This is a genomic window from Streptomyces cavernicola, from assembly GCF_029968035.1.
In the GTDB taxonomy this organism is placed as follows: domain Bacteria; phylum Actinomycetota; class Actinomycetes; order Streptomycetales; family Streptomycetaceae; genus Streptomyces; species Streptomyces cavernicola.
Window position 1 is genome coordinate 344849 of sequence record NZ_JASCIQ010000002.1, and the last position, 51433, is coordinate 396281.

The 51433-nt window shown below is 69.9% G+C and carries 45 protein-coding genes and 1 pseudogene (1 of these 46 only partly in view); 19 read left to right on the forward strand and 27 right to left on the reverse strand.

From position 1 onward, the window contains the following. Positions 1-70, reverse strand: partial view of an HAD family hydrolase gene (locus QIS96_RS03365; protein WP_282540794.1) — the 5' end (the start) only. 590 nt of this gene lie to the left of the window's left edge; only the first 70 of its 660 coding nucleotides appear in the window; it begins with the start codon at positions 68-70; its stop codon lies off the left edge, out of view. A gap of 348 nt (positions 71-418) precedes the next feature. On the opposite strand from QIS96_RS03365, the gene QIS96_RS03370 reads away from it, so the two are divergent. Next, complete coding sequence (locus QIS96_RS03370; RefSeq protein ID WP_282540795.1) at positions 419-2122, forward strand: PE-PGRS family protein; 1704 nt, start codon at positions 419-421, stop codon at positions 2120-2122. Here the strand turns inward: QIS96_RS03370 and QIS96_RS03375 are convergent. From QIS96_RS03375 to QIS96_RS03390, 4 genes are all read right to left on the reverse strand, one after another. Further along, the gene (locus QIS96_RS03375) at positions 2052-2894 is read right to left on the reverse strand and encodes a PE-PGRS family protein (protein ID WP_282540796.1); all 843 of its coding nucleotides are present in this window, start codon (positions 2892-2894) and stop codon (positions 2052-2054) included. The two genes, QIS96_RS03370 and QIS96_RS03375, sit on opposite strands and share 71 nt — an antisense overlap. A gap of 593 nt (positions 2895-3487) precedes the next feature. Further along, positions 3488-4519, reverse strand: a complete 1032-nt coding sequence (locus QIS96_RS03380; RefSeq protein WP_282540797.1) for a DUF6907 domain-containing protein — start codon at positions 4517-4519, stop codon at positions 3488-3490. A gap of 347 nt (positions 4520-4866) precedes the next feature. Continuing rightward, complete coding sequence (locus QIS96_RS03385) at positions 4867-5307, reverse strand: hypothetical protein (protein ID WP_282540798.1); 441 nt, start codon at positions 5305-5307, stop codon at positions 4867-4869. 17 nt (positions 5308-5324) lie between these two features. Beyond that, the gene (locus QIS96_RS03390) at positions 5325-5930 is read right to left on the reverse strand and encodes a hypothetical protein (protein WP_282540799.1); all 606 of its coding nucleotides are present in this window, start codon (positions 5928-5930) and stop codon (positions 5325-5327) included. A gap of 431 nt (positions 5931-6361) precedes the next feature. Here QIS96_RS03390 and QIS96_RS03395 point away from each other — a divergent pair, with 431 nt between their 5' ends. Both QIS96_RS03395 and QIS96_RS03400 read left to right on the forward strand, forming a co-directional pair. Then, on the forward strand, positions 6362-7159 hold the full coding sequence (locus tag QIS96_RS03395; protein WP_282540800.1) for a hypothetical protein: 798 nt from the start codon (positions 6362-6364) through the stop codon (positions 7157-7159). A gap of 580 nt (positions 7160-7739) precedes the next feature. Beyond that, entirely contained in the window at positions 7740-9593 is a 1854-nt protein-coding gene (locus tag QIS96_RS03400; RefSeq protein WP_282540801.1) for a hypothetical protein, read from the forward strand. On the opposite strand, the gene recD2 is transcribed toward QIS96_RS03400, so the two are convergent. Continuing rightward, on the reverse strand, positions 9580-11898 hold the full coding sequence (recD2, locus tag QIS96_RS03405) for an SF1B family DNA helicase RecD2 (protein WP_282540802.1): 2319 nt from the start codon (positions 11896-11898) through the stop codon (positions 9580-9582). The two genes, QIS96_RS03400 and recD2, sit on opposite strands and share 14 nt — an antisense overlap. Before the next feature lie 543 nt (positions 11899-12441). On the opposite strand from recD2, the gene QIS96_RS03410 reads away from it, so the two are divergent. The 3 genes and pseudogenes from QIS96_RS03410 to QIS96_RS03420 all read left to right on the forward strand — a co-directional run bounded on the left by QIS96_RS03410 (position 12442) and on the right by QIS96_RS03420 (position 16438). Beyond that, positions 12442-13068 carry a restriction endonuclease gene (locus tag QIS96_RS03410; RefSeq protein WP_282540803.1) on the forward strand — a complete coding sequence of 209 codons (627 nt, stop codon included), beginning with the start codon at positions 12442-12444 and terminating at the stop codon, positions 13066-13068. A gap of 257 nt (positions 13069-13325) precedes the next feature. Further along, entirely contained in the window at positions 13326-16010 is a 2685-nt protein-coding gene (locus QIS96_RS03415; RefSeq protein ID WP_282540804.1) for an AAA family ATPase, read from the forward strand. A 52-nt stretch (positions 16011-16062) separates the two neighbouring features. Next, positions 16063-16438: pseudogene (locus QIS96_RS03420) on the forward strand (6-pyruvoyl trahydropterin synthase family protein). 115 nt (positions 16439-16553) lie between these two features. On the opposite strand, the gene QIS96_RS03425 reads toward QIS96_RS03420, so the two are convergent. The 6 genes from QIS96_RS03425 to QIS96_RS03450 all read right to left on the reverse strand — a co-directional run bounded on the left by QIS96_RS03425 (position 16554) and on the right by QIS96_RS03450 (position 23168). Continuing rightward, on the reverse strand, positions 16554-17102 hold the full coding sequence (locus tag QIS96_RS03425) for a hypothetical protein (protein WP_282540805.1): 549 nt from the start codon (positions 17100-17102) through the stop codon (positions 16554-16556). Positions 17103-17428: 326 nt separating this feature from the next. Continuing rightward, positions 17429-18943 carry a hypothetical protein gene (locus QIS96_RS03430; RefSeq protein ID WP_282540806.1) on the reverse strand — a complete coding sequence of 505 codons (1515 nt, stop codon included), beginning with the start codon at positions 18941-18943 and terminating at the stop codon, positions 17429-17431. Positions 18944-19017: 74 nt separating this feature from the next. Continuing rightward, entirely contained in the window at positions 19018-19971 is a 954-nt protein-coding gene (locus QIS96_RS03435; protein ID WP_282540807.1) for a pirin family protein, read from the reverse strand. Between the two features lie 82 nt (positions 19972-20053). Next, a complete protein-coding gene (locus QIS96_RS03440) occupies positions 20054-20326 on the reverse strand; it encodes a cupin domain-containing protein (RefSeq protein ID WP_408907111.1) in 273 nt (90 codons plus the stop codon). Positions 20327-20460: 134 nt separating this feature from the next. Then, positions 20461-20940: an SseB family protein gene (locus tag QIS96_RS03445; protein ID WP_282540808.1), complete on the reverse strand. Its 480-nt coding sequence runs from the start codon at positions 20938-20940 to the stop codon at positions 20461-20463. A 35-nt stretch (positions 20941-20975) separates the two neighbouring features. After that, positions 20976-23168: an ATP-binding SpoIIE family protein phosphatase gene (locus tag QIS96_RS03450; protein ID WP_282540809.1), complete on the reverse strand. Its 2193-nt coding sequence runs from the start codon at positions 23166-23168 to the stop codon at positions 20976-20978. Between the two features lie 154 nt (positions 23169-23322). On the opposite strand from QIS96_RS03450, the gene aspS reads away from it, so the two are divergent. After that, the gene (gene aspS, locus QIS96_RS03455) at positions 23323-25086 is read left to right on the forward strand and encodes an aspartate--tRNA ligase (protein WP_282540810.1); all 1764 of its coding nucleotides are present in this window, start codon (positions 23323-23325) and stop codon (positions 25084-25086) included. 132 nt (positions 25087-25218) lie between these two features. Here the strand turns inward: aspS and metG are convergent, their stop codons facing one another. Beyond that, positions 25219-26940 (reverse strand): methionine--tRNA ligase, encoded by a 1722-nt coding sequence (gene metG, locus QIS96_RS03460; RefSeq protein ID WP_282540811.1) that lies wholly within the window; start codon positions 26938-26940, stop codon positions 25219-25221. Positions 26941-27102: 162 nt separating this feature from the next. Next, positions 27103-28860 (reverse strand): VWA domain-containing protein, encoded by a 1758-nt coding sequence (locus QIS96_RS03465; protein ID WP_282540812.1) that lies wholly within the window; start codon positions 28858-28860, stop codon positions 27103-27105. A 280-nt stretch (positions 28861-29140) separates the two neighbouring features. Between QIS96_RS03465 and QIS96_RS03470 the strand changes: the two genes are divergently transcribed. Next, complete coding sequence (locus tag QIS96_RS03470) at positions 29141-31213, forward strand: PhoX family protein (protein WP_282540813.1); 2073 nt, start codon at positions 29141-29143, stop codon at positions 31211-31213. 44 nt (positions 31214-31257) lie between these two features. On the opposite strand, the gene QIS96_RS03475 is transcribed toward QIS96_RS03470, so the two are convergent. Together QIS96_RS03475 and QIS96_RS03480 are read right to left on the reverse strand one after the other, a co-directional pair. Next, positions 31258-31557 (reverse strand): hypothetical protein, encoded by a 300-nt coding sequence (locus tag QIS96_RS03475; protein ID WP_282540814.1) that lies wholly within the window; start codon positions 31555-31557, stop codon positions 31258-31260. Positions 31558-31721: 164 nt separating this feature from the next. Then, on the reverse strand, positions 31722-32669 hold the full coding sequence (locus QIS96_RS03480) for a LysR family transcriptional regulator (RefSeq protein ID WP_282540815.1): 948 nt from the start codon (positions 32667-32669) through the stop codon (positions 31722-31724). 185 nt (positions 32670-32854) lie between these two features. Between QIS96_RS03480 and snpA the strand changes: the two genes are divergently transcribed. Then, positions 32855-33511, forward strand: coding sequence for a snapalysin (gene snpA, locus QIS96_RS03485; protein WP_282540816.1), 657 nt, complete (start codon positions 32855-32857; stop codon positions 33509-33511). Between the two features lie 371 nt (positions 33512-33882). Here the strand turns inward: snpA and QIS96_RS03490 are convergent, their stop codons facing one another. The 3 genes from QIS96_RS03490 to QIS96_RS03500 form a co-directional block, all read right to left on the reverse strand. Beyond that, positions 33883-35871 carry an FUSC family protein gene (locus QIS96_RS03490; RefSeq protein WP_282540817.1) on the reverse strand — a complete coding sequence of 663 codons (1989 nt, stop codon included), beginning with the start codon at positions 35869-35871 and terminating at the stop codon, positions 33883-33885. A gap of 82 nt (positions 35872-35953) precedes the next feature. Beyond that, positions 35954-36985 carry an endonuclease/exonuclease/phosphatase family protein gene (locus tag QIS96_RS03495; RefSeq protein WP_408907112.1) on the reverse strand — a complete coding sequence of 344 codons (1032 nt, stop codon included), beginning with the start codon at positions 36983-36985 and terminating at the stop codon, positions 35954-35956. Positions 36986-37067: 82 nt separating this feature from the next. Beyond that, entirely contained in the window at positions 37068-38444 is a 1377-nt protein-coding gene (locus tag QIS96_RS03500; protein WP_282540863.1) for an aminotransferase-like domain-containing protein, read from the reverse strand. Positions 38445-38524: 80 nt separating this feature from the next. Between QIS96_RS03500 and QIS96_RS03505 the strand changes: the two genes are divergently transcribed. Then, positions 38525-39337 (forward strand): alpha/beta fold hydrolase, encoded by an 813-nt coding sequence (locus QIS96_RS03505; protein ID WP_282540818.1) that lies wholly within the window; start codon positions 38525-38527, stop codon positions 39335-39337. Position 39338: 1 nt separating this feature from the next. Here QIS96_RS03505 and QIS96_RS03510 read toward each other — a convergent pair whose 3' ends face one another. From QIS96_RS03510 to QIS96_RS03520, 3 genes are all read right to left on the reverse strand, one after another. Beyond that, on the reverse strand, positions 39339-40259 hold the full coding sequence (locus QIS96_RS03510; RefSeq protein WP_282540819.1) for a hypothetical protein: 921 nt from the start codon (positions 40257-40259) through the stop codon (positions 39339-39341). A 112-nt stretch (positions 40260-40371) separates the two neighbouring features. Continuing rightward, complete coding sequence (locus QIS96_RS03515) at positions 40372-41241, reverse strand: ABC transporter permease (RefSeq protein ID WP_282540820.1); 870 nt, start codon at positions 41239-41241, stop codon at positions 40372-40374. After that, positions 41238-42284, reverse strand: coding sequence for an ATP-binding cassette domain-containing protein (locus tag QIS96_RS03520; RefSeq protein ID WP_282540821.1), 1047 nt, complete (start codon positions 42282-42284; stop codon positions 41238-41240). The genes QIS96_RS03515 and QIS96_RS03520 overlap by 4 nt, the downstream gene beginning before the upstream one ends. Before the next feature lie 213 nt (positions 42285-42497). Here QIS96_RS03520 and QIS96_RS03525 point away from each other — a divergent pair, with 213 nt between their 5' ends. Further along, complete coding sequence (locus QIS96_RS03525) at positions 42498-42992, forward strand: SH3 domain-containing protein (RefSeq protein WP_282540822.1); 495 nt, start codon at positions 42498-42500, stop codon at positions 42990-42992. 91 nt (positions 42993-43083) lie between these two features. Beyond that, positions 43084-43485, forward strand: coding sequence for a hypothetical protein (locus QIS96_RS03530; protein ID WP_282540823.1), 402 nt, complete (start codon positions 43084-43086; stop codon positions 43483-43485). A gap of 64 nt (positions 43486-43549) precedes the next feature. Here QIS96_RS03530 and QIS96_RS03535 read toward each other — a convergent pair whose 3' ends face one another. After that, on the reverse strand, positions 43550-44200 hold the full coding sequence (locus QIS96_RS03535) for a MerR family transcriptional regulator (RefSeq protein WP_282540824.1): 651 nt from the start codon (positions 44198-44200) through the stop codon (positions 43550-43552). A 259-nt stretch (positions 44201-44459) separates the two neighbouring features. Here QIS96_RS03535 and QIS96_RS03540 point away from each other — a divergent pair, with 259 nt between their 5' ends. The 6 genes from QIS96_RS03540 (at position 44460) to QIS96_RS03565 (ending at position 48350) form a co-directional block, all read left to right on the forward strand. Then, positions 44460-45341, forward strand: coding sequence for a hypothetical protein (locus QIS96_RS03540; RefSeq protein WP_282540864.1), 882 nt, complete (start codon positions 44460-44462; stop codon positions 45339-45341). Between the two features lie 51 nt (positions 45342-45392). Further along, a complete protein-coding gene (locus QIS96_RS03545) occupies positions 45393-45848 on the forward strand; it encodes a FluC/FEX family fluoride channel (protein ID WP_282540825.1) in 456 nt (151 codons plus the stop codon). 5 nt (positions 45849-45853) lie between these two features. After that, positions 45854-46198 (forward strand): DUF190 domain-containing protein, encoded by a 345-nt coding sequence (locus QIS96_RS03550; RefSeq protein WP_282540865.1) that lies wholly within the window; start codon positions 45854-45856, stop codon positions 46196-46198. Positions 46199-46205: 7 nt separating this feature from the next. Continuing rightward, entirely contained in the window at positions 46206-46583 is a 378-nt protein-coding gene (locus QIS96_RS03555) for a fluoride efflux transporter FluC (protein ID WP_282540826.1), read from the forward strand. A gap of 99 nt (positions 46584-46682) precedes the next feature. Continuing rightward, positions 46683-47087, forward strand: a complete 405-nt coding sequence (locus QIS96_RS03560) for a hypothetical protein (protein ID WP_282540827.1) — start codon at positions 46683-46685, stop codon at positions 47085-47087. Between the two features lie 48 nt (positions 47088-47135). Beyond that, the gene (locus tag QIS96_RS03565; RefSeq protein WP_282540828.1) at positions 47136-48350 is read left to right on the forward strand and encodes a cation:proton antiporter; all 1215 of its coding nucleotides are present in this window, start codon (positions 47136-47138) and stop codon (positions 48348-48350) included. 92 nt (positions 48351-48442) lie between these two features. Here the strand turns inward: QIS96_RS03565 and QIS96_RS03570 are convergent, their stop codons facing one another. The 4 genes from QIS96_RS03570 to QIS96_RS03585 form a co-directional block, all read right to left on the reverse strand. Then, a complete protein-coding gene (locus tag QIS96_RS03570) occupies positions 48443-48730 on the reverse strand; it encodes a hypothetical protein (RefSeq protein ID WP_282540829.1) in 288 nt (95 codons plus the stop codon). A 34-nt stretch (positions 48731-48764) separates the two neighbouring features. Then, on the reverse strand, positions 48765-49046 hold the full coding sequence (locus tag QIS96_RS03575; protein ID WP_282540830.1) for a twin-arginine translocase TatA/TatE family subunit: 282 nt from the start codon (positions 49044-49046) through the stop codon (positions 48765-48767). Between the two features lie 108 nt (positions 49047-49154). Next, positions 49155-49739 (reverse strand): TerD family protein, encoded by a 585-nt coding sequence (locus QIS96_RS03580; protein ID WP_282540831.1) that lies wholly within the window; start codon positions 49737-49739, stop codon positions 49155-49157. A gap of 122 nt (positions 49740-49861) precedes the next feature. Continuing rightward, positions 49862-50437 carry a TerD family protein gene (locus QIS96_RS03585; RefSeq protein ID WP_282540832.1) on the reverse strand — a complete coding sequence of 192 codons (576 nt, stop codon included), beginning with the start codon at positions 50435-50437 and terminating at the stop codon, positions 49862-49864. 298 nt (positions 50438-50735) lie between these two features. On the opposite strand from QIS96_RS03585, the gene QIS96_RS03590 reads away from it, so the two are divergent. Next, a partial coding sequence (locus tag QIS96_RS03590; protein WP_282540833.1) for an acyltransferase family protein occupies positions 50736-51433 on the forward strand: 698 nt, incomplete at its 3' end.

The window sequence follows — 51433 nt, forward strand, 5'->3', positions numbered from 1 at the left end:
CCCAGGTCCCGTATTCACGGGTCTCGTCCACCAGGCACTCACCGACGTCGAACACCACTGCGCGAATCATGGGCGGAAGCGTAGAACACGGGTCTGAACACGCACATCCGTGCCCTCTCAACGCATGCGCCCGAAGTGCCAGGGTGACTGCGTGACTCTGGTCAACGGTGAGGTTGCGTCCAGGTTTGAGTCGGTGCGCGAGGTGTTCACGACCATCGACCAGCACGCCGGGAGCGGCTTCCCTCGCAGTGAACGTCCATTATGGCGTCGCTCTCGGTGGCCTCGTGTGCCGGAGTCGTACCCGGCCATCACCCCGCGGCTGTGGCTTCCCTATCCGGCTGCAAGCCGGAGCCACCAAAATTCAGGAACATCGCCATTCCGGGTGTAAGTGCTCGACCGGACCGGTACGACGGTTCCCATGTACCGATGGTCGCCGCTCAATGATCGCCAACTGGCCCTGCTCGCCCGCATCGGAGAGGGAACAGACCCCGTCACCTCCGCGAGCCCGGAACTCGCCCTCACCGCCCGCGCCCTCAAGGAGCGGGGCCTCATCACCATGCCCAAGCACAGTGGGAAGTGGCGGGCGGAGATCACCGATGACGGCCGCTTCTACCTGGAACATGGTCACCACCCGGACCGGCCTGAACCGACCGCACGCAAGAAGCGACCGGCAGCCGCTGAGCCGAAGCCGAAGGATGCGGCGCCTCCCCGTCGGCGAGCAGCGCCCCCACCGGAGGAGAAACCGGCCCCAGCGCATCCTGCGAAACCCCGACGTCCGTCGCCGGCGGAGATCGGTGCGGCGTTGATCGCGGAGGTGCAGAAGGCCGATCGGTTTCTTCGGATTCCGGATCCGAGCGCCGATGAGCGGGCTCGTTATCGCCGGGCGTTCGACGCGGCTCGGCAGTGTGCGCCGGAGGGCTTCCACCTGAAGTACAGCGGGAGGGCCAAGGGAGACTTCTTCGTCGGACTGCTCCGGGTGACGGGCGAGGACGATACGGAGTGGAACCGGATCCGCCTGGCGCGCAGCCGAGTGGTCACTGACGTCGAGGACGTGGTCGCGGCGGTCACCGCGGACCACAGCGCCTTCGAGATCTCGGACGAGGTACTTCCACGGGTGCTCTCCCTGCTGCGGCTCCTCGCAGAGCAGGCCCTCGCGCGACACGGCGAGATCGCGGTGTCGAAGAAGCGCAGGCAGGCGAGGCCGCTGCTCACGGTCCACGGCAGGACGTACGAGATCAGCTTCAAGGAGCGGCAGAAGCAGGTCCGGTACGTGCCCAAACAACCGGGCCGGCGGACGTACGACTGGCAGCGGGTCACCCCGGCGCACCGGTACGAGCCGTCCGGCGAACTGGAACTCCACGTGAGCCAAGGATCGACGTACGGCTACGGCTACCGCAGCGTTTGGGAGAAGGAGTGGGCCGATACCGCCAAGAAGCCGCTGGAGGAGCAGATCGGCTCCGTCTTCCGGGCGCTGAAGTCGAACGCGGAGGCAGAGGAGCGGGCTCGGCTTGCGCGGGAGGCGGAGCAGCAGCGGCTGCGTGAGGAGCGAGAGCGGCAGCAGGAGGAACGCCGCCGGAGGGAGGCCGAGGAGCAGGAGGAACGCCTTCGGCAGGAGGAGGAAGAAGCAGAGCGCACACGGCGAGAGTGGGAAGCGGCGGTCAGCGTCGCGACGATCAAGGCGGTGGACGCCACGCGAGTCAACCGGTTCGGCACCGCCCTGGCGCAGTGGCAAACCGCCGGAGAGATGCGGGCCTTCTGCGCCGCGCTCGACGAGGCCGCCTCCGCCTCGGACGACGCCCACGAGGCCGGGCGGCTGCGCGAGTGGTCGCAGTGGGGGAAGGCGGAGGCCGACCGGCTCGACCCGACCGTGGCCGGCAGGAGCCTGACCGCCCACGGCCTCCACGCGGAACCCACGGGAGACGAGCTACGCCCGTTCCTCGACGGCTGGCACCCCCACAGGCCGGAGAAGGCGAAGCCGCCGAAGGAGCAAGAACCCGAGGCGGCAGCCAAACCACCGAAGCCGGAGCCTGAACCGGAACGGTGGCGCAGCTTCACCGACGAACGTCTGGATCAAGGCTGGAGATATGGACGCCCAGGTCGCGCTCAATGGTGGAGGCGATGACGCCGTGCCCCCGGTCTCGCAGGGCCTTCACCGACTTCTCGATGAGCTTGCCGAGCCGGACGACCTCCTCCCGCAGGGCGAACAGCTCGTCGTAGCGCTCGGTCTTGTCCTGGCCGCACCACTCCCTGACGGTCCGCAGGACGGCCGCTTCCGCGTCCAGCTTGCGGTCGTCACGGCGGCTGTAGGAGTACCAGCCGGACTCGGTGCGCTCTTGATCGATGGCCTGCTGCCTGCGGTCCACCTCCGGAAGGATGCCGTCGGCGAGATGGTCGGCCACGTGGCGCGCGATGCGCTCAGTGACCGGCCACCCGGCCAGGCAGAGGCCGGCACGGTTCTCGTGGACCATCGGATCACCGCGCAGATCCGCGGGATCCATCCCGACCAGCCGGGCCCCCGCGTCGAGGTTGTTCAGCTCAAGGATCCCGGCGTCCGCGGCCCCTCGACGCAGTCGCAGCTTGCTCTTCGGGCGGACGAAGCCGAGGATCATCCGCGCAGCCTCAAAGTCTGCGCTCCCCCGTACCTCTCGCGACACCTCTGCCAGCGTTAGCTCACTCGCATCGTCCGCCCGAAACGCCTCGACGTCTTCCCAACGTGCCACGAGAGAGGCCGGGTTGACCCACTCCTGGAGCCCGGCGTCATCACCATCGAGGAACCGCACGTGGAGCGAGTCAGTTCTTCCTCGCCCACCTACCCGTACGATCTCGACCCGGCGGATTGGACTGCCCAACTCTTTCGGCCGCGCTCGGTAGGCCCAGTGCTCACCCGTCTCCATGTACCTATTGAGCCAGTTCTGTTGAGCCCGGCACTCCACAAACGTCAGAACTGGCCGATGATCCACTGAGTTCTGATGGCCACCTGTCAGGGGGCTCTCAGACGCCCGATCGAAGGCTACTCACAGCGGCAACTGTTCTGCCCTAGGTCGATCGCCCTGTTCCCCTTAACAGTCAGGTGTGAGCATCCGCTGCAATGTCGCCTAGCCTGAGAAAGAGGTGGATGTTGGTTCACTAAGCCGACGAGCTTACGACCTCGCCCACGTTCTACTCGAACCGAGGTTCATGAATGACGCAGAGTTCGGACGAGCGAGTCGGTCGCTTCCGCCTACGCCGCAACATCGAACCCTCCAAGGCCATCCTGAGCAGGCACATGAGGCTTCGATGAAGCGTTCGTGGCCACTCCAGGGCATGCCGCGCCCCTTTGCCGACCAGCAGAGAGTCTGATCAGCCCCCGCTGTCAGAGGGACGAATGAGGATGCCCAGCAGAACGCGATGGCCCTGATCGCGTTCCTGGGCCCAGGCCGGGGAAGCAGTTCCCAGCCTGGGTCCAAGCGCTGTCCAGCAGGAGGCAGAGTGCCTAACCTGTCTGGCGTCAGGCAGCAGGGCGAATCACGGATTCCGGTCGGACACAGGGAACTTCGCCGGCCTGTCGGACCTGCTCACCTTTCAGGTCGGTCACCTCCGGTTGCCGCTCATGGATATCTGCGAGCAGGTAGGACACGAGATCCTCCAGGCGCGGCCGGTTCATGCCCTCGGGCACGGTCACCCAGACAGGACCGCCCTGCCGGGTGTCACCGACGGCGTGGCCGCGGAACCCCTTCTCGTCACGCTCGTGCTCAATGAGCCGCACGCCGCAGTAGCCCGTCAGCTCCTCCAGAGACGCCACGTGCCCAGGCTGGACGTACTCACGGCCTTGCGCGAGGAACTCGCTGAGAACGGACCGGAGTTCCTCAGCCTCCGGGAAGGTGAGCGAGACGCACCGGAACCGTTCCAGAGTGGGGCCGCCCACGGTGAGGTCGATCTGCGGAAGCGACGCGTGTGCCATGTGGGCGAGGCCGAGTTCGAGGTGCTCGGGCTCCAGAACGCCTTTCGTGCGCGTGACGGGCTGCAGGTCCAGACGCATGACGTGCGTATCGGCCGCATGGAAGTGTTCGGAGATCAACGCCGTCGGGGTGTGCTCCTCCCACTCCCTGTACTCGCACCAGGGCGGGCACGGTGTGACAAGTTCGATCGGGTGGTTCGGCTCCGGGTAGTGGTCGATTGCCTCCGCGGCGCCGCCGACGATGACGTTGTCGTATCGGTGGCGCAGGCCGCGCAGGCGGAGCGCGAAGTCCTCAAGGTCCTCGATGAGAGCGCCCAAGGCGGATCGGTCGAGTTCGGCCGTGCCGTCGGTGGCTGCCAGCCACAGGCGGGGCTGCTCTCCACGGGCCCGCTCGTCGTGGCCGAGGCTCACCTGCACGGAAAGGAGAGGCACTTCGACCTGCGGATTCATCCCCTTCGGCGCCGGCAGCTTCACCGGCGCGCTGATGTGGCTTCCGGTCGACTCTGCGTGCGGCTCGCTCGCGCACCAGGTCGGGCAATCGTGGTCGGCGGGCTGGAGGACGAGAACGGGGGCGTTGGACATGATGTCTCCTCGCGTGAACGGGTTCGTCTTGTCCAGCAGTCTTCGCCCATACAGGATCCTGCACGCCTAGACTCCGATTCCGGGTATATGGCCCATCGACCGTTGCCAAACTGGAGTCAGGCGGGACCTGCTCCGGCGACAAGACTCTGAGGATGCACCCCAGTTCACACGCCACCGGCCCGGACGGGGTCAACGGCAAAGGGCCCGATCCTGGGAGAGATCGGGCCCTGGGGCAGGCGCCGGTGATCTTCATAGGCAGGCACTCGCGCGCCTCTACCGCAGCCACAGGGTCTCCGGATGACCGCCGGGCCGCATCGCACGGGCCGTTCAGCGAGCCTGCCCGGACACTAGGCGGGCTTCGGGCTCGGTGTGGGTACCACCGCGTCGTCGAGGGTCACTGCGGGAACTTGGGCGTTAGGCCCGGGGTTCGGTTTGATGGAGTCGACCATCGGGCTGATCGCGTCGTACATGCGCTTGGACTCCTGAGCGTGTACGCCCTCCCGCCAAGAGGGTCCATAGCCGTCCATCTCCAACTCCTTGAGGTAGGAGACGAGTTCCGAGCCAGTCAGTTGGAAGGTGTACACCTTGCCCTTGTGACGGACCACCGTGACTTCGGTGAGGTCGTCGTACGGCTTTGTAGCTTCCCAGATGTCCTTGGTGCAGGTGATCTGGAACCGGGTGACGCCTGCCGCCTTCAGGAGTCGCTTTTCATGTCCAGGCGGTGTCTTCCCGCTTCCGCACCCGCTCACGAGTACGGCTCCGGCTGCCGTGGCCAGCAACGCAGCCACGACTTGGCTGCTGCGTTTCATGCGGCGTCGGCCAGCTCGGCCCGGACACGGTAGGCAGCGACGGCGGCGGCGAGCGTCTCCGCCGTGTACCCGTTGCGGTACGGCTGTCCCGGTCCGGGGCTCACGGTTCCGTTGTTGGGGCGCGTCAGTCCGACATTGCGGAGGATCCTGGTCAGGTCTTTGCCGATCTGCTGGGCGCGGATGCCGAGCGCGTCGGCCAGGTCGGTGCCGTACATCACGCCACCCGCTTTGGCGACGGTTCGGTAGGCCCGCAAAAGGACGGCGGGCACCGCTTCGTCCTCGTCGTCGAGGGGCTCGGCAGGTTCAGCGGGAGCGGTGAGCGGCGGTTGCGTGCCGCTCGGTACCGTCGGCTGCTGCTCGACGGTGTCCGTGCTCTCGGTCGTCCGACGCGGCCGGGGCGCGCGCGGCACCGACGGCGTGAGTTCCAGGCCGCCGTCGCGCGGCAGCGGGATGTCCGCGTCGGCCATGAGCGCGTAGGTGTGCGCCACCGTCACCAGGGCAACGGCGCCTTCTTTGTTGCCGCGGGCCAGAGCGCCCCTGGCCTTGCCGGAGAGGTCGTTCGCTACATCGGCTGCGTTGAGGCAGTGATCAAGTTGATTCACGGCTGGCTAAACCGGCCGCCTCTGGATTCGGAAACGCCCCCGGTGGCAGCGGCATACCGTCCGGAGCGACGTTCATCGGATTTACCTGCAGAAACATCGTCTCGGCGAGATGCTGCAGGCAGCGCGTGGGTGCACGGCGCCGCGCGCTCATGCGCCGGGGTCGCGCTCATGCGCCGCCCTTGCGGCCCGTGTCGGATCTCCATGCTTTGACGCGCACAGCACGGCAGGGGTGACTTCCGAGGCGCTACATTGCCGCAACCTCGGCACAGCTGAAACCCGTTCGCATTCCCCGCCTCCCGGCTGCTCGACGCCTTCTTCGACGCGGGTGAGAACCGCACCAACGCGACGAACTCACCTATATGGCAGGTCAGTTGAGTGTGCTTGAGGCTAGGGAGGCGTGTCCTGCGCGCACTGGGCAACGTTCCTGACGTATGCAGTCGAACAGCATCCTCGAAGCCCTTGAGCAGGCAGTCGCCCAACGCAACAAGCTGTCCGCCGAGTTGGCGAAGTGCGGTGGCCACATCGCCGAGTTGATCGCGCAGGCGGTGACCGAAAACGTCGCCATCGATCCCGTCCTCCAGGACTTGAAACCCCTGATCCCGCGCCAGTCGGCGGCGAGGCCGGTGGACAACACGTCGACCCACACGCCGACGCCGGCGGCGCCCAAGAAGGCAGCACCATCCGCCACGCCTCGAAGCCGTGCGTGGGAGGTGATTCAGGGAGCCGACATGGGGCACGGCATGACAGCGGATGAGCTGCTGGGGCGCCTGCAGTCGGAGGGATACGCCGATCTTCGGGTCGCGACCGTGCAAGGCTGGCTCAGTTACTGGAACGGCGTCGGCAGTCTCCGTCGCGTCCCTGGCGCGGTTTTTCCGACGTACGTGCCGAACTCCAAGGGCACATTCCACTCGCTGACCGGCAAGCTAGCGCCCACACCCTCTGGGAATGATCCGGTGCCACCGCTCCTGCGCGAAGCTCAACTAGCTGTACAGGAGGCAGGCGGTCGGATGCACTCGGGCGAGCTCGCTGCGTCATTCAACGTCAACCCCTACGAACTGGGAACCCAGTTGTCCGGGTTGCTGCGCAGGGTGGGCATCCGTCGACCCGCAGAGGGCAAGGTGCGCAGTGGCCCACGCGGACAGCTCGCTCCAGGGTTCACGGAGGAATGCCTGAACCAGGCCATCGCGATCTTCGAAGCGAGTGGAGGCGCAGGGAGTTCACCGGGCTGAGTTCTTGACTGGGTCGGCAGGGCAGGCAAGGCGGCCGCCTTGGAATCTCTCCTGTACCCGCTCGGCCTCACGGCACGCACGATGATGCCGGAACCCCGCCAGTGCGATCAGCCGCTGCCCTGCGCAAGAAGACGATCACTTCCGACTACCTCGGCGGCCTCAAGGGCGAAGGGCTGATGCTCACTCTTGAAGCCGTGCTCGGCTTGTGGACCATGCAGTTTGCTACTTTGGTCTCGGAATGCGCTGACCCCTCGAGCGTGATCACATACGGAGACCGCTGCGGCCGGATCCGGCCGCGATGGCCTGGACGGTTCCACCATCTGAAAGTTGTTCGTGGCCGACATTTGCCACTCCGCCCCGCTGCGCTTCCACTGTCACCGAGTTCGCGGAGACCGTGCAGCAGGGATGCCCCTTTCTCTCGTATGGGTGAATCCGGCCCTCCCTGCTGTTCCGGCTCCCCCTTGCCAGTTGTGTTGTGCTCCCGCCGGGAGCGTCAACTCCACGTAATTCAGGCGTTGTTGGCGGGTGCGTCGAGCGCTGTCCGGCCTAGCGTGGTGGTCCCGGCTACCGAGGTGGGTTCATGGGAAAGCGTCAGCGCCGACGTCAACGGCAGCAGCGGAACAGGCTCAAGCAACAGCAGAAGGCCCAGCGCCGGCACCTGCTTCCCAGTGCGCAGCGACCGCTGCTGGAGGTGTGCTTCGAGGACGGGGTGTCCGAGGACCACGAAGCGCTGTGCCTGGCGTACTGGGAGTTCGACGAGCCGGGTGCGTGGACCCGTAAGGTCGCGGAGCTCGGCTCCAGCAGTATGGTCCTGCGGATCGTGAAGGCGTCCTGCCATGCCAATGTGCTGACGCTGATGTGTCCGCAGTGCGCCGACCCGATCACGGTGAAGTCCCGCTCCGACCTCGCGAATACGGGGCTGTGGCGGCCGGATGTTTTTCCCACCGCGGAACAGCGAGCCAAGGTGCCCTGCGATGCCTGCCGTGAGGTTGCGGCCGATGCGCGGCGGGCGGCAGAGCAACGTGCCCAGGAGGAGCACCGCAAGAGGTCCGAGAGGCGGGCCGCGAACGCCAGTGCTTGGGTCGCCGACCACAGAGGCCACTCGTTCCCCGACGAGCCGCTGTCGGCACAGGAAGCCCTGACTCTGCTCACCGTGATCGACATCATGGACCGCAAGGACAGCGAGTCGTTCGGGCCGCTGAACAAGGCCGACTACTTCCTCGGTGCGTCACACAGCACCGATGTGGAGACGCTGAAGAACCTGCACCAGCAGCGTTGGATCGCGCCAACGCTGCCCGCGGCGGTGGACGACTTCGCGTACATGGACGACGATACGGTCCGCGGGGTGTACGTCGAGCGGGTGCCGTGGAGGCTCGCGCATGCCCTTGGTGACGAGGCCCCGCAGGCTCGCCGGGAAACCGCAGACGAGATGCAGCTCCTCCTGCTCGACAGCATGGACGAGCTGAAGGAGACCGGGCAGGAACTTGATGCGGTCACCGCCGTGATGTACCTGGACAACCTCCTGATGCGGAAGTACAGCGAGGAGCCGGTCCCGGAGCACCGGATGCAGGAGGCGTACGACACGTTTCGGGACGCCCTGCGCGGTGGCTTCACCCTCGGCCAGCTGCTCGCTGTCGCCTGGAGCGCCACGGCCAGTTCAGTGGCATGGGGACAGCGCACGCCGGGGCTCAGGCCGGGCAGTGTGTCCTCGGCGGCGGTGACCAACCTGGGGCGTCGTCTCGGGTACGCCTCGGATCGGCCAGTGCCTGTGTACGACCTGCCGAACTGGGTGACGCTTCCGGCGACACGGGCGACCTTGCTGCGCCTGCTGGAACAGCACAGAGCCGAGAGCGAAGCCCTGCACCGCTTCCGGTCCCTGCAACAGCGCATCGGCTCACGGCAACTGGAAGCCCTTGAACTCGACGGAGACCTTGCCGAGGCAGCAGACAGCGGCAGGGCGACGACGGAGAGCCTGTCATTCCCCGACTTCCTTGTGGACTCGCGTGGCGACGGGCCTGTCCGTAAGCCCTTGCCTCCGCTTACATACGCGTTGGTGACCCCGGACGGTTCCTTCGAGTTCCGTACGGAGAGCGCCAAGGGCATGCGGGAGAGGGTGGGTGCGGCCGGAGCGGGTCTCGTGGACCGGATCGTCCTTGACGAACCCGCCACGGTGCACGCTTACGTCGCCGAACTAGTACCCGCGAGGTCCAAGAACGCCAACCCGGTAGCCAGCGAGATGCTCCGGCTGCTGGGCTGCCATTGCGGACCGTTCTTCGGTCCCATCTCCTTCTTCGCTGTCGGACAGCGCGGGTACGAACCAAGCAGCCTGGACGAGGACCAGCAGGAGATGCTGTACGCCGCGCACGAGGTGGCTCACGCACGCAAGGCGGCATCGCCCGGTGACGTGAGCGGGGGCGCCCTCAGCCCAGGGTGAGCTGCCCTGTGGGCGACTGACCTCGTGAGGTCGGGACAGCGGTCGTCCCGCACGTGATGCGGTGGGGCAGAGCCGTATTGCGGCGTTGGGTCCGGTTGTTGGCGACTGCTTGTACGACGGCCTCGCTCTGACCGATGAGCATGACGCCCCGGCTGGCGCGTGTGACGGCCGTGTAGAGCAGGTTGCGCTGTAGCAGCATCATCCCGGTGGCGCTGGTCACGGGGACGATGACGTACGGGTATTCGCTGCCCTGGGAGCGATGAACGGTCAGGGCATAGGCGTGGACGAGTTCGTCGAGATCGGCGAAGGGATAGGTGGCTGTCTCCCCGTCGGTGAAGGTGACGGTGAGCTGGTGGGCCTCGACGTCGACGGCGGTGATGGTGCCGCTGCTGCCGTTGAAGACGCCTGACTCGCCTCGTTGGGGTTTGTTGCGGATCTGCTGAACGCGGTCACCGAGCCTGAAGGCCGCCCCGCCGTGATAATGCTGCGGTTTGTCCGGTGCGGGCGGATTAAGACGTTCCTGAAGACGAAGGTTGAGGTCGGTCATGCCGGCGATGTTCTTCTTACCTGGACACAGAACCTGAACGTCTTCCGGACGGGCTTCGAGGTGACTGGGCATGAGGTCGCAGACCAGGTCCACCACACGCTGGGCAACGTCCTCGGCGACGGGGACGGCTCGGTTCCAGAACGCTCTGGCGTCGCCATGTGGGAGTTCGCCGCGCAGGATGCGGTGGGCGTTCGTGACGATCGCCGAGCTGCCGTCGTCCTGGCGGAAGACCTTCGTGAGCCGGGTGCGTGGGATGTCCTCGATGTCCAGCAGATCGCCTAGGACGCGCCCGGGGCCGACACTGGGCAGCTGGTCGATGTCGCCCACCAGTAGCAGATGACAGCCGTTACGGACGGCAGCGAAGAGCCTGCGGGTGAGCGCGAGGTCCAGCATGGACGCCTCGTCGACGACCACCAAGTCCGCCGTCTCCAGCACGCTGGCGTGATCGAAGAGGGAGTCGCCATCGGGTGGACGGATCAGACGGTGCACGGTCATCGCGGCCTGTCCGCAGGTCTCCTCCAGCCGCTTGGCGGCCTTGCCTGTCGGCACCGCAAGCGCAACGACGGCGTCGGCCTCGTCGGCGACCTCGGTCAGGGTGCGCAGAGTGTGCGTCTTGCCGCACCCCGGACCGCCCGTGAGGACGGACAGAGGGTGGGTCAGCGCGATGTGAACCGCACGGTACTGCTCGCTGGTCAGCCCCGCGGTCTCAGGCGTGCTGAGTGCCGCCAACCTTTCGTCCCACGGGGCGAGTTCGGCCAGCGCGGGCTGGGAGGCGAGCAGCCTGCGTACATGCCAGGCGAGTTGGGTCTCGTCACGATGCCAGCGGGCGAGCTGGGCGATCTCGGTGTCCGCCACCGCGTCGGTGCCGTCCATCACGGGCTGTGGCAGCGTCTCGGCGACCACCTCGCCCTGCTCGCACAGCACTTCCAGTGCACCCCGAAGAATCACGTCGTCGAGGATCTCGGCGGTGGCAGGGTCGTCGTCGGACAACAGCTGGCGGGTGCGGGCGAGCAGTACGCGCGTGGGCAGATGGCAGTGGCCCTGGCCTCCGGCCTGGTCGAGCTCATGAAGGAGTGCGGCCTGCAGGCGTTCGTCGCTGTGCTTGGGTACACCCACGGCGAGCGCGATCCTGTCGGCGTTGTGGAACCCGACTCCGTGGACGTCCCGGCACAACCGGTAGGGAGCACGACGCACGATGTCGACCGGATCGTCCTCGGTGTCGGCGTACGTCGTGTGGATCTGCACCGCGAGGCGTGGGGTGATTCCGAGGCTCTGCAGAAACAGCATGATCTCGGCGATGGCCTTCTGCTCCTGCCAGGCGGCAGTGATCCGTTCGAGCCGGACAGTGCCGATGTTGTGCACGTCCAGCAGCCGCGTCGGCTCGGAGTCGATGACCTTCAGCGTTTGCTCGCCGAACATGTCCACGATCGCGGAGGCGAGGGCCGGGCCGATACCGCGGATCAGCCCAGAGGCGAGATACAGACGAATCGCCCGTTCGCCCGCGGGCATGGTCCGTTCGCACTGCTCGACTCTGAACTGTCTCCCGTGGCGAGGATGTTGGAACCAACTGCCACGCAGCCGCAGGTTCTCTCCTGGGCGCACGCCGAAGAGCGCTTTGCCGAGCGCAGTGACGGACTCTTCGCCGTCGGCCATGGTGGTGAGCCGGAGCACCGTGTTCTCGTCGTACCCGATGTGCAGCAGGTGATCGACCACGCCCTCGACCAAGTCGTCGGTTTTCGGGGGCACTTGATGCGTCACGTGCTCTGTCTCCAAAGATATGTACGGGCGTTGGATCAGACCGGGGGTGCTCCGGCGAGACCAGCATGTGCCTCAGGGCGGTGACCTATCGAGTGACTGAAGGATTCTGCTCACCGAAATGAGTGACAGGGGTAGGAAGGTTATTGCCACGGCGTTGCGCCTTGGCGCCTCTCGATTGCGTGCAGGTGTTGACGGAATCGCCCACGCCGCTGCGGGAGCGGAGCGTTGGAGCCGAGTCCTCGCGGCCCAGGCTGCAAGGGGACTTGGGTGCCTTGTAGTTCGGCAGGGCCACGGCGGGCCCGAGCGCTCGCCCGCTTGCTGTTGTGAAGTCGCTGTCTTCGCAGCGCACTTGTCGTCGGTTGCTACCAGAACCTCCCGTTTCGGCCACTGGCTGGCACGTGCTCTTCTGACGACTGCGAAGGTGCCCGAGACTGTTGTCCGGACCACGGGAGGGGCATGGTGGCGGCACGTATGCGGCGAGGATCGAGGACCGCGCGGAAGCGTCGAGAGCAGAGGCTCAGGGCCGGTGCCGGTGGTGGGGCCGTGCTCGTCGTTTTGCTGGTGGCGTTCTGGTCGGTGGTCTGGCCGTATCTCGTCGGTGGGCTCGTGCTGGGCGGCGTGACGGCCGGTGGGTGGTGGCTGTGGCGGACGGACCGGCTCATCAGGGGCGGCGACCAGCGGTGGCGTCAGGACGAGGCAGTGAAGGCCGGGCACCGTGGTCTCACACTTGCTGAGGTCGACCTGATGACGGGGACGCAGTTCGAAGACTTCGTCGTGGACCTGTGCCGCAGGGATGGGTGCACGGAGGTACGACGGGTCGGCGGCTCCCACGACAACGGTGCCGACGTGCGCGGCCGCCTGCCCGACGGCCGGAGCATGGTGATCCAGTGCAAGCGTTACGCACCCAAGCGGAAGATCCCCAGCCATGAGGTCCGCGACCTGCTCGGTGCCCAGGTGCACTTCAAAGCCGATGTGGCGATCTTCGTGGCCACGACCTACTTCACGGGCCCGGCCGAGCAGACTGCCGCGCAGAACGAGATCGTCGCTGTCCACCGTGACCACCTCGGTCTGTGGAACAGCGGGGCATCCCTCCCGTCACTCACCGCCGTGAACGGCTCGGGCCAGGGTGATCGCCAGCACCGCAAGCGGTGGCGAGAGACATACGAGTAGGACCACGTCGGCCATGTCCCAGCAGTTCGCTGTATTCGAGCCGCTGGAGGGCGCTGGCGTCACCCTGTCGTGGGGGTGCGCCGAAGACGCTGGTAGTTGTCTCCGCAGGCTCCAACCGTGCTACATGGTGCGGCGTGTGTTGTGGGTGAATCCAAGTCGATTTGGGCTGTCAGGAGGGCTGGTGATCTACGTTGGATGCCTGAACGGTTCGTTCGGGCAGGCTAGTTCTGTATTGGCTGAGGCTTTGGGGGAGTGTCGTGCGGACTGAGTTCGTCGACCGTGTGGAGCACATGGCTGAGCTGCGCGCGCTGGCGGCGGGGCTCTTTTCGGGGCGTGGCGGGGCGGTGGTCCTGGACAGCGTCGCCGGCATGGGCAAGACGTCCCTGCTTGGCGCGTTCGCACAGTTGCCTGAGACAGACCCCGATCTCCGGCCCCTGAGGGTCGTGGCTGCGCGTTGCCATCCGGGCATCGGCCCTGGGCTCGTGTACGGCCCTGTTGTGGACCTCATGCTTCCTCTGGCACGGACCGTGAAGCAGCCGGGCCCTATGCGTCAGTTCCTGAGCTTCACGCGCCGTGGTCTCGTGAAGTCTGCGCCTGAACTGCTGTCGGCGATGGTGCCCGGTCTCGGTGCGGCCTTCAACGTTGGCCAGGAAGTCACGCGGGCCTCGCTCGCCACGGGATCAATGCCGTTCGACAGTCTGCAGCCCTTCCAGCAGGGCGTGGCGATGCAGATCACTGACGCCGTCCTCGACCTTGCTCGCCCAGATGCCCCGGTCGTGCTCACCATCGACGACGTCCAGCACATCGACCCGAGCAGCATGCTGGTGATCGACCGGCTCCTGCGCAGCCTCGCTGATGCTCCGCTCGGCTTGGTCCTCAGTCACACCACGGACGCCGCACACGGCGGCGGTCACGCGGCCATGGTCGAGGAGATGCTGCAGCGCTGGGCGGATGACGGTGTGCTGACCCGTCGACGTCTCGGTGGTCTACCGCCTGACGCTGTCCACGAGTTGGTGCGGAGCACCCACCCCACGGCCCCTCTCGCCTTCTCCGAGAAGCTCGCGCAGTTGACGGACGGGCACGCCATATTCGTGCGCCTCTGCCTGGACGAGTGGCACCAGGACGCCAGTGACGAGATCGACCTGCCGCCGAGCCTCTCGCGGGTCGTAGAGGCGCGCATGAGGATCCTGTCGGACGAGGACCGGGAACTCCTTGCAGTGGCTTCGACGCAGGGCGCCGTCTTCCTCTCGCGGGTCGTGGCGAGTGTCCTGGACGCCCAAGACAGCGATGTGATGGAACGGCTCCGCCGGATCGCCAGCACGGGCCTCATCGAGCTGACCGCTCCACCGGCGTGGGCCACGGCTGAAGCGGCGGACTGCTATCGGTTCCAGCATGGCGCGCTGTGGCGAGTCGTCTATGAGAATCAGAGCCCCGGCCAGTCCCGAACACGGCATGCCGAAGTCGCCCGTGTTCTTGCCGCGGGGCAGGTCGACGGAAACACGCCGCCGCTGCCGTTGCTCCTTGAGGTTGCGAGCCATCTGCGCCGCGGTGGACCGGGCTGTCTCGCGGCCTCCGCCGAGGCCCACTACGAGCTGGCCAGGTCGGCAGCGACCGAGGGGTTGTCGTTCGCCGAGGCGGAGCAGCACTGCGAGGAAGCCATCCGTGCGTCCCAGGCGCTGCCTCCGGGTAATCTCGCGCGCGACCGCATGCTGGTCCAGGCCACCGAGCTGTTGTTGTCGCTTACGGAGGTGCGGTGGCGAGGCAACAGCACCCCGGCAGGCGGCCCGGACATCGACGACCTGGCCGCGGAAGCGGAGGCCGCTGCCGAACGGTGCGCGGTGCCCGAACTCCGTATCCGCACCGCACTCTTGCGTGGCAAGACCCTGCTGGCGACCGAAGGGCTCGTGCCCTCGTTGGCCAAGCTGCGAGAGGCCGTCGATCTCGCCGAGGAGTACGGGGACCCTGTCGCCCTGTTCGTAGCCAAGGTCGAATACGGCCGACAGGTTTCCAAGCGTCGGCTCTCCGACGGGCTGGCTCAGCTCCAGGAGGCCGAGCGGCTGTACGCCACCGACCCGCGGCTCGGCGACCGGGACGACCCCGTGCTGCAGCACGCCCGGAATCTGGGCGAGATGCAACTCGGCATCTCGCTCTTCGACAGCGGACACCTCGGAGAGGCGCTGGAACGGCTGCGACGATGCACGGAGCGCCTCGCTGGTGAGTCCCTTCAGGCCGAGCTGCCGATAGCTCTCAACTACCTCGCGCAGGTATACGTGGCGCTCGGGGAGGTAGCGGAGGCCGAGGAGGTCCTCCGCAGAGCCCTGGACTTCGAGGCCGGGCGGGGTGGGGACAGCGGATGGCACGCCTACAACGCCGCCCTGCTCGCGCATCTACTCGTCCAGCGCCCCTCTCGCAGCTCGGAGGCCATCCGGCTGATGGAGGACGCCTGGGCTGAGACCGAGCGGACCTGGCTGGCGAACCTGGTCCCGATCGTCCGGAACCTCTACGCCCAAGCCCTGTTGGAGGCTGCCGAGCCGCCGGCCGACGCCCGGGACCGCGCGGCCCGGCTGGTAGTGGACACCATCCTGGAGACGCGGCGCAGCGGCATGGTCCGCAGCGAGATCGCCGCCCTCTCGCTCCGCAGCCGTGTGCTGCTTGAGCAAGGCGAACCGGAGGAGGCCGAGGTCTGCGCCCGGGAGGCCCTGCGGGTGCTGGACGAGGTTGGGGACATGCCGGCCCTGCGCACCGAGGAGGTGCTCCACCAGGGGGCCGTCGTGCTCCGTGCGGTGGGGAACCATGCAGAGGCGGGTGCGCTGCTGGCGCGAGCGCGCGCCGAGATCGTACGCAAGGCCGATGGCATCACCGACCGCCGCCTCCGGGAGGGATTCCTTCGCAACGTACCTCTGAACCGGGCCGTTCTCGGCACCGAGCGGGGAGACCGGTGAATCGGCGCCGAGGCAGAGTGGCTCAGAACCGCTGTGTGAGACTGGGGCGGCCATGCTGACCATCACCAAGGAGTTCCACTTCTCCGCGAGCCATGTGCTCGACCGGCTGCCCGCATGGCATCAATGCGCCCGGATGCACGGACACAACTACGTCGTGGTCCTGGAACTGTCCGCCCCGCGTGACGCGCTCACCGAGGCGGGATTCGTCCGCGACTACAGCGAACTCGACGCGTTCAAGAAGTGGATGGATGACACCCTCGATCACCGGCACCTGAATGAGGCGATGGGGGGGGGGCGTCTCCCCGTCCGCCGAGAATCTGGCCGTGTGGATCTTCGACCTCTGGTGTGACCGCCTACCGGAACTCACCGCAGTCCAGGTTTCAGAGACTCCCAAGACCTGGGCGACCTATCGACCGGCAGCGCGGTAGGCCGAACGTGCCCTACGGACTGTTCACGCCGGTGCAGGAGTACCTCGACGGGGCCTTGTCTGTGTAAGCCGCTCCAGCTCGCGGCGGGGGGGGGGCTATCGAGGGCACCAAAGCCTTACGGCTTCTTGGCTCTTGATTGGGGTGCAGGCGTCTGCGAACGAAGACGCGCGTTCTCCTCCTCCAGCACCCTGACACGTCGCTCAAGTTCGGCCCTTGTCGGCTTCTTCGGCCGCACGGGCGGCGGTGGGCCAGCAGGTGCGGGCGGCTCGGCGCGTAGTCCGAGAGGTTCGAAGGCGACGATCGTCATGTTGTCTCTACCGCATTCGGGACACCTCTTGCTGTACGTGCCCGCGGAGACGGGGTCGCTGTACGTGTAGTGCGCCTCGGACTGGATGATGTGGCCGCAGTACAGCCGGACACGCCACCGCATAATCTCGTGGTCCTGCTTCTTGAAGGACTGCATCAGTCGGGCGGCGTTCTCGAACGCCTGGCGGCGGCGCTCCGCCATCGCAGGGTCTGCGCGGCATTTCGCGTTGTCCGCATCAACCTGTTGCTGAACCCACTCTCTGATCTCCTCGCTCTGCTTCTGACCGCGGTGGTCCTTGCGGGTGAGTTCGTAGCTTTCCAACGGAGTGCCGTTGCTTTGGTACTCGATCTCGCTCATGGCCGGCAGCGTAGGTCCGCAGTGCGGCGCACGATCAGGATGAGCGTATTTCGCCCTCGGTCGTGTGCACTTTGTCCAGAGACGGTGACAGAGGCTCATGCGTGACCATGGAAGGCTCGCATTCTTCCTGGCTGGTCAATCGGCTAGCCGCCTCACAGGCACGGGCGGTGCTTCGGTTCCGTAAGGAATGCAGGCGGTGCTGCGGAGTGCCGAAGACGCCGCAGCACCGAACCGAAGCCAGTGGCAGTGGCAGTGGCAGTGGCCAGGATGCCGCTTGCTCGGGGCGTGGTCTTGCGGGCCACTCCAGCGCTTGGGTTGAGTGCATGTCAGAAATTCCCCCACCTCGAATGAGGCTCCGGCCCGTACGGGTTCCACCCGTGCAAGTACGGCTTCAGTTCGTCTGGTTTCGGCTCGTGGGTTGTTGGCATCTCCGGCAGCTGGTGCAGCGGATCGTTGGCTTCGATATGGCGACGTGCCCAGGCCAGCCACTCCCGTGCCGAGGCGACCTCGGCTGCTTCGACGTCCACGGCCTCGTCGATGCGCCGCTCCAGCGCCTCGCAGTACTGGCGCAGGACGGCGACGTCCTTCCATTGGGCGGCCTGTTCGTTCAGTACGCTGGCGAGTTGGGCCTGCACGGCCTGCTGCTTCGCGGCAGCCATGGCTTCTTCCCAGCGGGCCTTGTGTTCTTCTGCCGCACGCGCCTCGTCGACTTTCCGCTGCGCGTCCTCGACCGCGCGGGTTTCGAGTTCCTCAAGGACGGCGCCCAGGACGTCCTCAAGCGACCAGCGTTTGCGGTCGGCCCATTGGCTACGGCGGTTGGACGGGCTGTAGCCGAGTTCGAGCAGAAGCTTCTTGCTGCGCTCAGGATCCTCAGACCGTGGGTTCTCCTGCTTGATCGTGGCACTGTAGGTGAAGTCACCGATGACCAGGTCCAGTTCGCCCTCGCGGCTAGCAAAGCTCGCGGGCACGTAGCGCCCGTTGTAGGAGTATCCGGGCCTGCGGTAGCTGCCCTGCACGGGGTGCTCCTTGACCCTGTGCCCCCGCCGTACAGCTTCAGCGGCTAGGCCCTGGAAGACCCGGAGCGCGCGGCGGCGTGGTTCCGTCGGCATCGCGAGCCGACTCTCGTCATCACGCAGCGCTGCCACGACCGGGTGCAGCGAACGCAATTGGGCCGGTACTGGGACCTGTGGAGCGGATTCCGGTTGCTGGTGGCCGGAGTTGGGGTGAGGACCATCCAGGAGGGAGATCTGCAGGTACCTGGTGGCGTTGCACATGCGGTACTTCTCGATGCGTTTGCCCGCCGGGACCAGTCCGTGTCGCTTCGCGAAGTCGATGACGCGCCGCCACTCCGCCACCTGGCCGTCGTCAGGCTCGCGGATGATCACCTGCTGCTCGGCGACGAGCTGCTCCATGAGCCGAGCCGCCTTCGCCCGCCGTGCAACGGGGATGGGGCGTTCGCTGTACAACGCCGCAGCGGGTTTCGTGGCCCCCTTGGTCGGCCTGGGCTTGGCGTGGGGAGCGGTCGCAGTCTGCTGCTCGTGCTCAGGTCGCGCCTTCGCGGGGCGACTGCGTGGCTTCGGTTCAGTTACGGCGGGTTCCTTGGGCTCCGCCGCATGGCCCGGGTGGTCCGGATGGTGGCCGTGCTTGAGGTAGAACTTCCCGGCGTCGGTCACCTCGGCCGACAGCACTCCGCGGCGGCGGCGTACGGCCAGCAGCCCGCGGTCGCGCAGCGCGTAGGCCGAGCGGCGCTCGCTCGGACCTTGCGCACTCAGCTCCTCGCCCGCATCCAGGCGGCCGAGAAGCGCCAGTTGCCGATCGTTCAAGGGGGACCAGCGATGCATGACCCCAGCTCACACGCCCCTGCCCGGACGGGCAATACCTCGTCCGGGTCGGGGTCACATCAGCGCCGAGGGTGTCAGTGAGCGTCCGCCGGGATCGTCCCCAGTCGGCCCGCCTTGAAGTCGTCGAAAGCCTGGGCCAGCTCGACGTGGCTGTTCATCACGAACGGGCCGTAGTGGGCCATCGGCTCGCGGATCGGCAGGCCGCCGAGCAGGACCACCTCGAAGTTCGCGCTGCGCGAGTCCTGAGCCTCGGCTGCGCGGATCGTCAGGGAGTCGCCGTCGCCGAAGACGACCGACTGGCCCATGCTGAACGGCCGCCGCTCCGCGCCCGCGAAGCCCTCGCCCGCAAGCCCGTACGCGAGGGCGTTGAAGTCCGAGCGCCAGGGCAGCGTGATCTCGGCACCCGGGTTGACCGAGGCGTGGATCATCGTGATGGGCGTGTGCGTGATGCCAGGGCCCTCATGCCCGTCGAGCTCGCCCGCGATGACGCGCAGGAGCGCGCCGCCGTCAGCCGAGGTCAGCAGCTTGACGGTGCCGCCGCGGATGTCCTGGTAGCGGGGGTCGGTCATCTTGGCCTTGGCGGGCAGGTTGACCCACAGCTGGAGGCCGTGGAACAGGCCGCCGGACATGACCAGCGACTCGGGCGGGGTCTCGATGTGCAGGAGGCCGGAGCCCGCCGTCATCCACTGGGTGTCGCCGTTGGTGATGGTGCCGCCACCGCCGTGGGAGTCCTGGTGGATGAAGGTGCCGTCGATGATGTACGTGACCGTCTCGAAGCCGCGGTGCGGGTGCCAGGGCGTCCCCTTGGGCTCGCCGGCTTCGTAGTCCACCTCGCCCATCTGGTCCATCATGATGAACGGGTCGAGGTACTTGTAGTTGATCCCGGCGAAGGCGCGGCGCACGGGGAAGCCCTCGCCCTCGAAGCCGCTGGGGGCCGAGGCCACGTGCAGGACACGGCGCGACTGGGCGTCGGCGGGGGCGGTGACGCGGGGGAGGACGAGCGGGTTCTCTACCGACACGGCGGGCATGACGACTCCTTCAGAAGTCAGGGCGGGGCGGGGGTCTTCGCAGTTCAGTGCAGTGATCGTGCAGTGATCGAGGTCGCTCGGATCAGGTACGTGTACGGCTGGCGGAAATGGCACCCCAACCGAGAGAATCCTTGGGCTCGCCCGGCGCGTACTCCACCTCGCCCATCTGGTCCATCATGATGAACGGGTCGAGGTGCTTGTAGTTGATGCCCGCGAAGGCGCGGCGCACCGGGAAGCCCTCCCCTTCGAAGCCGGACGGCGCGGTCGTCACGGCCAGCACCGGGCGCGGGGTCGCGTCGGCGGGGGCGGTCACTCGGGGCAGGGTCAGCGGGTTCTCGACGGTCACTGCAGGCATGGTCGGTACCTCCTCGTGTTCCGAGTTTAGTTGAACAATGAACTTCTTGCCACCCGTAACGCAGAAGCGCCCGAGGGGATTCCCCTCGGGCGCTCCGTGTTCTGCCGGGCTGCGGGCTGTCGTGCAGCGGCGAATCAGCCGTACATCCGCCGCATCGCGAAGTCGACCATCTGCTCGACCGCCTTGGCGTCGAAGACCATGCGGTGCTCGCCCTCCATGTCGAGCACGAAGCCGTACCCCGTCGGCAGCAGGTCGATGACCTCCGCGCCGGTGATGACGAAGTACTTGGACTCCTTGCCCGCGTAGTGCCGCAGCTCCTTCAGCGACGTGAACATCGGGATCACCGGCTGCTGCGTGTTGTGCAGCGCCAGGAAGCCGGGGTTGTCGCCCCGCGGGCAGTACACCTTCGACGTGGAGAAGATCTGCTGGAAGTCCTCCGCCGACATCGAGCCGGTCGTGAAGGCGCGCACCGCGTCCGCGAGCGACGGCGGCGACGGCTCCGGGTACAGCGGCGCCTGCTGGCCGTACGCCCCGGGGCCGCCGGGCTGCTGGGGCGGGGGCTGCGGCGGGGCGTATCCCTGCTGTCCGCCCGCGGACTGGTCGTAGCCGTACATGGCGTCGAGCGTACTGCGTGGCGCGCCCGCCCGGGTCATGGAGCCGAGGACTCGTGGAGCTCGAACCAGATCGACTTGCCCTCGCCGCGCGGAGTCACGCCCCAGGCGTCCGCGAGCAGCTCCATCAGCACCAACCCCCGTCCGGACGACGCCAGTTCGCCGGGGTGACGCTTGTGCGGCAGCTCGTCGCTGCTGTCCGCGACCTCCACGCGAAGCCGCCGCTCGCCCACCTCGCCCTGCGCCTCCACGAGCAGCAGGGCGTCGCCGTCGGTGTGCACCAGGACGTTGGTGATCATCTCGGAGACCATCAGGACCGCCGAGTCGACCTGCTCCGGCTCCGCCCAGTCGTGCAGGAGCTCCCGCAGCTGCTGCCGGGCGCCCGCGATCCGCTCCGGCTCGGCCTGCTTCACGGTCAGCAGGGAGCGGCGCAGGCGCGGCGCCGCCGTCGTCGTGCCGGCCGCCTCGCCCGCCGCCACCGCGGCGCGGCAGAGCAGCACCACCGCGATGTCGTCCTCGCGGCGGTCGGCGAGCGGCCCGGTCGAGTAGTGCGAGCTGGGCCCGTGCACCGCCTGCACCAGCTCGTCGGCCAGCTGCTCCAGGTTCTCGCCGGTGGACCGCTCCAGGACCTTGCGCAGCCGGCTCCAGCCGGTGTCGAGGTCGTGGCCGCCGGTCTCGATCAGGCCGTCGGTGCAGAGCATCATCGTCTCGCCGGGTTCGAGGACGACGCGGGTCGTCGGATAGTCGGCGTCCGGGTCGATGCCGAGCGGAAGGCCGCCCTCCGTGGGCCGTACGACGACGGCGCCGTCCGCGGTCCGCACCACCGGGTCGGGGTGCCCGGCCCGCGCGATCTCCAGGACCCCGGTCGTCGGGTCGGCCTCGACGTACAGGCAGGTCGCGAAGCGCTGGTCCCCGTTGCCGGGAGCCGTACCGGGGGCGGTGCCGGGGCGGGTCTCGGGGCTGCCGGTGGAGCCGTACGGGTGGGAGTCCGTGATGCCGGTCAGGAAGCGGGAGGCGCGGGCGAGCACCGCGTCCGGCCGGTGCCCCTCGGCGGCGTAGGCCCGCAGCGCGATCCGCAGCTGCCCCATCAGGCCCGCGGCGCGCACGTCGTGCCCCTGCACGTCGCCGATGACGAGGGCGATCCGGCGGCCGCCGGGCAGCGGGATCATGTCGTACCAGTCGCCGCCGACCTGAAGCCCGCCGCCGGTCGGGACGTACCGGGCGGCCAGCGCGAGGCCGGGTATCGCGGGGCCGAGCGTCGGCAGCATCGAGCGCTGCAGGCCGTCCGTCAGCTCCCGCTCCGACTCGGCGATCCCGGCCCGCGACAGGGCCTGCGCCAGCATCCGGGCCACGGTCGTGAGGACGGAGCGCTCGTCCGGGGTGAACTGCACCGGGTAGCGGAACGCCGCCATCCAGGCGCCCATGGTGCGGCCGGCGACGGTCAGCGGCAGGAACGCCCAGGACTCCCGGCCGAAGCGCGCGGCGAGCGGCCACGTCGTCGGGTAGCGGCGCTTGTACTCGTCCGGCGAGGAGAGGTAGACGGCCCGGCCGTTGCGCACCACGTCGGCGGCCGGATAGTCGGTGGACAGCGCCATCTCGGTGAACGGGCCCTCGGCGCCCTCCTTGTGCCCGTGGTGCCCGATGATCGTCAGCCGGTCCCCGCGTACGCCGAAGACCGCGAGGCCGTCCGGCTCGAAGCCCGGCATCGACAGGCCCGCCGCCACCCGCAGGACCTCCGCCGTCGACCGGGCCTCGGCGAGCGCGCGGCCCGCGTCGAGCAGGAACGCCTCGCGCGAGCGCCGCCAGTCCCCGGTCACGGGCGTACGGGCCGCGGTGCCCGGCGGGGAGTCGCCGACCTCCTGCAGGGTGCCGATCAGCTCGTACCGGTCGCCGTGCACCACCGGCTTGGAGCGGCTGCGGACGGTGCGGACCACCTGACTCTGCTCGTCCATGATGCGCAGCCGGGCCTCGGCCAGGGTGCCCTCGGCGACGGCGAGGTTGACGACTCCGTCGATCTCGTTCCAGTCCACCGGGTGGAAGCGGGAGCGCACGCCCGCCTCGGTCAGGGTCACCGGCTCGGCGGGCAGCCCGAGCAGGCGGGCCGCCTCCGCGTCGAGCGTGACGAGTCCGGCCGCGCTGTCCCAGCGCCAGAACCCGGTCGCGATCAGCGCGAGGATGTCGCCCGCCGGGGGGAGAGCCGCTCCGCCCGAGTCCTGGGAGCCAGTGCGCATTGCCCCACTTTAAGAAGAGTGCGCCACGGCCCGCCACCGAGGCGGACCCTGAGCCGGTCATGCCAATAAACCGGTCGGGGCCGGGCGGTAACCTGGTTCGCGTTGATTCCCGCCTGTCTCGCGACGAACGACGCGAAGAAGTGGAAGAGAAAAGATGCACCGGTACAGGTCACACAACTGCGGGCAGCTCCGCGCCACCGACGTCGGCAGCGACGTCCGGCTGAGCGGCTGGCTGCACAATCGCCGAGACCTGGGCGGCATCCTCTTCATCGACCTGCGCGACCACCACGGCCTGGTCCAGCTGGTCGCCCGCCCCGACACCGCCGGCTTCGAGGCGCTCGACAAGCTCTCCAAGGAGACCGTCGTCCGCATCGACGGCAAGGTGATCTCGCGCGGCGCCGAGAACGTCAACCCCGAGCTCGCCACCGGTGAGATCGAGGTCGAGGTCGGCGAGGTCGAGGTGCTCGGCGCCGCCCAGCAGCTGCCGTTCCAGATCAACCAGGACGACGGCGTGGGCGAGGAGCGCCGCCTGGAGTACCGCTTCCTGGACCTGCGCCGCGAGCGCATGCACAAGAACATCATGCTGCGCACGGCGGTCATCTCCGCCATCCGTCACAAGATGACGGCCCTCGGCTTCAACGAGATGGCGACGCCGATCCTCACGGCCACCTCCCCGGAGGGCGCCCGCGACTTCGTCGTCCCGTCCCGCCTGAACCCCGGCAAGTTCTACGCGCTGCCGCAGGCCCCGCAGCAGTTCAAGCAGCTGCTCATGATCTCCGGCTTCGACCGGTACTTCCAGATCGCGCCCTGCTTCCGCGACGAGGACGCCCGCGCCGACCGCTCGCCCGGCGAGTTCTACCAGCTCGACGTCGAGATGAGCTTCGTCGAGCAGGAGGACGTCTTCCAGCCCATCGAGCAGCTCATGACCGAGCTGTTCGAGGAGTTCGGCGGCGACCGCCACGTCACCTCGCCGTTCCCGCGCATCCCGTTCCGCGAGTCGATGCTCAAGTACGGCAACGACAAGCCGGACCTGCGCGCCCAGCTCGAACTGGTCGACATCACCGACATCTTCGCCGACTCCGGCTTCAAGGCCTTCGCCGGCAAGCACGTCCGCGCGCTGCCGGTGCCGGACACCGCCGGCCAGTCCCGCAAGTTCTTCGACGGCCTCGGTGAGTACGCGGTCGAGCACGGCGCCAAGGGCCTGGCCTGGGTCCGCGTCGGCGAGGACGGCTCGCTGACCGGCCCGATCGCCAAGTTCCTCACGGAGACGGACGTCGAGGAGCTCACCAAGCGCCTCTCCCTGGCCCCCGGCCACGCGGTGTTCTTCGGCGCCGGCGAGTTCGACGAGGTCTCGAAGATCATGGGCGCGGTCCGCGTCGAGGCCGCCAAGCGCTCCGGCCACTTCGAGGAGAACGTCTTCCGGTTCTGCTGGATCGTGGACTTCCCGATGTACGAGAAGGACGAGGACACCGGCAAGATCGACTTCTCCCACAACCCCTTCACGATGCCCCAGGGCGGCATGAAAGACCTGGAGGAGAAGGACCCGCTGGACATCCTCGGCTGGCAGTACGACATCGTCTGCAACGGCATCGAGCTGTCCTCCGGCGCGATCCGGAATCACGAGCCGGAGATCATGCTCAAGGCCTTCGAGATCGCCGGTTACGACCGGGAGACCGTCGAGGCCGAGTTCGCCGGCATGCTGCGCGCGTTCCGCTTCGGCGCCCCGCCGCACGGTGGGATCGCGCCCGGCGTCGACCGCATCGTCATGCTGCTCGCGGACGAGCCGAACATCCGCGAGACGATCGCGTTCCCGCTGAACCAGAACGCGCAGGACCTGATGATGGGTGCGCCGACGACTCTGGATGAGGCTCGGCTCAAGGAGCTCAACATCTCGTTGCGGAAGCCGGTTACTCCGTAGGTTGGCGTGACGAAAGGGCCCGGAACCGTTTGGTTCCGGGCCCTTTCGTTGTCTGTCGGCTGCGGGCCGGTGGGGGCTGGTCGCGCAGTTCCCCGCGCCCCTGAGGAGCGCCCCTGGCGGGGCAGCTCCTCCCTACTCCTCCGTACCGCCGAAGCGGGTCTTGTACGTCTCCAGGTCCTCGTCCGTCAGCTTGGCGAAGAGGACCGGGGGAACCGTGAACGGGGTGCCGGAGGGGAGGAAGTCCAGGGCGTGCGCCTGCTCGGGCGTGACCCAGGTCTTCGAGTCGTCGGCCAGGTCGAACGCGCCGCGCATCGCGGCCGCCGAGGACGGGATGAACGGCTCGGACACCACCGAGTAGAGGTGGATCAGGTTCATCGCCGTGCGCAGGGTCAGCGCGGCGGCCTCCGGGTCGGTCTTGATCTCCAGCCAGGGGGCCTTCTCCTCCAGGTAGGAGTTGCCCGCCGACCACAGGGCGCGCAGCGCGGCCGCCGCCTTGCGGAACTGGATGGCCTCCATCTGCTCCTCGTACTCGGCGAGCAGGCGGGAGATCTCGGCGCCCAGCTTCTGCTCGGCCTCACCGGCCTCCTTGCCCGCCGGGACCTCCTCGCCGAAGCGCTTCTTGGAGAAGGAGAGGACACGGTTGACGAAGTTGCCGAGGGTGTCGGCGAGGTCCTTGTTGACCGTGGCCGTGAAGTGCTCCCAGGTGAACGAGGAGTCGTCCGACTCGGGGGCGTTGGCGATGAGGAAGTAGCGCCAGTAGTCGGCCGGGAGGATGTCGAGGGCCTGGTCGGTGAAGACGCCGCGCTTCTGCGAGGTGGAGAACTTGCCGCCGTAGTACGTCAGCCAGTTGAAGGACTTCAGGTAGTCGACCTTCTTCCACGGCTCACGTACACCCATCTCGGTGGCCGGGAACATGACGCTGTGGAAGGGCACGTTGTCCTTCGCCATGAACTCCGTGTACCGGACGTCGGCCGCGCCCTCCGGCTCGTACCACCACGACTTCCAGTCACGGTTCGCCGGGTCCTCGTCCGCCCACTCCTTCGTCGAGCCGATGTACTCGATCGGGGCGTCGAACCAGACGTAGAAGACCTTGCCCTCGGCGGCCAGCTCCGGCCAGGTGTCGGCCGGGACGGGGACGCCCCAGTCCAGGTCGCGGGTGATCGCGCGGTCGTTGAGGCCCTCGGTCAGCCACTTGCGGGCGATGGAGGACGCCAGGTGCGGCCACTCCTCGGCGACCTCGTCGATCCACGCCTCGACCTCGCCCTGCAGCTTCGACTGGAGCAGGAACAGGTGCTTGGTCTCGCGGATCTCCAGGTCCGTGGAGCCGGAGATGGCGGAGCGCGGGTCGATCAGGTCCGTCGGGTCGAGGACGCGGGTGCAGTTCTCGCACTGGTCGCCGCGGGCCTTGTCGTAGCCGCAGTGCGGGCAGGTGCCCTCGACGTAACGGTCCGGCAGGAAGCGGCCGTCGGCAGGCGAGTACACCTGGCGGATCGCGCGCTCCTCGATGAAGCCGTTCTCGTTCAGCTTGCGGGCGAAGTGCTGGGTGATCTCCGCGTTCTGCTCCGAGGAGCTGCGGCCGAAGTGGTCGAAGGCCAGGTTGAAGCCGTCGTAGACCGCCTTCTGCGCGTCGTGCGCCTGCGCGCAGAACTCGGCGACCGGCAGGCCCTGCTCCTTCGCGGCCAGCTCGGCGGGGGTGCCGTGCTCGTCGGTGGCGCAGATGTAGAGGACGTCGTGGCCGCGCTGGCGGAGGTACCGGGAGTACACGTCCGCCGGGAGCATGGACCCCACCATGTTGCCCAGGTGCTTGATCCCGTTGATGTACGGAAGGGCGCTGGTGATGAGGTGTCGAGCCATCGCGGGCTGCTCCCAAGTCGCTACGAAAAGTGACGGTTTATGTCTGCGGAACCGTCTACGAACCTTGAAATCGTAGCCGACATGCGACAGCCGCCCGCCCCTGGATTTCGGGGCGGGCGGCTGGTTCCGGCATGTGGGACGGCCGGGGCCGTCAGGGGTACGTCAGGGGCGCTCGGTGGGCTCCCAGCTCGCGAGCAGGCCGTTGTAGAGCTCGGCGTCCGTCAGCTCCTTCGGGACCGGGCCTGCGTGGAAGAACGCGGCGTTGCCCGCTGCCTCGTCCGCGTCCAGCTTGCGGAGGTAGTCGAAGGCCTTCGCGTCGTGCTCGCCGAACGCCACGAACTGGAAGAAGAGGTTCGACGGGGCGTCGGCGAGGGCCTTCGTCGCGGCGGTCTTCACCTCCGGCGCACCGTCCGTCTGGAAGATCACCAGGGCGTCGGCCGAGGGGTCCGGGGACTCCTTGTGCAGCTTGACGATCTCGTCGACGGCCACGTGGTAGTTCGTACGCCCCATCCGGCCGGCCTCGGCGTGCAGGGCGTCGACCCGTCCCTCGTACGAGTCCAGGGTGAGGCTGCCGGTGCCGTCGATCTCCGTCGAGAAGAAGACGACCTGGACCGTGGCGTCCTCGTCGAGGTGCGCGGCGAGGGCGAGGGTCTGCTCGCCGAGGTTCTGGGCGGAGCCGTCCTTGTAGTACGGGCGCATGGAGCCGGAGCGGTCGAGTACGAGGTAGACGCGGGCCCTGGCCCCCGTCAGCCCCCGCTTCTTCAGGGCTGCGCCCGCGGCCTTGTACGTGGTGGTGAGGGCGGGGGCGTTGCCCTTCAGGCGGGCGGGGGTGAGGGCGGGTTTGCCTTGAGCCTTGACCGGCTCGGGGTCAGCCTGGGGCTTGGCCTCGACGTCCACGTCGACCTCGGGGGCGTTTTCCTCAACCCGGTCTTCGACCGGGTTGTCGCTCCCACCCGCAGCCACCCGTGCGGGTGCGACGTCGGGTGTCGGGTCTTCCTGCGGGGCGATCTCGCCGTCGGCGACTGCGGGCACGGGGGTCGCCTCAGAGGCGACCTCCGGCTCAGCCTCGACCTTGGCCTCGGGCTCCGCCTTGGCCTCGGGCTCCGCCTTGGCCTCGGGCTCCGCCTTGGCCTCGGGCTCCGCCTTGGCCTCCGGCTGGACCTTGGCCTCCGGCTCGGCTTCCGGCTCCGCCTCTGCCTTGGCCTCCGGCTCGACCTTGGTCTCCGCCTCCGCCGTCGGCTCCGCCTCGACCTTGGCCCCAGGCTCCGCCTTGGCCTCGGCCTTCGGCTCCGCTTCGGCTTCCGGCTCCGCCTTGGTCTCCGGCTCCTCTTCCTCACCGCTGTGGGCAGCTGGGCCGCCAGGGGCGGGACGGGTGGGCACAGCCCCCGGTTCCGGGTTCGATTCCGTCTTGGCCTTGGGCTGGTCGGCCTTCGGCTCCGCCTCGGGCTTGGGCGCGGCTTCCGCCTTGGCCTCAGGCTCGTCGGCCTCCGGCTCAGCCTCGACCTCGACCGCGGACTCGGCCTCCGGCTCAGGGGCGGTGGGCCCAGCCGCCGGCTTGGGCTCGTCGGACTCCGACGTCGGGGTCGGGGCTGTCTCCGGTTCCGGTTCCGGTTCCGGCTTCGGGGCCGGCTCGGTCGACTGCGGCGTCGACCCCAGAGACGGGTTGTCGAAGGCTGCGGAGACCAGGTCGTCGACCTGGGGGTCCGGTTCCGGTGAAGGTTCCGGGATCTTCACCTCAGCTGCCGCAGGCGTCTGCGCCGGTACCTTCGCCTCGGCGACGGGTTCGGGGCTCGGCTTCGGCTCCGGCTTCGGCTCCGGTTCGGAGGCCGGCGCGGGCACCGTCACCTCGCCGTCCGCCGGAGGCGACACCTCCCGGGACCGCCGTCCGAACGCATTCCGCAAACGATCCAGAATGCCCATGTGCGCAACCCTTCGCGTGAGTTGATTCCGTAACCCCTGGCCAGGGCGGACACGTAAGGTTAGCCGCCGCGCGGAGCGATCTTCGTGAGGGTGGGCTCTCGGGCCGAGGTCCCCACAACTCCCCTCCATCCGCCCCGGGTTCACCTCCTGTTCACGCCTCGGCCGCCGCCCTGCTGGTCTACGCGCCTAACGTCACGGCCGAAAACATTCCGACAGGGTGTCGGCGCGGGCGCGCCGAAGTAGCCGAAGTACGGGCCGTGAAGGCCATATGGAGGGAATCGTGCGCAAACTGCTGCCGCTCATCACCAGCTCGAAGGCAGGCTCGCACCCCGGCGGCCGCTCCGCGCTCACCTGCCGCTTCCGCTGCGGCGACGCGTGCTTCCACGAGGTGCCCAACACCAGTGACAACCAGTACGTGGGCGACGTCATAGCCGGTGCGGTCAGCCGCCGTTCGGTGGTCCGCGCGGCCGCCGTCGTCACCGCGGTCACCGCCGCCGGAACCGGCATGGTGCTCTCCCAGCAGGACGGCGCCGTCGCCGCCCCGCCCGCCGGGCCCGAGGAGAAGGGCACGAAGTCGGCGCGCGGTCTGCGCTTCGGCGCCGTCGCGCCCAACACCGACGACAAGGTCACCGTCCCCGAGGGGTACGGGCAGAACGTCGTGATCAGCTGGGGCGACCCGATCCTGCGCGGCGCCCCGGAGTTCGACCCGGACAAGCAGACCGCGAAGGCGCAGGCGGGCCAGTTCGGCTACAACAACGACTTCCTGTCGCTGCTGCCGCTGGAGAGCGAGCCCGGCCGTCAACTGCTCGTGTCCAACCACGAGTACACGGACGAAGTCCTGATGTTCAAGAACTACGACGCCGACAACCCGACCCGCGAGCAGGTCGAGATCGCCTGGGCCGCGCACGGCCTCGGTGTCGTCGTGGTCGAGGGGGAGCGCCGTACGGGCAAGCTCACCGCCGTACCGCGGCACCGGCTGAACCGGCGGATCACCGCCACCACCGAGTTCCGCGTGCAGGGCCCCGCGGCCGGCGCGGAGCTCCTGAAGACCTCCGTCGACCCGACCGGCACGAAGGTCCTCGGCACCCTCAACAACTGCTCGGGCGGTACGACGCCGTGGGGCACGACCCTGCACGGCGAGGAGAACGTCGACCAGTACTTCGCCAACGGCACCCGCGCCACGGACAAGCGGTACGGGCTGAAGCCCGGCGCCACCGAGCGCAAGTGGGAGCGGTTCGACAAGCGCTTCGACGTCGAGCAGGAGCCGAACGAGCCGCACCGTTTCGGCTATGTCGTCGAACTCGACCCGTACGACCCGGAGTCGACGCCCGTCAAGCACACCGCGATCGGCCGCTTCAAGCACGAGGGCGCCTCCATCGCGCTGACCGCGGACGGCCGCCCGGTGGCGTACAGCGGTGACGACTCGAAGTTCGAGTACTTCTACAAGTTCGTCAGCAGCAAGCGGATGCGCCGCGGCACCTCGCGCGCGGACCGTGAGCACAACATGACGCTGCTCGACGAGGGCACGCTGTACGTCGCCAAGCTGACCGGAGACTCCCCGGCCGCGGAGATCGACGGCTCCGGGAAGCTGCCCTCCGACGGCGAGTTCGACGGCAGCGGCACCTGGATCCCGCTGGCCACGGCCACCGCGGACGGCGCGGAGTCGCACGTCGAGGGCATGTCCGCGGAGGAGGTCTTCGTCTTCACGCGCCTCGCCGCGGACAAGGCCGGCGCCACGAAGATGGACCGCCCCGAGGACATCGAGCCCTCGCCGCGCACCGGCAAGGTGTACCTGGCCCTCACCAACAACTCCGAGCGCGGCCTGGACGGCAAGGCCCCGGCCGACGAGGCCAACCCGCGCAACGCCAACAAGCACGGCTCGGTCCTCGAACTCACCGAGCAGCGCAACGACCCGGCGGCCACGAAGTTCGGCTGGCTGCTGTTCCTCGTCGCGGGCGACCCGAACGATCCGGCCACGTACTTCGGCGGCTTCCCCAAGGACCAGGTGTCGCCGATCTCCTGCCCGGACAACGTCGCCTTCGACTCGTACGGCAACCTCTGGATCTCCACCGACGGCAACGAACTCGGCTCGCACGACGGCCTGTTCGGGACCGCCACGGTCGGTGAGTTCCGGGGCCAGCTGAAGCAGTTCCTCACCATGCCGACCGGCGCCGAGACCTGCGGCCCGCTCGTGCAGGACCGCCGGGTGCTCGTCTCGGTGCAGCACCCGGGTGAGGTGGACGGCGCCTCCGCCGAGAAGCCCGCCTCGACCTGGCCCGACGGGCCGGGCACGCTGGTCCGCCCGTCGGTGGTGTCGGTCTGGCGCGAGGACGGGTCGGACATCGGGGTCTGAGCGAACAGCAGCGAGCGGCAGCGAGTAGCCGCGAGTAGCGAGGCTCACCGGCTTCGGCCGCGGCGCAGCATCGCGAAGGTCAGGCTCGCGGCGCCGGCCGCAGCCAAGCCACCCCCCGCGGCGAGCAGCGGCGCGCCCTGGCCCGGACCAGGGCGCGCCGCCTCGTCGTCCTGACCGCCGTGCCCGCCGCGCACGACGTGCGCGACGGTACGGGTGTGGACGTTGCGGGGCTCGGTCGGCTGCGGAGCGTCCGCGCAGGCCGTCGCGGCGGGCACGGCGGTCAGTACGGCCATGACCCCGGCGGCCAGGACGGAGGAGCGGAGGGTTCGACGGGTGGCGCGCATGACGGACTCTCTCTCGTAGCGGTGGGCTCGCCCCTGCGGCGACAGGAACGAAGCTACGGATGCCGTGTCTGCGTCATGCGTAGGGAACGTAACGAAGCGGGCGACGCCACGGCACGTGTTCGTAAACGCTCGAAGAAAGGGACCAAAGGCCTGGTCAGGCCGAGTCAGGCGGCTCTTCCGCGCCCCGGTCGCCGCCGTAGCCACGCCCGGTACTCCGCCGCCTCCCAGGCCGCCTCCCAGTACGCCGCCTCCAGGTCGTCGTACGCCCGGTCGAGGTCGGTCTCCGTACGCCCCACGAGCAGCAGCCGTACGCCGAGGGGGTCGCCCTCCAGGGGGCGGATCACCACGCCGGGGCGGCCGAGCGAGGTGGGCTGGTAGACGGTGACGACGTCGCCGGTCACTACGAGGGTGGCGGCGGTGACATAGTCGCCGTGCAGGAGGCGGGGCGTGATGCCTGCCGACCGCAGCATCCGCAGCAGCCCCGTGCGCTCGCCGTCCACCGTCGGGTCGACCATCCACTGGTCGTCGGCCAGGTCGGCGAGCAGAACCGTCTCCTTCTCCGCCGCCGGGTGGTCCTCGGACATGCCGACGAACTGCGGCTCGCGCTCGACCAGGACACGGTGCGCGAGGCCCGGCGGCGGCCGCAGCGGCGAGCCCTCCACCTCGTGCACGAACGCCACGTCCAGCTGGCCCTCGGCGACCAGGCGGAGCAGCGCATCCGCCGACATGTCGGTCTGGATGGAGGGTCTGCCCTGTGGGTGCCGGGCGCGCAGTCGGCGCAGCCAGCCGGGGATGGCGCGGCTCGGGGTGGAGCCGATGCGCAGATCCGGCCCGTCGCCCGCCTTCGCGGCCACCGCCCGCGCCTCGGTCACCAGCTCGTGCATCTCCGTGACCAGTGGGCGGGCGCGGCTGAGCAGGACCTGGCCGAGCGGGGTCGGGCGGCAGCCGGTGCGCTCTCGGCAGAAGAGGCGTCCCCCGATAGAGTCCTCGATCCGGCGGAGCTGAGTGGTCAACGAGGGCTGACTCATGCCGAGTTGGCGGGCAGCCTTGTGCAGACTGCCGGCGTCGGCGATGGCGCACACCGCGCGGAGGTGTCTCACCTCAAGCTCCATGCGGTGAGCGTATGGCCGCCACTGTGATCACACCAGACTCTCAAATCGCCACAGATGGTCTGTAGTTGGCCAGGTGTGACGAAGCTGATAGCTCGAAGTTATCGCCGACTGCCATCATCCCGCGGGCCCCCGACTCCACCCACACTCACGGGTGACCGCTCGCCCCCCACGAGTAGGAGCCCCCCATGCGACTGTCCAAGTCGGCGCTGTCGGCCGCCGTCGGCCTCGGTCTCGCCACCGCGGCGCTCGGCGCGGCCCCGGCGTCCGCCGTGACCGACGTACCCTCCGCTCCCTCGTCCGTACCCTCGTACGTCTCGTACGAGAAGTCCGGCGAGAACGCCGCCGCCAACAAGGCCTTCTTCGACGCCGTCTGGAAGGAGGTCGCGAAGAAGCGCGCGGCCGACCCGGGCGCGAAGTCGGTGACCGTCACGTACGACGCGTCCCAGGCCCCGACGTTCAAGGCGCAGATCGACAAGAGCACGCAGATCTGGAACAGCTCCGTCCAGAACGTGCAGCTGCAGGAGGGCTCGGGCGGCGACTTCGAGTACCGCGAGGGCAACGACCCGCGCGGCTCGTACGCCTCCACGGACGGCCATGGGCGCGGCTACATATTCCTCGACTACAAGCAGAACGAGGAGTACGACTCCACGCGGGTCACCGCGCACGAGACCGGCCATGTGCTCGGTCTGCCGGACCACTACGAGGGCCCGTGCAGCGAGCTGATGTCCGGCGGCGGCCCCGGCCCGTCCTGCACCAACGCGCAGCCGGACGCCAACGAGCGGGCCAAGGTGGACCAGCTCTGGCAGAACGGCCTCGTGAAGGGACTCGCCAAGGCGTACTGACCGCCGGGCACTCGACTGTGCCCGTCGGCGACACCATCGCCGGCGGGACACCGACCGGCCGCGCTCCACACCCCTGCGGCCGGATCACATCAGGACCGGTCGGGCCACAGAAGACTGGACGGGGTGCTTCCCCCAAGGCCCGTCCAGGCCACCCCCCCCAGGCCCGACCGGTCCTGTGCTCCACCGACGAACGACCGCTCCACCCGATGAACGACCGCTCCACCCCTGAACGGCCGCTCAGCCCGTGCCGGGCAACACCGATGACCAGAGTTCGGCACGGCTTCGGTCCCGAACGGACTGCTCCCCCAGTTCGTACGGCTCAGCCGGAGGGCAGGCGCAGCCCCACGCTCGCGCCGCCCTCCGGTCGTTTTTTACGCCTCGACCGGCGCCGCCACCGCCCGCGCCGCGGCGATCTCGCGGCGCAGCGGGGCGAGGGTGCTGCGCTCGTCCTCGTCCAGGGGCTCGGGCGGGCGCGTGTGCCCCGGGTGCGGGGGATGCGGGGCGTCCTCCCTCAAGTCCTCGGCCAGCTGCTCCAGTTGGCGGGAGAGTTCCTTGGACTCGTCGGGCGCGGGCCGTGGTGCGCCGTGGCGGATGCGGACGCGGGCCGAGGTCGTCGCGTCCACGACCCGTTCCAGGGCGACGACCAGGGGCCAGAACGCGGCGGCGCGCGTGCCGAACGGCGGCGGCTCGGTGAGGGCGCGCTGGAACTCCGTACGGACCACGGACAGGTCGCGGTAGATGCGGCGGCGCATGCGGGCGCGGGCCGCCTGGTCGGGGACGCCGGGCGTCGTCGGGTCGAGGAAGGCGCACTCGACGTACCGGGCGGTGTCCGCGACGGCGTCCGCGAGCCGGTCGCCGATCCGGGTGCCCCAGCTCTCCGGCCACAGCAGATAGCCCGCGACCAGGGCGATCGCGCAGCCCATCAGGGAGTCGTACATGCGCGGCGCGAGCAGCGCCGCGCCCTGGTGATTGAGGACGTCGGAGAGCAGCAGGATCACCGGGGTGATCGCCGCCGTCTGGTAGCCGTACCCGCGCGGCGTCAGGGCCGGGATCATCGGGGCGAGCAGCACCATCACGGGCACGTCCCACCAGCCGCGCGGCACCTGCGAGAGCACCGCCGCCGCGAGCACCAGGCCCGCCGCGGTGCCGACGGCGCGCAGCACGGCCCGGGAGAACACCGAGCCGAAGTCCGGCTTCATGACGAACGTGATGGTCAGCGCCACCCAGTACGAGCGCGGCACGTCGATCAGCGAGACCAGGGACTGCGCGAGGCCGATGCAGAGCGCGAGCCGCAGGCCGTACCGCCAGGACGCGGCGGAGAGCAGGACGTTGCGGGCGGCGCGGCGGGCGCGGTCGCGCAGCGCGGCGGGGCGGCCGAGCCGGTCGTCCACGTTCCGCGGGTCGGCGTCGGCGAGCGCCTGCGCCGCGTACCGGACCGCCGCGTCCACCGCCTGCGCGCCCGGCCCCTGCGGGCCCTCGGGGAGCCGCAGTTCGACGGGCCCGGCGAAGCCGCGCTCCACCGCGTCCGCCAACGAGCGCACGGCGGCGGGCACTTCGGGCGGCAGCGGCCGCCCCCGCTCCTGCGCGGCGGGCGCGGCCTCCACCACCGGGATGACCGCGTTGAGCTGCGCGAGCAGCCGTACGAGGTCCTGGTTGCGGCCGTGGTAGAGCGCACGCCGGGCGAGGACCACGTCGTAGGACTGGTTGAGGGAGTGCGTGACGCGCTGCCGGGCCGCCGCGTACGCCTCCGGGTCCGTGCCGGCCTGCTCCAGGAGGTCGGCCACGGTGCGGTACGTCCCGGCGACCGTGATCCGCTCCGGCAGCCCGGACCGCAGCGGCCAGGCGAGCAGGGTGAGGGCGAGGACGAGCAGGCCGCCGCCGGTCATGAGGATCGGTGCGAGCCACCAGTCGCCGGGCATCGGAAGGCCCGCCCCGACCACGGAGTTGAGCAGGAGCAGCAGCCCGGACACGGACGCCACCGCGCCGATCGTGGAGATCATCCCGGAGACGAGGGCGATGACCGTGACGACGGCGACGGCCACCCAGCCGTGCCCGTACACGAGGGTGCCGAGGGTGACGCCGATCGCGCCGAACAGTTGCGGCACGGCGATGTTGAACACTCGCATCCGGTACGCGGTCGCGGTGTCGCCGATGACTCCGGAGAGCGCGCCCATCGAGGCGAGCGCCCCGTACGCCGGGTACCCGGCCGCGAGTCCGACGGCGAGCGGCAGCGCCATCGCGACGGCGGCGCGGGCGACCGCGGGCCAGGGGATCGGCGCCGGCTGCGGCTTCAGCGTGCCGAGGCTCCGGAGCAGCCACTCGGGCGGGGCGAGACGGGCGGCTGTGAAGTCTCGGGGCATACGCCCATTATGTTCGGGTCGTCTTCGGTACGGGCCGGTCGTGCGGGCACTTGTCGCCGCCCGTGGCCGTCAGTCGCGCTTGTCAGTCGCGGGCGTGCAGCGTGAGGTCGACGACCAGCGAACGGTGGTCCGTGTTCGGCAGGTCGAGGAAGCGGGCGTCGCTCGCGGTGAAGTCCCGGCTGACCAGCACGTGGTCGATCTGCGTGCCGAGCGCAGGGGTGCCGGACGCCGTCGACGCCGGCCAGGTCGGCGTGCGCGCACTGCCCGCGAGCCGGGCGCTGTCGCGCAGCCCGGTGTCGAGGATGCGGCGGAACGCGGCATGGTCCTGGCTCGCGTTGAAGTCCCCGGCGAGGACGGTCGGCTGCGCGCCGCCGCCCCGCGCCCAGCGTTCGAGCTCGCGCAGCTCGGCCCGCCAGAGCCCGACCCCGCCGGGCACGGGCGGCATCGGATGCGCGAGCTGCAGCCGTACGGAGCGCCCCTCGACCTCGGCCACCGCGCCGGGCATGCCGAGCGTGCCGGCCACACCGGGCGTGCGCTGCAGCGGGTACCGGCTGAGGATCGCCGACCCCTCGGCCCCGGTCGCCGCCACGAGACTGCGGTACGGGAACCGCCTGCCGAGCCGCTCCTTCAGCGTCGCCGAGCAGTCCAGGTCGCATTCCTGCACGAAGACCAGGTCGGGCCGCTCGCGCCGAACGGCCGCCACGAGTTGCTCGGTCGCGCCGCCGAACTCGACGTTCGACGTGAGCACCCGCAGCTGCGCCACCGCCCGCCCCTGGGGCTCGGCCGTCTCGCCGTACGGCTGCCAGAACCAGCCGGTCGCCGCGAGGGCGACCGCGGCCCAGACCAGGCCGGTGCGCCGGCGGGCGAGCGCGGCGAGCGCCGCCGCCACGACGCCGGGCACGGACAGCCAGGGCAGGAACGCGAGCAGTTGCGGCAGCGGCGTCACGCCGTCCATGTCCAGGGCCCGGCAGAGCAGGACGACGCTCACGGCGGTGAGGGTCAGGCCGCAGGACCAGCCGGCGAGCGCCCGCCAGGGGTCGCGCGACCGGCCGGTGCGCCCGGCCGGGTCACTGCCGGTCCGGGCCGCCTCGCCGCTCCGGATGTCCGTGTCCACGTGTCTGCGGCCGCCCTTCATTTTTTATGTCTCACTGTGACATCAAATAATTCTCCCCCCGGGGCGGGGAGTTGGCCCGGTTTCACGTGAAACACGGCGGCGACGCCGAGGCCGCCGCGGGCCCCGCGTTCGCGATCCACGCCAGCCGCCGCAGTGCCGTCCCGAGCACCTCGTACGGCGGCGACGCTAGGCCGATCCGTACCGCGTCCGGCGCCGTGCCCGCCCCGGCCGCGAAGGCCGAACCGGGGGTGACGGCGATGCCGTGCGCGGCGGCCGCGGCCGTGAACGTCTCGCCCCGCCAGGGCTCGGGCAGCCGCCACCACACGTAGTAGGCGTGCGGGTCGGCGCGGATGTCGTGGCCGGTCAGGCAGGTCGTGACGAGTCGGTGCCGGGCCGCGGCGTCGGCGCGCTTCGCGTGCGCCAGCCGGTCCGCCGTGCCGTCGCTCAGCCAGCGCACCGCGGCCTCCAGGGCGAACCGGCCCGCCGTCCACCCGCCGGAGCGCAGCGCCGCCGCGGCCCGCTCGTCGTCGGGGCCCGGCGTGACCAGGAGGCCCACGGAGAGGCCGGGCGCGATCCGCTTCGACAGGCCGTCCACGACGTGACAGAGCTCCGGGGCGTACGCGGCGAGCGGCTCAGGCGCGTCCGGGTGCAGGAACGACCAGATCCGGTCCTCGACCACCGGGAGCCCCAACTCCCGTACGGTCCCGGCCAGTTCGCGTCGCCGCTCGTCCGGCATCGTCGTGCACGTCGGGTTGTGCAGCGTGGGCTGGACGTACAGCGCGCTCAGCGGCGCCCTGCGGTGCGCCGCCGCCACCGCCTCGGGCCGCAGCCCGTGCGCATCGGAGGCCAGCGGCACGAGCGTGAGCTGCAGCCGCGCCGCGATCTCCCGCACCACGGGGTACGTCAGGGCCTCCACGCCGACCCGGCCGCCCGGCGGCACGAGCGCGGCGAGCGCACCGGCGACGGCCTGCCGCGCGGTGCCGGTGAACAGCGTCCGTTCGGGCGCGGGCCGCCAACTCCCGTGTGCGAGCAGGGCACTTGCCGCCGCACGCGCCTCCGGCGTGCCGGCCGCGGCGGCGGTCTGCGTGGCCTGAGCGAACACATCCGGGCGGAGCAGCGGCCCGAGGCTCGCGCTCAGCGCCTCCGACTGGCCGGGCGCGGAAGGGTAGTTGAGCTCCAGATTGACCTCGGCGGGCAGCGGCGGCGGCTCGGTCAGGGCGCGCCCGGTCGGCTCCGGCACGGCCCGTACGTAGGTGCCGCGCCCCACCTCGCCGACGACGAGCCCGCGCCGCACCAGCTCGCCGTAGACCCGGCTCGCCGTGGAGGGCGCGATGCGGCGGCGCCGGGCGAAGAGCCGCTGCGGCGGCAGCCGGTCGCCGGGCCGCAGCCGCCCGCGCGCGATGTCGGCGGCCACGGCGTCCGCGATCCGCCGGAAGTCCCGGAACTCCTCGCCGCCCATCCGCCCCCACGCCCTCACATTGCTCCGACTGCAAAGCGATCCATTGCTCCGACCGTAACGCCCCTCCTACGCTCCCGACCATGGCAGACGCACTCCTCCCCGACGGTGTCCGGATCGCCTACGACGCGGTGGGCCCGGCCGACGCGACCCCCGTCGTCCTGATCCACGGACACCCCTTCGACCGCACCATGTGGGCGCCCCAACTCGCCGATCTCGCCCCGGACTTCCGTGTGATCGCCCCCGACCTGCGCGGCTACGGCGGCTCCACCGTGGTTCCCGGCACGACCCCGTTCGACGTCTTCGCCCGCGACGTCGAGGCGCTCCTGGACCGGCTCGGCGTGCAGCGGTTCGTCCTCGGCGGGCTCTCCATGGGCGGCCAGATCGCCATGGAGTGCGTACGGCTCTTCGGCGACCGCGTCACGGCCCTCGTCCTCGCCGACACCTCGCCGGTCGCGGAGACCGAGGAGGGCAGGGCCTGGCGGCGCGACCTCGCCGAGCGGCTGCTCCGCGAGGGCATGAAGCCGCACGCGGACGAGGTGCTGCACAAGATGGTCGCCCCGCACTCCGCCCCCGCGGTCCAGGACCACGTCCACCGCATGATGTGCGCCACCGACCCCGAGGGCGCGGCGGCGGCGCTCCGCGGGCGGGCGGAACGCCCCGACTACCGCGCCCTCCTCGCCCGCCGCCCGACCCCGACCCTGCTCGTCGTCGGCGCGGAGGACACGTACACCCCGGTCGCGGAGGCCACGGCCCTGCACGCCACGCTGCCGAATGCGACGCTCCGTGTGCTCGACGCCGCCGCCCACCTGCCCAACCTGGAACGCCCGGCGGAGTTCAACGCGGCGCTGCGGGGGTTCCTGGCGGCCGTGACCGACCCGGCCTCAGCGCGCTGACTCAGCCCCGGCCCGTGCGGCGCGGCCCGTGCGGCTTGCGGGGCGAGCCGAAGCGGCCCGAGACCCAGGCCACGACGGCCACCAGGAGCGCCAGGCCCAGGATGATCCACGACGCCGTGCGCAGGGACGAGGTCAGGGCGTCGTAGACCGCGGCGACGGCGGGGCGGGACAGGTCGGGCGGCAGGTCGTCCAGGGTGAGGCTGCGGCCGACGGCCAGGGCGACGGCGAGCAGCACCGCGCCGAGGGCGACGCCGAGCGCGGTGGCGACGACGGCGCGGCGTCGCCGTACCGCGAGGGCGAGGCCGGCGGCCGCGCACAGCACCGCCGCGACCGGCAGCCAGACCCCGGCGACCTGCAGCATGTGGAACCCCTTCCCCAGGGTGCCGAGGTCCTCCAGGACGGTGATCTCGGCGTGCTCGACCGGGATGCTCTCGGCGAACGGCAGGCCGTCCTCGACCAGCTGGTTCCTGACCTGTTCGATGATCGGCGCGAGGTCCAGGGTGACGGGGCCGTCGTCGTTCAGGGCGTCCTGCACCGCGCTGTGCGCCTCCCGGTTGGCCGCGTTCCAGGCCGTCCGGAAGGTCCGGGTCTCGGTGAACGAGAGCACCGCGTCCTGCAGGAACGGCTCGACGGCGCTCTGCAGCGGCCCCACGTCGATGTTCCGCATGATCTCCGCGCTGACGGCGTCGGCCACGTTCTGCCGTACGTCCGGGTCGGAGGCGAGCGGGGCCATCGTCGCGACGTAGTTGTCGGCGTCGCCGATCTCGTACTTCGCCCAGGTCGACAGCGCGCCGAGCGGGGTGAGGAGGCAGGCGAGGACCAGCAGGACCACGCACAGGACCGCCCGCACCCTGCCCGCCGGCCCGCGCCGCTCGTCCCGTCTCACGCCCGCCGCTGCCGCTGCCTCCTGGGAACTCCGCACCTGTCCAGGCAAGAGCGGCGGCCGCCCGGCCGCGACCGGTGTTGCTGCGGGCGAGTGGCCGCGGCGGACAGATCGACCCCTATGGGTGCGTGCCGCGCCCAGCGGGGTCCGGCTAGCGGCGGTTGTAGAGCCGCATCGTGATCGGGCCGAACACCGCGACCAGGAGCGCCGACCAGCCCAGCGTCCAGAACAGTTCCGCGCCGGGCCACTGGCCCTGCATGAAGGAGCGGACGGACGAAGAGGCGTGTGTGACGGGGTTGTTGTCGACGAAGGCCTGCAGCCAGCCCGGCATCGTCGACGTCTCCACGAAGATGTCGCTGAGGAAGGTCAGCGGGAAGATCACCATCATCGAGACGCCCATCACCGACTTCTCGGTGCGCAGCAGCAGGCCGAACATCGTCCACACCCACGAGAACGCGAACGAGAAGACGATGAGCAGCGCGATGCCCGCCACCACGCCGACCGCCCCGCCCGCAGGGCGGAAGCCGAGGACCAGGCCGACGGCGAGGATGACGAGGGAGCCGAGGACGTAGCGCAGCATGTCGCCGAGGAGATAGCCGACCATCACCGAGGGACGCCAGATCGGCAGGGTCCTGAAGCGGTCGAAGACGCCTTTGTCGATGTCGGTGTTGACCGCGACACCGGTGTACATCGTGATCATCACGATCGACATGACGAGGATGCCGGGCAGCAGCCGCTGCAGATACTCCTGCGGCGAGCCCGCGAGCGCCCCGCCGAAGAGGTACGTGTACATCAGCACCATCATGATCGGGAAGGCGGTCACGTCGAAGAGCTGCTCGGGCACGTGCTTGATCTTCAGCATGGCCCGCCACCCGAAGGTGACCGACGCGGAGAGCGCGCCGGGGCGGGGCGGGCGCTCCCCGGCGACGAGGAGCGCGGCGAGCGACTCGGAGGAGACCGCGGCGAGTTCCTCCGGGGCCCCGCCGGCGCCGGGGGTGTTCGTCCGGGTCGCGGTGCTCATGCCAGTGCCTCTTTCTGCGTGTCTTCCTGTACGTCGGTACGGGGCGCCGGGCGGTCGGTGAGGGCCAGGAACACTTCGTCCAGGCTGGGTTGGCCGAGGGAGAAGGTGTCGACGGTGATCCCGGCACGGGCGAGCTCGGCGAGCGCGCGGGAGGCCTTCTCGGCGGCGGCGAGGCCGTTGCCGCCCCCGTTGCCGCTCTCGCCCCCGCTCGCGATGCGTGCGGTGAGCGCCAACGGGTCGGCTTCCAGGACCACTTGGGCGTCGAGGGCCGCCCTGAGGAGGCGTTCCGCCTCGGGCCGCTGCTCGGCGTCGCGCAGCCGCAGGTGCACCGCGCCCGCACCGACGGACGCCTTCAACTCGCCCTTGGTGCCCTCGGCGATCACCCGGCCCTGGTCGATCACGGCGATGCGGGCGGCCAACTGGTCGGCCTCGTCGAGGTATTGGGTGGTCAGCAGGACCGTGGTGCCCTGGGCGACCACCGCGCGCACGATGTCCCAGACCTGGTTGCGGCTGCGCGGGTCGAGGCCGGTCGTGGGCTCGTCGAGGAAGAGCAGGTCCGGGGTGTTGAGGATGGACGCGGCGATGTCGATTCGGCGCCGCATGCCGCCGGAGTAGTTCTTCACCTGCCGGGACGCCGCCTCGGACAGGCCGAAGGCCTCCAGGAGTTGTGCGGCGCGCCGGGCGGAGGCCCGCTTGGAGTGCCCGGTGAGCCGGCCGAGCAGCACCAGGTTCTCGGTGCCGGTCAGGTCCTCGTCGACGGAGGCGTACTGCCCGGTCAGGCTGACCCGGCCGCGGACGGCGTCGGCCTCGTGCACCACGTCGTGCCCGAACACGTGGGCCTCGCCGCCGTCCGGCCGCAGCAGCGTGGCGAGCATCTTCACGGTGGTGGTCTTGCCGGCGCCGTTCGGCCCGAGGACGCCGTAGACGGTGCCGGCCGGGACGGTCAGGTCCACGCCGTCGACCGCGCGGGTGTCCCCGAAGGTCTTCACCAGGCCCGCGGTCTCGATGGCCAGGCCGGTCGAACGGCCAGTCCGGTTGCTCATGATCCTCCGGTCCTTTCCTGGTCCCGTTGACGAGGTGGAGACCGCTGCCGCCGCGCAGACTCATCGCCCACAACTCGGTGAATACGCTCCGCAGTTGAGCGACTACGTACGGGAGTGGCGGATGACCGACGGTGACTGTCGGGCCGAGAAGCGGAATCGTCGCTTCTCGTGTTTCCTGGAGTCTGGGGAAGGGGGGTTCGAGGAGGCCGATCCATGCGTACGAGCAGGGCCTTGCGCACTTTTGCCGCCACCGCGTTCGCGAGCGGCGCCCTCGTCACGGCGAGCTTCGCTTCGGCGTCGCCGGCGAGCGCGGGCAACGACGGTTCCGTCTGGGGCGTCGTCGTCTCGCACCGCGACATCAACCTGCGGGCGGACCCCAACCCGGGTTCCCCGAAGGTCGGTTCACTGCCGCCGGGCGCCCGTGAGCGCATCGAGTGCGCCACGCTCGGCGACCATGTGAACGGCAACCCGTACTGGTACTGGCTGAGCAAGGCCGGCGGCTGGGCGAGCGGCGCGTACCTGAAATCGGAACGCCAGGCCCCGATGTGCGGCGACAACGGCCGCAACCACCACCAGAACCAGAACCAGAACCAGAACCGCGACGACTGGAGCCACCGGGACCAGAGCGGCCAGCACCAGGACCAGGGCCACGATCAGAACCGGGACCAGGGCCGCGACCAGCACGGCGACCAGTGGAACCGCAACTGAACGGAGGGGCCCTGCCCGAGTTGCCGGGCCCCCCGCCCGGGTGTGCTCTTGAAGTGCAGGGGAGTGACTGCGAGGACGAGAGGACGACCTCATGGCACACGCCGCACCGGCGCCCGTACGCGCCTACCGCCCCACCGGATCGACGACCTGGCTGACGCCGCTGCTCACCGTCGTCTACGGCCTGTGGGTCGCGGCCAACCACCGCGACGGCGGGCCGATCACCACGGCCAACGTTCTGTACGGCGTCGTCGCCGGACTCGTCTTCGGCGCCGTCTGGTTCGGCCTGCGGTCGATGTCCGCACGCCTGCCGCGCGAGCTGCGCGCCCTGGCCTGGGGCGCGTTCACCGGCATCGCCTTCGGCTTCCTCTACAGCCTGACCGACGCGAGCATCCTGCGGTCGATCGGCAACGCGGCCATCGTGGGCGCGGCCGTGACCGGCGGCATGTTCTACCGCTACTACACGACGGAGGACGCGACGGGCCACCACGACTGAGCGCGGCACGCCGACTCCCTTGCCGGGCAGGGGAGTCGGCGTCGGCCATGGTCAGCCGGCACCGTCACGCGTCGGCCGACGCGTTCCCCTCCCGCTTGCCGAACCGCCGCGCGGACCGGTCCACATGGGCGAGCCGGCGCAGCGCGCTGAGCACGGCCTCGCCCAGGACCGTGCCGATCACCACGTTCTCCACCAGGTCCTCGACGGCCACCCGGCGGTCCACGTAGTCGAGGTCGGCGCGGGCGACCTGCTCGGCGGCCTCGGCGTAGGTGTCGAGGAGTTCGGTGAAGGTGCCGTGGCCGAGCCGGTCGAGGGCGGCGAGCGCGTGCGCCAGGTCGGCGGCGGCCGGGTTGTCCGCGTGCACGCGCCAGCCGCGCCGCTCGATCAACTCCCTTACGGTGACCAGCGCTTCGGACAGCTCCTCGTCGTCCGTGTCGTGCTGCGGCCCGAGCCGGTCGGCCGCCGCGCCGAGCACCTTGTGCACGGGGCGGGCCGGATCGTCGACGGCCTGCAGCACCTCCGCGATGGCCGCCACCTTCAGGCCGCCCACGTCCAGGAGGGCGCGGATCAGCCGCAGCCGACGCTCGTGGGTCTCGTCGTAGCGCGCCTGGTTGGGGCTGCTGAGCTCGCCGGGAGGCAGGAGCCCCTCGCGTACGTAGTACTTGATCGTCGGCACCGGAACCCCGGTCCTGCGGCTCAACTCGCCGATGCGCAAGCCCTGTTCACCCCTCGATGTCGTCGGCAGCGGCCTCTTGCCATGCCCTCTCCCATCATAGATAGTGGCGCTATCGGATAGCGGATAGCGCCACTATCCGTATGGGGTGAAGTGCTCTGACTCGGGAGGGTTGGCCATGACGACGACAGCGACGACAGCGACGACAACAGGGCTGGAGACGAGAGCGGACCGGGAGGAGGCCGCAAGCCTCCGGTCATGGAAGCAGTGGAACCGTCCACTGCTCGCGTTCGTGGCGGCGATGGGCGCGACGGCCGTCGTCTCCGCCGCGGGCATGGTGTTCGACGACCGGGTCCTTGTCGGCTCGCCGATCTGGTTCAAGCCGTTCAAGTTCTCGGTCTCGCTCGCTGCGTACTCCCTGTCCCTCGCCTGGCTTCTCGCGCAGTTACCGGTCGGCGGCAGGGCGGCGCGGGTGGGCCGGCGGGCGGGTGCGGTCGTGGCCGCGTCGGGCCTCGTCGAGATGGTGATCATCGTGGGCCAGGTGGTGCGCGGCCGGCGCAGCCACTTCAACAACGCGACCCCCTTCGACGCGACACTGTTCGCCGTCATGGGGGTCACGATCATCGTGCTGTGGTCGGCGACGCTGCTCATCGCGGTACTGATGCTGCGCGCCCGCCTCGCGGATCGCGCCGCGGCGTGGGCGATGCGTGCCGGAGTCGTCCTCGCGCTCGCCGGCTCAGGCGTCGGATTCCTGATGACGCAGCCGACCCCGGGGCAGGTGCGCGGGGAGTCGGACGTGGTCGGGGCGCACAGTGTGGGCGTACCGGACGGCGGTCCTTCGATGCCGCTCACCGGCTGGTCGGCCGTCGGCGGCGACCTGCGCATCCCGCACTTCTTCGGCATGCACGCGCTGCAGCTGCTTCCGCTCCTGGTCATCGCGCTGCCGCTGCTCGCACGCCGGGTGCCCCGCCTGCGCAGCGAGCGCGTCCGCTCGCGCCTCGTCGTCCTGGCGTCGCTGACGTACGCGGCGTTCTTCGCCCTGCTCGTCCAACAGGCCCTGCGCGGCCAGGCTCTGCTCCGCCCGGACGCGACGACGCTGACGGAGGCGGGGCTGATCCTGGCGGCGACGGGGGCCGGGGCGTGGGGGATCCTGCGTACGGAGAAGAAGGGCATGGCGTCATGACCGCGCGGGACCCCGGCGGCCGAGCCGGTGGCGGGAAATTAACCTGGCCCCATGGCAACCCCCGAGCCCCGAGCCCCCGCTCCCGCCCTGGTGCGGGGCGGCCGGCTGTTGCGCGGCCAGGGCTCGACGCTCGCCGCCGTAGCTGCGGGCGGTGTGCTCGGGGCGGCCGCCCGCTACGGGGCGTCGCTGCTCTGGCCGACGCGGCCCGGCGCGTTCCCGTGGACGACGCTCGGCGTGAACGTCGTCGGGTGCGCCGCGATGGGCGTCCTCATGGTCGTGATCACGGAGGGCCGCCCACGGCACCGCCTGGTACGGCCGTTCCTCGGCACCGGGGTGCTCGGCGGCTTCACGACCTTCTCGACGTACGCCGTGGACATCGAGCGCCTCACCGGCCTGCGCGAGGCCCGCACCGCGCTCGGCTACCTGGCCCTGACGCTGCTCGGGGCGCTGGCGGCGGTGTGGCTGGCCGCGGCGACCGCCCGCCGCGCCCTGAACTGGAGGCGATGACGACGATGACGAGGCTCACCGGCACCGCGCTACGCGTGACGATCTTCATCGGGGAGAGCGACACCTGGCAGCGCAAGCCGCTCTACAGCGAGATCGTGCACCGCGCCCACCGGGCCGGCCTCGCGGGCGCCAGCGTGTTCAAGGGGATCGAGGGCTTCGGCGCCTCCTCCCTCGTCCACACCCAGCGGCTCCTTTCGCTCAGCGAGGACCTCCCGGTGGCGATCGTGATCGTCGACACCGAGGAGCGCGTCCGCGCCTTCCTGCCGGAGATCGACGAACTCGTCGGCGAGGGCCTCGTGATCCTCGACGACTGCGAGGTCATCCGGTACGTGGGCCGGGACCAGGGGTGAGGACGGCTTGAACTGGCTGTACGTCCTCTGCGGCGCGGCCGTCGGCGCCCCGCTGCGCTACCTCACGGACCGCGCCGTGCAGTCCCGGCACGACTCGGTGTTCCCGTGGGGCACGTTCACGGTGAACGTCGCCGGCTGCCTCGTCCTCGGCCTCCTCACCGGCGCGACGGTCGCCGGGGCGGTCGCCGGGGGCGCGTCCTCCCCGCCGTATCTGCTGCTCGGCACGGGCCTGTGCGGGGCGTTGAGCACGTACTCGACCTTCTCGTACGAGACCCTGCGCCTCGCGGAGTCCGGGGCCCGCCTGTTCGCCGGGCTCAACGCGATCGCCAGCGTCGTCGCGGGCCTCGGAGCGGCGTACGCGGGGGTGGCGCTGGCGGAGGCCTGATGGGGCTGAGGGCGCCGATGCCTGTCGGGCGACCCCGGGCTGCGACCCCGCCCGAGCCGTACCCTTGGGGCGAGCGCCCAGGGGTGGGGAGGAACCGACGTGGTGGAGTGGCGGTACGTCTCCCGTGAGGCCAGGGCGGTCCCGGAACCCTGGGCCGCGCCCCTCATCTGGACCGCGGCCTGGGCGGGCGCGTTCGGCCTGGTCCACGTACTCGACCTGCTCGGCGCCCTGGACAGCACGGGCGTCGCGCTCGCCTCGCTCTCCCTCCTCGCCGCGCTCCTCGGCGTACGCGGCAGCTTCGTGGCGGCGCCCGGCACGGCCGTCCTGTGCTGGGGCTTCCTGAACTTCTTCGGCGCCTACCCGACCGGCGAGATCTCCTGGGCCGGCCACCGCGACGTCGAGTGGATCGCCTGCCTCCTCGCGGCCGCGCTCATCGGCACCGCCACGGCCCGCATCGTCCACGCCCGCGCCGCGTACCGCCGCATCACCCCGTACGAGAGCTGACAACGAGACCTGACCGTTTCGGCCCTTTTCGCGTGCTAAACAACGCCTATGTCGCATCCGGGAACCCTCGTCCTGATCATGGTCGTCGCCGTGCTCGCGCCACTGCTCTCGTACGGGCTCGGGCGGTGGGTCCGGATTCCGCTGGTGATCTTCGAGATCGTCCTGGGCATCCTCATCGGCCCCGACGTGCTCGGCCTCGCGCACCACGACAAGGCCGTGGACATGCTGTCCGACCTCGGTCTCTCCATGCTGATCTTCCTCGCCGGGTACGAGATCGAGTTCGCGGCCGTACGCGGGGACACGCTGCGGCGGGCGGTGTGGGCGTGGCTCGTCTCGCTCGTCCTCGGGCTCGGCCTCGCCCTCGCGCTGACCGGCGCGGACCTGTCCAAGACGGTGGTCGTCGGCACCGCCCTCACCAGCACAGCCCTCGGCACGGTCCTGCCGATCCTGCGCGACAGCGGCGACCTCAAGGGCCGCTTCGGCACGGTGATGATGGCGTTCGGGGCGGTCGGCGAGTTCGGGCCGATCATCGCCATGGCGCTGCTCCTCAGCGGCCGCAGGCCGGGGGAGTCGGCCGCGGTCCTGCTCGCGTTCGCCGCGATCACCGCCGCCGCCGTGTTCTGGGCGCTGCGCCCGCGCCGCCCGTGGTTCGCCGAGGTCGTCGCCAACACCCTGCATTCCAGCGCCCAGTTCGCGATGCGCTTCGTGATGCTGCTGCTGGTCGCGATGCTCGCGCTCGCCCATGCCTTCGGCCTCGACACCCTGCTCGGCGCGTTCGCCGCGGGCATCCTCACCCGCCTCGTCATGCACGGCGCGGCCCCGGAGAGCAGCCCCGAGGTCCTCGGCAAGGTCGAGGCGATGGGCTTCGGCTTCTTCGTCCCCGTCTTCTTCGTCGTCACCGGCATCGAGTTCGACCTCGCCTCGCTCCTCGACGGCGGCCGCGCCCTCGCCCTGCTCCCCGTCTTCCTGCTGCTCTTCCTCCTCGTACGCGGCCTGCCCGCCTACGTACTGGCCCCACGTGACCTCACCCGGACCGACCGCCGCTCCCTCGGCCTGTACGCGGCGACCTGCCTGCCCCTCGTCGTCGCCATCACCACCATCGGCCGCGACACGGAGGTCATCGGCCAGGGCGAGGCGGCGGCCCTGGTCGGCGCGGCGATGATCTCGGTCCTCGTCCTCCCCCTCGCGGCCCTCCGCCTCCGCACCCGCACAGGCGCCGCCCAGCCTTCGAAGACCTTGCCCCAAGGGACGGAGACGTGGTGAGGCGGGTTTTCGGGCGGGCGTGACGTCGTGGTCCCGGCCGCCTGGCGACTGGTGCGACCTGGCGACTGGTGAGGCCTGGCGACTGGTGAGGCCTAGCGATTGAGGTCGAGCTCCTCGCCCACAGCCGAGGCGTACACGACCCCGGCGAGCCAGGCGTCCTTGTCGGGCCCCAGCGAGGGGACGACCAGCCGCCGACGCACCCATGCCTCGCGGCGGTCCGGCAGGTCGAGGACGCTCTCCGCCCAGACGCCGTCCTCGTCCTCCGAGAAGGTCAGCTCCCGAAGCGTGGCCCCGCGACCGGCGAGCTCGACGCTCAGCCCGTCGACGACCTCCGCCCGGAACTCCTGGAGGTACTCCTCGTACTCGGCGATCAGCGCCATTCCGCTCCCCGCTCCCCGCTCCCGGCTCTCGCTCCTAGCTCCGCTGCTGTTGCTGCCCCGGCTGTTCGGGACCGGACCGGTTCGGCAGCACCTTTCCCTCGATGACCTGCGAACCGCCGGGCGCCGCCCCGGTCTCGTCGGCCATATCGGCCCTGTCGGACTTTCCTTCAGCACCCTCGGCCTTCATCGCCTTGGCCTCCGCCTTGAGGATGCGGGCCGACTTGCCTGCGGAGCGGGCCAGTTCGGGGAGCCTCTTCGCGCCGAGGACGAGGATGACGACGATGAGGAGGATGGCGATCTCGCTTATGCCGAACATCGGGGTCCTGTCTCTGGAGTGGGTGGGGCGGAGCCGCCAGGGCTGCCAGGGCTGCCAGGGCTGCCAGGGCTGCCAGGGCCGTCCGAGGTGTCCGAGGCGTCAGAAGTGTCAGAGGTGGCTGGCGATCGACGGCATCAGGTCCTGGAACGTGCGTCCGGCCGCCGGCTCGCCGATGGCCTTCAACTCCCAGCCGCCGCCCGCCCGGTGGACCTTGGCCATGATCTGGGCGGTGTGGTCGCCGCCGCCGGTGAGGGTGTAGCGGGCGAGCTCCTGGCCGTTGGTCTCGTCGACGAGCCGGCAGAACGCGTTCTCGACCTGGGCGAAGGTCTGCCCGGTGAAGGAGTTCACGGTGAAGACGATCTGGTCGACATGGACCGGGACCCGCGCCAGGTCGACGAGGATCGCCTCGTCGTCGCCCCCGTCCCCGACCCCGCCCACCAGGTTGTCGCCGGTGTGGCGCACGGAGCCGTCGTCGCTGGTCAGGTGCTGGAAGAAGACGACATCGACCGGCTTGCCGTCGGCGAAGAGCACGGCCGAGGCGTCGAGGTCGATCTCCCCGCCCCCGGTGAGCTTCGCGAGGAAGCCCTTGCGCGGGGCGGACTTCCAGCCGAGCCCCATCCGTACGGCGGTCAGCGTGCTGCCGTCGGACTTGCTGAGGCTGATCTGCTGGCCCTTGCTGAGGTTCACGGACATGAGGGCGCTTCTCCTTGAGAGGGGACGGAGCGGGAGGGACAGGACGGGAGGGGCGTGACGGGAGGGACAGGACGGGAGGGGCCGGTGGAGGTCAACTGCCCGCGCGGATACGGCAGTACGCCTCAGACGTTGACGCCGAAGTCCTGCGCGATGCCCCGCAGCCCCGAGGCGTAGCCCTGCCCGACCGCGCGGAACTTCCACTCCGCGCCGTGGCGGTACAGCTCGCCGAAGACCATCGCGGTCTCCGTCGAGGCGTCCTCGGAGAGGTCGTACCGCGCGATCTCCTGGTTGTCCGCCTGGTTCACGACGCGGATGAACGCATTGCGCACCTGCCCGAAGGAATGGCCGCGGCTCTCGGCGTCGTGGATGGACACGGGCACGGCGATCTTGGCGACCTCCGGGGGCACGGAGGCCAGGTCGACCTTGATGACCTCGTCGTCGCCCTCGCCCTCACCGGTCAGGTTGTCCCCGGTGTGCTCGACCGAACCGTCCGGACTCTTCAGGTTGTTGAAGAACACGAAGTGCTGGTCGGACAGGACCCTGCCGGACTCGTCGCACAGCAGCGCCGAGGCGTCCAGGTCGTAGTCGACGCCGGTTGTGGTGCGCACGTCCCAGCCCAGGCCGACCAGTACGGCGGTCAGCCCCGGGGCTTCCTTGCTGAGGGACACATTGCCGCCCTTGGACAGGGAAACTCCCACTGTTCTCCTCCTCGTTGCGCTGCGGCACGGGCCCCGCAGAGGACCCTGGGGAGAGTGAATCTACAGCAGTGTAGAAGGTGAGCCCAGAGCCCCGCGTCCGGTTCGCTCCGACTTCCAGGGGAACGCCCCGAGTTGAGGTACGGGCCGTTACTACAGGCGTGTCGAACCGCACATCCAGGGGAGTTGTACGGGAGTTGGGCTCGGTGGCTATCGTGCCGGGGATGTCTCGCGCCGACGCCATACCCCCAAGTTCAGCAAGACGCAGGAGCACCGCTCCGGGTTCCCCTTGGGAGGACCTGTGAGTGAGACGCTGCACACAGCCAGCCGTGCGGGCGCGGGCGTACCCCTGCCCCCGGCCGAGACGGCGTACGCCCCCGCGCCGAACGCTGTGCCGACTCCTGCGCCGAACCCCGCCGAGTCCGGCCGGCCCGACCCGCAGGGCAGGCGCGGCAGACACGGCCGGCAGGACAAGCAGGGCAAGCGGGGTAAGCAAGGCGAACAGGCCAATCAGGCCAATCAGGTCAAACAGGCCGATCAAGGAGCGCAGGGTAAGCAGCGGGACGCGTTCTTCGACAACGCGAAGTACCTCGCGATCGTCCTGGTCGCGATGGGCCACGCCTGGGAGCCGCTGCGCGCCGACAGCCGTGCGGCCGCCGCGCTCTACATCGCGGTCTACACGTTCCACATGCCGGCGTTCATCATCATCTCCGGCTACTTCTCGCGCAGTTTCGACGCGAGCCCGAACCGCCTGAAGCGCCTGGTCACGGGCGTAGCGGTGCCGTACGTGATCTTCGAGGTCGTGTACTCGCTGTTCAAGCGCGTGGCCAACGACGACCCGACGCACCCGATCAGCCTGCTGGACCCCTGGTACCTGGTCTGGTTCCTCGGTGCGCTGTTCATCTGGCGGCTCACCACGCCCCTGTGGAAGCTGGTCCGCTGGCCGCTGCCGCTCGCGTTGGCGATCGCCGTACTGGCTTCGGTGTCTCCCGACATCGG

Excerpts from the sequence above, each read along its gene's own strand:
- QIS96_RS03465 (WP_282540812.1), bottom strand. The coding sequence starts at position 28,860 with ATGGGCATTCTGGATCGTTTGCGGAATGCGTTCGGACGGCGGTCCCGG.
- QIS96_RS03430 (WP_282540806.1), bottom strand. The coding sequence starts at position 18,943 with ATGCATCGCTGGTCCCCCTTGAACGATCGGCAACTGGCGCTTCTCGGC.
- QIS96_RS03450 (WP_282540809.1), bottom strand. The coding sequence starts at position 23,168 with ATGCGCACTGGCTCCCAGGACTCGGGCGGAGCGGCTCTCCCCCCGGCG.
- QIS96_RS03520 (WP_282540821.1), bottom strand. The coding sequence starts at position 42,284 with ATGAGCAACCGGACTGGCCGTTCGACCGGCCTGGCCATCGAGACCGCG.
- QIS96_RS03380 (WP_282540797.1), bottom strand. The coding sequence starts at position 4,519 with ATGTCCAACGCCCCCGTTCTCGTCCTCCAGCCCGCCGACCACGATTGC.
- metG (WP_282540811.1), bottom strand. The coding sequence starts at position 26,940 with ATGGCTCGACACCTCATCACCAGCGCCCTTCCGTACATCAACGGGATC.
- QIS96_RS03570 (WP_282540829.1), bottom strand. The coding sequence starts at position 48,730 with ATGGCGCTGATCGCCGAGTACGAGGAGTACCTCCAGGAGTTCCGGGCG.
- QIS96_RS03425 (WP_282540805.1), bottom strand. The coding sequence starts at position 17,102 with ATGAGCGAGATCGAGTACCAAAGCAACGGCACTCCGTTGGAAAGCTAC.
- QIS96_RS03395 (WP_282540800.1), top strand. The coding sequence starts at position 6,362 with ATGCAGTCGAACAGCATCCTCGAAGCCCTTGAGCAGGCAGTCGCCCAA.
- QIS96_RS03480 (WP_282540815.1), bottom strand. The coding sequence starts at position 32,669 with ATGGAGCTTGAGGTGAGACACCTCCGCGCGGTGTGCGCCATCGCCGAC.
- QIS96_RS03505 (WP_282540818.1), top strand. The coding sequence starts at position 38,525 with ATGGCAGACGCACTCCTCCCCGACGGTGTCCGGATCGCCTACGACGCG.
- QIS96_RS03490 (WP_282540817.1), bottom strand. The coding sequence starts at position 35,871 with ATGCCCCGAGACTTCACAGCCGCCCGTCTCGCCCCGCCCGAGTGGCTG.
- QIS96_RS03400 (WP_282540801.1), top strand. The coding sequence starts at position 7,740 with ATGGGAAAGCGTCAGCGCCGACGTCAACGGCAGCAGCGGAACAGGCTC.
- aspS (WP_282540810.1), top strand. The coding sequence starts at position 23,323 with ATGCACCGGTACAGGTCACACAACTGCGGGCAGCTCCGCGCCACCGAC.
- QIS96_RS03575 (WP_282540830.1), bottom strand. The coding sequence starts at position 49,046 with ATGTTCGGCATAAGCGAGATCGCCATCCTCCTCATCGTCGTCATCCTC.
- QIS96_RS03435 (WP_282540807.1), bottom strand. The coding sequence starts at position 19,971 with ATGCCCGCCGTGTCGGTAGAGAACCCGCTCGTCCTCCCCCGCGTCACC.
- QIS96_RS03565 (WP_282540828.1), top strand. The coding sequence starts at position 47,136 with ATGTCGCATCCGGGAACCCTCGTCCTGATCATGGTCGTCGCCGTGCTC.
- QIS96_RS03525 (WP_282540822.1), top strand. The coding sequence starts at position 42,498 with ATGCGTACGAGCAGGGCCTTGCGCACTTTTGCCGCCACCGCGTTCGCG.
- QIS96_RS03515 (WP_282540820.1), bottom strand. The coding sequence starts at position 41,241 with ATGAGCACCGCGACCCGGACGAACACCCCCGGCGCCGGCGGGGCCCCG.
- QIS96_RS03500 (WP_282540863.1), bottom strand. The coding sequence starts at position 38,444 with ATGGGCGGCGAGGAGTTCCGGGACTTCCGGCGGATCGCGGACGCCGTG.
- QIS96_RS03440 (WP_408907111.1), bottom strand. The coding sequence starts at position 20,326 with ATGCCTGCAGTGACCGTCGAGAACCCGCTGACCCTGCCCCGAGTGACC.
- QIS96_RS03445 (WP_282540808.1), bottom strand. The coding sequence starts at position 20,940 with ATGTACGGCTACGACCAGTCCGCGGGCGGACAGCAGGGATACGCCCCG.
- QIS96_RS03550 (WP_282540865.1), top strand. The coding sequence starts at position 45,854 with ATGACGAGGCTCACCGGCACCGCGCTACGCGTGACGATCTTCATCGGG.
- QIS96_RS03375 (WP_282540796.1), bottom strand. The coding sequence starts at position 2,894 with ATGGAGACGGGTGAGCACTGGGCCTACCGAGCGCGGCCGAAAGAGTTG.
- QIS96_RS03475 (WP_282540814.1), bottom strand. The coding sequence starts at position 31,557 with ATGCGCGCCACCCGTCGAACCCTCCGCTCCTCCGTCCTGGCCGCCGGG.
- QIS96_RS03370 (WP_282540795.1), top strand. The coding sequence starts at position 419 with ATGTACCGATGGTCGCCGCTCAATGATCGCCAACTGGCCCTGCTCGCC.
- QIS96_RS03545 (WP_282540825.1), top strand. The coding sequence starts at position 45,393 with ATGGCAACCCCCGAGCCCCGAGCCCCCGCTCCCGCCCTGGTGCGGGGC.
- QIS96_RS03530 (WP_282540823.1), top strand. The coding sequence starts at position 43,084 with ATGGCACACGCCGCACCGGCGCCCGTACGCGCCTACCGCCCCACCGGA.
- QIS96_RS03540 (WP_282540864.1), top strand. The coding sequence starts at position 44,460 with ATGGGCGCGACGGCCGTCGTCTCCGCCGCGGGCATGGTGTTCGACGAC.
- QIS96_RS03580 (WP_282540831.1), bottom strand. The coding sequence starts at position 49,739 with ATGTCCGTGAACCTCAGCAAGGGCCAGCAGATCAGCCTCAGCAAGTCC.
- snpA (WP_282540816.1), top strand. The coding sequence starts at position 32,855 with ATGCGACTGTCCAAGTCGGCGCTGTCGGCCGCCGTCGGCCTCGGTCTC.